Here is a 57,671-nt window from a genome sequence, read left to right as displayed (position 1 = left end):
TTTTCAATTGAGTCATAACAGCCGGTAGTCAGATTATGAATTACACCATTACTCATATGGATTCTGAACAAGCTTCCGAGAGGCAGGGAATCAACATACTCCACGAAAAACTTCTGGCCGGCGTACTCCTCTAATTGAAAAGAAGAAACCTGGTGCATTGGTGCTGCACTTCCTTTCTCAGAAAAAACTAAGCTGTTTGAAGATTTTTTTCCTCTTTATTCGCTTCCATTAAAGTTCTAAACTCATTTATGATTCGTCCTGAAATATCACAAATCATAGATCCGTAATTTAAAAGAGAATCGGGGTCATGTTTGCTCCATGAGTTAACATATCGGAAGGAATAATCTGATGTGTCTAAGCCGAAGAACGAACAAACAATAAAGGCTGTTCCTTCTGCAACAACTTCCTTCTCCGATGTAGAAGACTTAGTATCATATCGATGCACCTTTGAATGCACCAATTCATGTACTAATGTCTTGCATTTATGATTAACACTTAAAGTGTCACTAACGACGATTTCATGGTTTGCTCGGCTATAGTAACCATTGGCTCCTTGCGCATCTCCATATGTGATTGGACAATTATCTTCTTCAGCAATCTGTTCAGCATATTCAATAATCTCTCTAGCTGCCTCAGAATCGCCTTCAAGCTTTATAATCACCTTATCAATAGGAAGCGGATCGCCTTCCGTCTGTTCAAGCGCGAAAACTGGAACAGTTATGAAACCACCTAGCTGTGTTTCACCGGTTTCATTGCCATGTTCATCTTTCACCTTTATGAATTTCGGCTTGAAGATTCTAATGGCTTTAGAACCTAGTTTGATATTGCGGCCTAACTCATTCCAACGTTTGAAGCTCGCTATATAGCTGGCATTTGGAAATTGAGTTTTAGCAACCATAATGTTTTTAAAAGAGTAATTCGGCATCAGTGCTTTCATTTCTAAAAGAGCTTTGAATTCTTCTGGAGAATATTCAAAGTTTCTTACACCTTCATCCAGGACAGAAACAAGTTCTTTTACTCTTTCTTCAACGCTTGGACCTCCTTTGCTCCATCTCTTGCTCTTACCTTGACGATTTGCCATGTACAACAGCCCCTATCTTTTAGTGTGTATATATAAAAAAGAGAATAGGAAACCCATTCTCTTTGAATACGACCATCTTCAATTGCTTTGAAAACACAAAAAAGCCCTTGAAGTTTCTGAAAAAATAGCAATAAAAAAGCTATTTATCCATCAACCGCAAAGGCTGCTAATGATTAAAAATACCCGCTAATCCTCATAGGATTGCCATAAAATGAAAAAATGAAATGAATATATTGGTATTATATCCTTTGTTTTCTATTTAGACAAGAATGATAAGTGACTAATTCTCAAATTATTCCACAATACTACCCATCAAGGAATGACACCTACCCATCATAAGATGACAGGCGGACCCATCACGAAATGACCCCCACCCGTCAGGAAATGACGGGTTACGCCTATCAGGAAATGACGGGCGGACTTATCCACAAGAAATCTTTATTTTGTTAATAAAACCGCCTGTCAGGAGATGACACCCTAGCCCGTCAGGAAATGATAGGCGGATTTTCCGGGCGTCATTTCCTGACCCACCCCCCCATCATAAGATGATGCCGAATAATATAAATCTTTAAAAAGACTTTAATATATATATTTATATAGAAAAAGAGTAGAGGAAATGATCCCTCTACTCTTCAATAGAAATAATTTTGATATCTAAGAAATTAATATTTAAATCATTCAACGCCTGTGTAATTAAATCTATATGTCTATCATTAATCCAGCTAGCCGAAAATTTATTTTGTGCATAGAGTGTAATCACGGAATCACGGTTTTTAAATAAAGAATCTTTAAACCAGGTATCGAAAGATGGTTTCGAAATTTTAGCTTGTATGTATTCCAATACCTGCTTTGTAAGATTCAAGTCATCAGTTGTCATTGATTCTTTGATATCTAGTTTATGTTTTTGTGCCGCAGCATTTCTCTTTTTTACCGGCTTATGGAACGTTTCACCCTGTTCAATAAAGTCCTCATAAATCCCTTCATAATTAACGACATTTCCAAGGTTGTCTGGGCTATAAACAGACATATATTTTTCCATAAAGTCATCATGCCTTCTCTTTAGTTCCTCCGGAAGCTCTTCATACAATTCCTTCGGAAGAAATGGCACCCGTCTTCTCACTTTATAAATTGGTGTTTCATCCATATTTTTTTTCTTCTCATCTGCAGACATGCAGTTAAATCTGAATACAAATCCGTATTTTTCTAAGAGACTTAACCTACTTTTAACAGTATTCACAGAACCAAAAGAACACTGAAGCTGCAGAGTCTTTAATGCTGGCCAGCAATAGTCTTTCTCAATACAATAGCTTTTAAGTGTGATAAACAGTGCCAAACCATCTGCTTTAAGAAAGTGCTGCCAAAAATGAATAAGGTAGTTATGTATGATTGTAAAATTCCGATCTTCGAATTCAATGTTTTGACCATAACCATCTAAGCTAAATTCTTTAACCTTCTCTTCATTAAAAAGGATTTTATTAACTACAGGGTCATGATAAAAAAATTCTTTAAATTGACCTGTTTTGTCTATTAACCACCTAGATTTTTCAATTTTTAGATCTTCTTTGACAGGACGGTAATAGATAAGGGGATAATTTTCCCCCTTTAGATTAGGACGAGCATCTTTCAAAATTAAAACCTCCAAATCATTTTACCCGTAAGGCTCTGAACGGAGATTCCTTCTTGAAATAAGTAATTCAAACTGTTAAAATATGAATTAAATTATCAAGTATGAGAAATCCCGCCTTTTGAATTTCATTTAATCTTTCAGCGGCCAAACTGGAAGAGATTAAATGAAAGCCTCTGGTGGGTTTTTTTTTTGCCATTTTATAGTGAATTAACACTATTATGTCTATAGATGCTATATTTTCTATCATAACAAAACTAGACAGGTAATTCTAATATACTTTGGCCTTTTAACCAGATAAATGTCGAATAGACGACAAAAAGCCCCCTACAAAGAAACCGAAGGTATTTCGGCTTGTTTGATAGGGGGCTTCCCTTTTGGTTATCCAGTTGTTGTACCTAAATTAAAACATGCCTAGTGGAAATATTCAACACCTGGGGAAGATATTGTTAAGTTTCTATTTAAGGCGGACTCCCGAGGTAAGTAACCTAGTAGAAGATTCTATTATTTCTTTTAGCTTGTTATATTCTTTTTCGATTTTGTCTTTCTCTGCTGATAGTTTTTGGTTTTCCTCTTTCAAAAATAAAACTTGTTTTTTTAGATTATCAACTTGGTTATGTGGTTCCACTTCTTCAAAAGCTTTTTTATACAATAGTTCAATATTATTGATAAGTATTTGAAGCTCTATAATATCTCCAGATGGTGATTGCTCCTTACTAACAATCTGTCCTATTGTCTTTGTATTATTTTCTGCCTGGGTTGGAGCTAGCTCTTTCCTTTGGGTTTTCGCTTGTAAAATCTCCTCTTTATATTGCCTTCTAACACAAGCATTCCACCTAAAGCCACAGGCAGAAGCGGTTCTTGATAGTTGTTTACCTACTTCTTCAAATGCCTTTAATTGTGTTCCCCCGGTTCGAATATTAGAAAGTACTACATTTGCTAGTAGCTCATCCTCTTCCCCTGTCCAAGCATCTTGTCTGGTTTTAGTCACGGCCCTTCCCTCCCAAAATTTTTATATAAATATAAATATGAATGGATTTACAAATGTAGAAGGCGATATAGCATGATTTAAAACTAAAAACATCATTAGGTTAAAAATTCAAACGATAGGCTGGTTCCATATGTATAATTAAGAATATACGTAATAGGTTTTGGGGGATGATGTTTTGAAAACAAAAGATTATTTTTTCGATCTCTTTAAGACTACTAAAGCAAGAGAGTTAGCGAGAGAAGTTGATGAATATCTATATAATAAAAGTGCATATAGGGAGGAAGTTGAGGATTATCACGATCGCTATAAGCAAGGCGAACGAACGGATTGTATAGGTTATATTAGTAAAAAAGGCTCCTTTAAATTTTTGTCTTTAACCGCTGCAAGACATGTATGTCTGGTTTTACATCTGGGAAAAAAGCTTCATACCCAGGCTGCAATCTCTATGCAGCACGAAATTGATGAATTATTGAAGAGGAACTACAAAGATACAGATGGTACAAAGCTTACTCCTGGGGAGGCTTATATACGATTAGAATGGGTTGATAATTTGGAGGAAATAATTCCTTTCATTGATAAAGCATACGAATTAAGGCTGTTAAAGTAAGACTACACTTTAATTTATTTGACATGGTATTGTCTTGCAAGCAAAACTCGCCTCTAAATTGGCGAGTTTGTTATTGATATACGTTCTAATTAAACTAAAGCACCCTTTCGTATTATAAGATCAACTAGAAATGAAAATATTTCTGGTTGATCATTTTTTATATCGATATATGATAACCGTAGCCGGGGTAGAACGTAAGCACCCGTGGGACTTGATCCCGTCAACTAAACCGTTCGCCCCCTACTTGTAGAAACATGATTGAGGCTGGTTGGGACGTTGATCTCGTATAACAAGCGATGCTATGATACTGCAAGAAGGGATTAGGGGTGCCGGCAAATATGATTTAGGAGGAGAAGCCAATGAATCCAGTGGTTGGACTGGATGTAGCCAAAGGTGAAAGCCAGATACAAGCTTTCCTGGATAAGAAAAAACCTTATCAAAAAAGCTTTAAAGTTAAACACACTCTTGAAGGTCTGGAAAAACTGCATTCCTTTCTCTCAGATGTAGAGAGAATAACTGGGGTAAAACCTCCATTAGTCATGGAGTCAACCGGTCACTATCATACTCCGGTAGTCCATTATTTTGAAGAAAGAGGATACTTGATCATTATTGTTAACCCTTTAGTCTCATATCGGGCAAAGTTTAAGAAAGGTAAAGACAGATATAATTGATGCCAATCATCTCTGCGAGATGTATTACAAAGAGGATTTGGAACCTTATAAAAAACGCGGTATCCAGCTCTTGAACCTTCGAAACCTGACTAGACAGCACGAAAATATTACGGGGATTTATGTGCAAACAAAACTGCAATTCCAAGCCGTCTTGGATCAGGTGTTTCCAGTATATAGAGGAGTGTTTGGGGACTTATATTCTGTTGTCTCTCTACTCACCTTACTTGAATTTCCAACATCTCAAAGTATCTTAGAAGCAGGCGAAGAGACAGTTACTAACACAATAAAAAAGTTATGTCCAAGGCGCTCCATCAAGTGGGCTAAGACAAAAGCAATAGCCCTTTTAGCTGCCGCAAGCCAAAATCCCTTTAGGGAAAATCTCTACCAAAGCCACATTTTAAGCGTGGAAATGTATATAAAAATGCTTCTGGAATATCAAAAGCATCTATCCAAATTTGAAGAAGAGATAGATGCCTTGGCAAAAGATATTGAAGAATATAAAATCATCCAATCAATCCCTGGGATCGGAGAAAAGATCGCTGCAACGATCATTTCCGAAATTGGCGAGATTGAACGGTTTGATCACCCTAAAAAGCTTGTCGCATTCGCTGGTATTGACCCGAGTATCTTTGAATCAGGTAAATTCAGAGGAACCGTAAACAGGATTACCAAAAGAGGTTCAAGCCGACTTAGGCATACACTGTATATGGCCGTTAGGTGTGCTATTCGGGATTCCAGGAAAAGCAAAACGACGGAGGAACTAATCCCTCGCAATAAAAGGTTGAGAGAATTCTATGATAAAAAACGGGAAGAAGGAAAACCCTTTAAAGTAGCAATAATAGCCTGTGCCAATAAGCTTTTACAATGGATTTATGCCCTTTTGAAAAGCAGAACGACTTTCCAAGATCTAGCTTAGCTACCCAAATGGACTAATAAAAGCAAAACCTTCCAAACATCCAGGTTAGGAAGGTTATTTGGCATGCTTATTTTTAGCATACCATAATATAAAATTCTATTTCATTGAAAAATGTTGACAAACTATTAGCTGGTTTAGTTTAAGTGAAAATCTTCACAACTTACGTTAACAAAATGACGCGATTCTTACCAAAGAAAAGCGCCATTTTGTTGAAAATCGTTGCAAAGCCTAATTTAAAAAAGCTTAGGACATAACTTTTTCACTAGAGGATACCGTAACATCAATAAATTTAAAATACGGAAAGACAATTCCAATGATAGCTGCAGAAGATATTAAAGTACCTATTAGTATGAATAATGGTCTTATTCCCCACAGTTCACTAACCACTCCCCCAACAAGTACGCCAAGAGGCATCACCCCTCTTATAATCACTAATCGAACCGAAAAGACTTTTCCCATCAGATGATTAGGAACGGTTTGCTGGTTTATGGTCGTGTTATGTACATTAAAGAAAGCCATGGCAATACCTGCAATAACCTCGACAAGTATTGCAAAATATAAGTTAATAATTACTCCTAGGGAGACATAGGTTAAGCCGCCAATAACTAGAGCTCCTAGCATGATCATTCTTCTGCTCTTGTATTTTACCTTCCCTACAAACAATGATCCCAAAACATAACCGAAAGGAAACCCAGCCATAAATAATCCATAGTCATTATAGCTGCCATCTAAGATATCTATAATATAAGGTAAGTTAATAACCATTGTTACACCAACACCAAATTGAACAAAACCTAAAAAAACACCCAGCCATACGATTCTGCGTTCTTTAAAGAAATAACTGATCCCCTCCTTAAATTGCTCTAACCATGTAGAACGAATTTCTTTTGTAGTTCGATGTTCTTTCACCCATAATAGAAAAAATCCACTTAATGTTAACAGAACGGCAACAATTAACAAGGTTAGCTTTATTCCGATGTATTCAATAACAATTCCGCCTGAAACAGGAGCTAAAAACATCATGAGCCGTGAAGTGCCGTCTATATATGCATTTGCAGTGCTTAATTGCTCCTTTAAAACAATGGTGGGGGTGATGGCTTGACTCGCTGGTACATAAAAAGGAGCCAGTAATCCAATGACGATCTGTACTGCATAGATATGCCAGGACTCAATGTTTCCACTTACTAATATAAGAAGCAGAAATAAAAAAATCACTGATCTTGTCCACTGAGAAAATATCATGATTCGTTTCCTGCTCCATTTATCGATAAAAGGGCCGCTTACAAGCTGAAGAATGATTGAAGGAATAAAGTAAAGCAGCCACATACTTCCCAATGCTAGTTTTGAGCCGGTCATATCATATATTAAGATTGAATTACAAAATGTTCCAAAGGCTCCTGCTAGTTCAGATATAGCTGTTCCTAACCATAATGCTACAAACCCACGGCTTTTTAATACATTCTTCATAGCCCCACCCCTATTGGTTCAAATATAATTCTAATTCTTTATATATTGAATTTAGTGATGCGTCTCTTAATCTATATTTAGAAGATTTAACTTCAACTAACGTCGCAGCTCTTAGAATCTTTAGATGATGATGTGCCGTTGATTTTCCTAGTTCAAGTTTTTCGGTGATATCTTGTAACGTATAGTCTCGCTCAAATAAAAGCTTAATCATTCTTAATCTAACCTCATCACCAAGTGCTTTATGTTTTTGGATTAAAAAATAATTTGGCAGATATCTATCACCAGGACTAATGCTCTCATTTGACACAGGATAATAAAATACCTTGGTTCCTTCTATATATGACTCAATATTCCATGGTCTATAGGTAAGGTGTGGTATAAGTAATACATTCTGAATACTAGGTTCAGGAACGTAACTAATTCCTCCGGTCGCCCAGCCGACAAATTCTTCAGCATTCATCTTTTTCTGCATAACAGCCTTATTTTCAAAATCATTTTTTAAGATTGCATTTAATTCTTCTGAAATGGGATGGATAAACGATTCATACCATTTTGAAAAAACGCTTATTAGATGATTTTTGAGTTCCGCAACATTCACCTGATTAATGAATTCAATGTAGGTTGGAAAAAAGCTGATTTCACTTGTCAAATCTTTTAATGCATGTAAAGATTCTTTGCTTCCTTGAGCAGCACGTTTTCTAATTTCTTGAGCATTATCCCCAATGTATGGCAAGCAAATAAACTTAAGTTCTTCCTCAGGTAGGTCATTAATATATGCAACAAATTTATTTACCTCTGGTGAAGTGATTTGGTAACTGTGTAATAGTTGAAGCAAACACTTCCATGTATTGTTTTTCTCTACATATTTCAGTTCCAATGATAATTCCCTTGGCATCGTTTCCAGCTGGCGTTCAAATTCACTTTTCTTCTCTAACGTATCAAAAAGTCGAGAGTTAGTAATTGCTGCTATTCCTAAAGCACTTTCCCATAGTAAAGAATAGTCTAGAAGAATTTGGTAATACTCTCTTTGTCTTCCTGCAATATTTAGTACGTGCATGGGTAACCTCCATCATTATTCCATTTAAATCCATTCTATATTTTAGGAATAAAAAATTCAATAATTTTAGAAAGTAATATTCTAAAATTATTGAATTTACTTAACCAAATATTTGTAAAGTAGTTATTAAGTAATCTGGCCAATTGTTGAAAAAAACTAATGAGGATTATTCAACTAAACTCCCTCAATAAAAGAAGCATACACACCCGATTACTCCTGATTTCTTAGATTTTCATAGCTATTTACCTGCCGGTAAATGGGTTTCAATTGGATGATAGTCACTGAAAAGGATATATTTGGACATACAGAGAAAAATGAGCTACAACCCACTAACCAATCTATTACAGAAATTGGTGGATTAGTAAGAATATGACCGCACTGGTAGATGTCCACATATCTCATGGAGGTCAACCCTCCCATGCCTCACAGAGTCTTCGCTCTCAAATTCCTTCGTCCAACCTTTCCATGAGGTGGATGTCGGCCATGCTGCCCCACAGGGTCAATGCCCGTAATTTAGTTGCTTTGCCGACTAATCCGTGCTTCAAATGTCTCCAAAACTATAAGCCAAGAACTATTTTCAATCTAAACGAAACCAGAATTAAGCGGCCAGTTCTGCCTTCTTTGATCCTGCCAAGTGAGGGATATCTTTTAACATCTTTTCTTCACTAAATTCAAATTGCTTTTTACTTATACTAAAGAAAATACGAATCAATTTATTACACAAAGCGATAAGGGATTGCATCTTCTTTAACGGGTTGTCCGGCCGTTGTGTAAAGTAAGCATGCAGGGCCTTAAAAGCTGAATTTTTGGCAACTAGAATCATGCAAACCCTAAACAACAGAGCCCTTAGCTTCTTCCGGCCTCTCTTGGATATGGTTGTTGTTTTGCCCTTATGCTTTCCAGACGTATTTTCCTTCAGACTCAAGCCAGCCAGCTTAATGATTTGTCGGGGGTGAGAGTACTCACTTAGGTCACCCACTTCCGCAAAGAAACCAGCGACAGTATCTCTTCCAACACCCTTGATCGCTAACATTTGCGCTACACCTGGAATTTCATCAAGCAGGGAATCTACTTTTCCGTCCAATTCTTCGAATTCCTTCTGAATCAAATCATATTTAGCCAGAAGAGTTTTCAGCTCCATTTTTGCCATCTCAGAGCCTTGGCGAAGTCCGATGGACTGACTCGCTGCTTGTTTTAACTCCCGAATCTTATTAGCACCTACACTTCTTTTTACAGATTTCCTTAAATGGATAAGCAATTCATCTTCTGTAAAATTTGCTATTTCATTAGGTAAAGCATAAAGCCGTAAGAATTGTAATGCAGCCTTACCCTCCCACTTCTTAAAGACCTTAAGAAATTCCGGAAAATACCGGTCAATCCAATTATGTACCTGGCCCTGGACCGTTTGAAGGTCCTCGGTTAAAAGATCGCGTATTTTCTTTGCCACACGGAGTTCGGCATAAACACCTTGCGGTATGGTAGGTTCGGCGTATCTTCCGTCCTTGACCAGTTGGGCAATGACCTTGGCATCTTTTACATCATTTTTAGTTGGAGAATTATCATCAAGTTCCTTGCTTTTCTTTACGTGCAAGGGATTTACAGCTACAAACTTAATCTCGTTCTCTTTTAAAATATGAGCCAGGTTAAACCAATAATGACCTGTTGGCTCCATACCGACAATCACTTTCTCCATACTATGTGCTTTCTTCGTTTCCGAAATCCAATGAAGAAAATGCTCAAAACCTTCTTTTGTATTTTCAAAATAACAAGGGTATCCAAACTCCATTCCCCTGAAATCCTGGGCACGTGCCACATGCTTGAATTTCGCGATATCCACCCCTATAATCAGGGTGTAAGGAGTAATTTGAGCAATCTTCTTATTCTGGTTATAATTCATTTTAAGCCTCCTGGTATTTGAGTAATGTCCTTTTCGCTTCCCGGCTTCAGGACTCTCTCATTCTACCAAGAGGTTATTTTCTTGTTCAAACTCCATTTTCCTTTATTACAGGAATGCTGCCCCGTTTGTTGAATAAGGAATTCAGTAAAAAAGGTGCCTCAATCCTTCTGGGATCAACGCACCCTAAAGTTGAAAGATACTTTTCATAACAGCAATTATAGCAATCTTCCAAATCCTGTGGTATAAAGAGAGTATAAAAAAACTCTCCCAATAAATTAGGAGAGCAAAAGTTCAAGCTGACCACAATTACTAACACTGTAGCTCTGAACATGCTTCTTTAATGTTTCAGTAGCAGTTGCAGCTTTAGTTTTAACTTTCATAAAAGTATACGCTAGCCGATTCGCGATAGCTTTAATAACCCTTCCATCAACACTTTGACCAAGCATTTCATACTTTCTTATTTTTTGTATATTTTCCGTGAAACTAAAATGGTCCGGAATCCCCAATATTCTCTTTATTTCATCAATTGAAAGAGAGCGGAAATTCTCACCATCGTCACTTAAAACATGACTATTTGAAGCACACTGACTTGTATACCGTTTCGGAATGCATTGTATCCTTTCTGCATCCTTACCAACAAAAGTTAGATCCAAGCTTCTATCCTTCCAGGCTTCACGACTGTTAAAAGAATCCATAAATTTTCTTACACTCTTCCATTCATGCTGCACACTTGAGCGGTCAAGAAAATCTTTTAATTTTTTCCTTCTGAGTTTAGGAGCAGCTGGGAAGTCAAATGACAGGAATCTCTTTTCATCTTTAAATGCTACAGCATACGTCCTTTTCCTTGTGGCAAGGGATCCAAAATCCCATGCTTCCAGTTCTTTTTGACCCCAGAATGGATAATCATCCTTTAATAGATTTTTTAGCGATTCCCAGGCATTACTTTTATAGTATTGAGGAACATTTTCAAAGAATAAAACTTCAGCTTTTGAGGATTGAATGATTTTTGCAGTTGCAAGGACTAAATCATTCATTACATTACCCTCTTGGAAGCCTAAACTACTATGTTCGCTGCATGGAGCGGTAATGAATGCCATATCAACTTCAGCTACATCTTGACAATCCCTTAGATCCCCACAAAAAACCGTCGAATTAGGGAAATTATGAAGTAATACTTCAGCGGAATCATCCTCTAATTCTATCTCTTGAACAGCGGAAAATATCCCGTATCCTCCAAAACGCTAGTTCCCACACCAGCTCCAGCACATATAGATAATAATTTGATCCGCTCGTTTTTCGGAGTTGGTATTGTGCTGTTTTCAAATAACTTATATTCAAGGGGACGTATAATTACTTGTCCTTTATTGCCTTGTTTATAAACATTAACTTCTATTTTTTGATTAATATCAAGAAAAGAACAATATTTATCTCCGGCAGTATCAACTAGAGGCCGTTCTTTTCCGCTTATCTTGCTCTTTCTACAAGCCACATGAACAGTATGAACATCTTCTCCATCTTCAAACGGAAAATTTTGCAATACTACCTCTTCGGTTAACTCATTTATTTTAATATACACTTCACCTTTCACCTTAAAACCGGCAGCTTCACATACAAGATGTTGAAGGAAAAGTCGAGGTTTCTCTGGCTTCCCTTTTTTTGATACAGTATATACTTTCTTTAACTTTAGATTCATTTGTTATCCCTCCAGTTCAAATTTTCCCTGTAAGGGGTAGCGTCAGGAAACCGCATTTATCTTAACTTAGATGTGAGAACTATTAGAATATCAATGGTTCTCACATCATTTACATATATTCGATGTAAAGGTTTAAATAAGTTTGATTATTTATGATGTCTTATAAAAATAAATTAACGCCACCGGTAGCTTGAAAAACTACTTTTTCTATTTATTTGTATTTAATTTTTCCCACTCACTTAAATACATCCGTTTTGTTATTTTATTAGGATTTTCGAGTTTACAAATCAATTCCAAACTATTACCATCAGGGTCATTAAAATGAATTTTAGCGTGAGCATAGTTATCATGTGCCATTACAAAAGGTTCTACTGGCTCAAAGCCAAAAGCCTCCCTTGGTTCACATCCTTTACTTTTGAGCCAACTAACCGAATTTTTTAATCCTTCTAACGATACTTGAAATGCTATGTGTCTTATTGAAGGATGATATTCAAGTTCTACCTTATCGGTTTCCCATAAGCCCAACCAGCTTTTATTTTTTTCAATCCATAAAAATGCCAAACTATCCTCTACGCTGTGGTCAAACTCTAAACCAAGTTCTTTATAAAATTCGATAGACCTTTTCAAATTACTTACTGGTAAATGTGCTTCGTATAATCCTTTAATCATTAATAAAACCCCCTTGTATTAATAATACAACCATATAAATTTATTACTTCAGAGAATAGTTATAAATTCTCTACAACTTTATATGTAGAATAAAGAATGATTATATTTTACTCTACAAACATCCATTAGCACACTAAGGAAAACCGATACAATAGTAAAGTTCTTTATTCTTAAAATTTGTCATAGACCATACCACGTAATTTCAATAATTCATCCTTCAGACGTTTGTTTTCTTCTTCAAGTTTTTTTATTCGATTATTTTTAGCTACGATAAGCGAATCTTTATTGGCATCCGTCATATTACGTTTTATGGTTTGCGGTGTATTTAACCCTTCTTGCTGCTTTCGTAACCTTTCTATTCGGTTCCGTATTTCTTGATTGTTATAGAGAAAAGCCTTAGATACACCTGATTCCATGGCAACTTGATTAAAGTTAATTTTAGCCTTCGTTTTGATAAGACTTTGAATAGCCTTGTCTACCTTTTGAGCCGCCTCTTGGCTTTTCATCTGGGCATGTTTTTTTACACCTTCGGTATTTCTAATATGCTTACTTCTCATGAGTGCGTTCCTCTCCAATATATTCGCGACCTTTTTTCCCGGCAAAATGATGAGTTGTACCATTTTTCAAAGTTTCTAGAATAGGCTCTAGTTGATCTAGAGTGGTTTGATTCTTATCTATCCATACTTGTCGCCCTAAAGCCCTGCCTCGCTCAATTACATTTTTAACTTCCGTAATTTCCATTTCAAATTGGGGAATGAATTCGGGTGTAGTACAGAAATTACGACAAGACAGACATGGGTTCGCTTGAGTGGGACATGGCTGCTTAATAGGTTTCATACAATAGCCAAGCTCCATCTTCACAGCGTCTAAATTATGGCGTATATATTCCCATTCAATGATATCTTCATTCTCAATATCCGAAAGTTCAATTTTAACTGGACGTTTACTTTCAATGTCAACCCGAAAAATACCTTGTTTTGTAGCTTCTTCCCAAGAATTACGCATGGTAGTATCGAGAATTTTTGCATAATGCAAGGTCATTTCTGGGGAAGCGTGTGCCATCCATTTTTGAACATGCAATATGTTCATTCCGTTATTAAGAAGCTCTACACCCTTGGTATGCCGAAAGGCATGATTTTTGATAAAAAAGGGCTTTCCTGAATCGTCAACTATTTTTTGTTCTCCAGTAAAGCGCTTCAAACTTCTGCGAATGTCATAATAATTATAGGGTCGTCCTCTTCGGATACCTTCTAGCTGCACAAATAAATAGTTTTTAGGATTATTAATCGTATTGCTTTGATCTTTAGTCACTTTTACTACAGCTTCTACTACCTCTGCTAATTCTTTTGTAATTGGCACACGATGATTCATTACTTGTGTTTTTCTAATATCTCCGCATAAGTACCATCCTTGCGGTGTTTGTTCTAAACAATTATCATAACGTAGATTAAGAATGTCCGATATTCTCCAACCAGTTGCCCGAAGTAATACAATAATCGGTACGTATTTTGATGGTTTTAAGAACTCTAGCTTTTCCTCAATTTGCTGAAGAACCCCTTCAGGAATGTATTTGATATCATTTTCAGACTTTTTTACCGGTCTAGGGATATCTTCTTTAAATAACAATAGATTTACAGGCAACGCAGGTGCCTCATCGAATTGCAGTTTTTCAATTGTTTCCAAGAATACATTTAGGACGATTAAATAACTTCTTTTTGACTGTATTTTGTCATGAAACTTCTTATTATGAAATATTAGGTAATCTTCGATATCTTTCCGTGTTAAGGCATTTAAATCCTTCCAAGAAGGATTTTTATCATGTATAAATGTCAAAAATAACTTTAATATTCTAACGTCAAGAGTACATTGGCCAAGGGATAAATGACTGATCCTAAATTTTAAATATTTTTTTGCTAAAGGACGAAAGGGAATAGGGATATCCTCGAAATTCAGGATATGTCTTGATTCGTGATCGGGAAATCTTGCACTAGGAATATTTCTAACATCCCAGATATCTTTATCAAATTCATCTCTTGTATCATAGAAGTCTTTATAAAACAAAAATAAACGATTAAGTAGATTTTCGTAATTAGAAAGCTTCCTTCTCCCATAAATTCGTATGCTCAAACCTAATTCACTTAAATGTGATCTTAATTGCATCAATGCTTTACTTATTTCTAAATCTGCAAAACTATTAATATTGGGATAATATTTCTTAAGAAAGATAGACAGCTGTTTAAAGGACCGGGCATAATTGTGTACTGCAGAATACAATTGAAGATCATCTTTTTTAATACGAGTAAGAATAAAAAACTTAACCTCATTTTTAAGCTTAGATGGAAATACTGAAAAATTCATTTTACGATGAGTTTTTCCCCATTCCGATTTTCTAAAATCATTAAAAGCCGCATCATCGGCATCCCAAATGTCATTTTCGAAATACCCAGAGATTTTTTTGGCTATTTCACTAACTTTATTTTCTGGGAGTAGGTATCCAATAGATAAATTCATTCGTTATTCTCCTTATTTTCTTTGTTGATTTTCATTCTTTCTTGAGCTTTTTCCCAGTCTTTTCGAATATCTTCATCCGAAGGATGGATATACATCTGCATTGTTGTTTGGATATGAGCGTGGCCAGCCCGATTCATTAAATGTTCATCTCTCCAGCCAGCCTTTCTTAGTTCCGTTAATGATGTGTGGCGTAACATATGTGGAGTGAAATAAATGCCTGTTTTATCACGCAGACGCTGAACCAGCGCTACTACATCGGTATATTCTAACGGTTGTCCTTTTTTTTCCCCTGACAGCTTAATAAAAACGTGATTTGTATCCACTTCATCAGTATGAAATTGAGCAATATAATCAAAGTACATATTAATTAGATCCTCAGATACATCGATACTTCGGGGGCTACATACCGTCTTAATTTCAGCTAGATTAAACAATTGACCCCGATCACGTATATGGATTTTTCTCGCATCAACCTCGAAATCCTCAAGCCATAAAGTAAGTGCTTCACCAATACGCATAGAGCTTTCCCAAAGTAGCTGTATTAAAAATTGATCCCTTATATTTACACAAGCATTCATAATTAATGCTATTTGATCTTTCGAAAGTGTTTTCGGCTGTTGTTTAGGCACTTTTAGTTTCAGAATATGAGATGCAAAGGATTTATTTTTGTTTATATGGTGCAGAAAACTTTTAAACCCCTTGCGGGACCCAGATACTTGTTTCTTTAAACGTTCTGTCAGCTGAATACTATAGTCCTCATGTCTCATTAGGTAGTCATAAAATCCGAGAACAGTATTGATGATAATATTTACTGTCTTTGCTTTTCTAATTGGTTGTTTTGGGAAGATAGGGGACACCTTTACATCCTGGTGCGGGTTTTGTAACCACCGCATAAAATCCGCCATTTCATCTATTCCGATATCACGAAATTCTTTGTTTATTTGTTCTAGGAATTCATAGAATAGTTTTAAATGATATGAGAACGACCGTAAGGTGTTACGTGAAGCCCCACTATTGTCCTTAAACTTTAAATAATGTAAAACTGGTCGGACTGGCTCATTATTATGATCTATTAACATGTACCGAATCTTTCCTTCTTTTGTAGAAAGGGTAATTACTCTCATAAAATCCTCCTGTTGAAATTGTTCTTTTATTCATTCTAGAAAGCTCTCAATCTCTTAATTTCAGATAATCTTCCTCCTTTCTTTATTTACTATAAATACTATAAAAATTAGTGTGGTTAAATAGTCTTTAAAGAAACAAAAAACGGATAACTTTACATTGAATACTGTAAAGTCATCCGTTTTGGATGGTTAAGATAAATGCGGATTTACAACGTTAAGCAAATTTCAATCTAAAAAAGTTGATTTCCTCTACGTAAAGGACCGACTTTTTTGTGGATTTATTCAACTAAAGCTACCTGTTAGCACAAGAACAAGATATGAAATTACACACCAACCTATACACAAAGCATAAGATAAGTTGATAGTTAAACAGAGGGAGGACAATCATGTATTCAAATCAATATTTTTATCATTATAGTCCACAGTATAATGATTATTATCGTATGCCAAATGACATTCAACTTATAAATGATATTCAGAAAGCAATTAATGCGGAGTATAGTGCTGTTGCTTGTTATGAGAGGTTAGCCAAGATGGCACCTACAAAGGATGAAACGAACAAAATACTTGAGATACAAAAAGATGAAAAACGCCATCTCGAGGAATTCAGCAAAATTTATACAAATTTAACAGGAAAAAAGCCATCTTATCAAATTATCGAGGAATGCCCAAACAAGTATAGAGCAGGAATCGAATTTGCTTTTAAAGATGAACAAGAAGCCGTTGATTTTTATTTAGATATAGCAGATAAAGCGAATGATCCATTTATTAAAGATAGATTTCGACGAGCAGCCGCAGACGAACATAATCACGCTGTATGGTTTTTGTTTTTTTTTCAAAAAATCTAAAGGTAACTCACACCAATAGGCAAACTGAAAATTACGGTGCTAAGGGTGCGTTAAGTGCTTACTCATTAACTTTACCTCAAATGTTGACTTATGCCCTTCAAGACGAATACTTAGCTCAAGCAAGATATGATAATATTCTAGGAAACTTTGGATATATTCGTACATTTGCACAAATAAAAGAGGCTGAATTGAGGCATATAAATGCTTTATTACCACTTTTTGAACGTTATCAGGTACCGTTACCTGAAGATAAATCTCAGTCATTTGTTACAACTCCAGAAAGTATTAAGGCAGCATATACTGCTGGAGTTCAAGGGGAAAAAGACAATATTTCTATGTACGAAAGGTTTCTATCACTTAATATTCCTAATGATGCTCGAACCGTTTTTTCTCAACTTCGCAATGCCTCTTTGAATCATCTTGCAGCATTTGAAAGAGGGCTTGTTCGGAATTAAAATTTTCTATAACATCATTTTAGATATTTTAGGGGATATGAACTTCGTCCCCTAGTATTCTTTTTAATCTCCTTATCTGAACAGATTATTCTTTATCAATCGGAGAATGAATATGATCACTATATGTATCAATATATACATTACCATTAGCTGCCAAAACTGCATAAACAACATCATTTTGTGTCAAATTACGTTTTTTTAACTCTGATTGTAACCATGAATTAGTTAGGATCAAAATGTTCTGACATATCCTCACTCCATTTTTAAATTGCAATTATCTTTAACTTGTGGTCAATATTAAATTAATATTCAGGTTTTGTAGTATTTAACTCTAAGGAACACATGAATACTCTATACAATTTAATTTACATTTTCGATGTTATTGGTAATAAAAAAGGATCTTCGTTTAAGGGCTGTTACAAATACCCCTTTAAGCAAAAAAGAAGATGAATATCTACTAAATGTAGTGTTCATTTTCTTTTTCATTTTACAATATGTTGTGTCCGGTAATGGGATTCTTTAGTTTGTCAACAGCCCGGTTTAGAAAATCCTTTTTACATAATTTTGCTTTGCTGAAGAAGTTTAGATTTTCCTGTACGTTCCCATTCTTCTACTGTTTCATATGCTTTTTTAGGAGAATACCCTTTCCCAACAAGAACTCCCATTAGAATAAATTCTTGAAGAATGTGTGTAGCATTTATTCCTCTTTTAACATCCTCTAACCCTTCTTTTACTAGAAATTCTGTGTACTGTACCCATTCATCTGGAGTCCTGCCAAAAACAAATGTATTTCCATTGCCATGATCGGATCCTTCTTCTGCAGTCAATGCATCTGCTTTGGTAACATGAACAGTACCAAATGGATGATTAGGAGGAGCATATATCGAGTAAAGTTTTAGTGGAATATTGCCGGTATTAGTTAGATTATGCCATGTTCCAGCAGGTATCATTACTGCAGAATCATCATAGACATTTCTTTCAAAGTTTAAATTATCTTTCCTCTTGCCCATTTGAACAATTCCCTGGCCATGTTCAATACGTAAGAATTGATCAACGTCAGGATGTATTTCCAAACCGATATCTTCGCCAACATTGAGACTCATTAAAGTAACTTGTAAATGTGGTCCTGTCCATAAAGCAGTACGATACGTATTGTTTTGCTTCGTTGCTTCATTGATATTAACGACAAATGGCTTTGGCCCATAATCCTTCAATTGGCTGTTTCTAAAATAAGAATTTCCGCTGTTATTCGAATAATTATTATTCCAATTATAATAATGTGGATTCCAGTTGTAATACATTGGATTATGCCATTGATGGTGATAGGATGATTTATGGTACATACTCATTCTCCTCTTATGTTTTTATTTCCCTTTTCATCTTATGCAGTTGCCTAATTATAGGTATACAAAATGGATAATAATGGGCAAATAACAAGGCTAAAAGAAATAATGAATACTCTATACAATTCTAGTTAAGTCGGGTAAGTTAGGGGCATCACTGCCCCTTCCTCCCCTGAGAACCGTACTAGTCCCTTTCAAGACACATCGGCTCAAGCATCCCATTGCAGGTCCATTTGCTGTCGTATCTTCTTCACACACTATAGTGGTAAGTAAAACGTACGCCGACGCTCCGATTGGAGGTATACATAACAGTACGTTTCTATCGCCAAAAGATAGCCACAATTTTATGTGCCTACGAGAGACCAACGAGAAGTCACCTCCCTTTCAGGACTATCATGGGTTTGTCCGTAAGAACGATATATAATGGCCCTTTTCTGGAATATGGGATAAGGAGGGACTATTTGTTCCCTTCGGATAGCTTTCTATATAATGAAGCTCTAGACACATTTGTAATTTCACAAATTTGATTTACGGTCATATTTCCTTCTTTATATAGCTTTACAGCATAATTCATTCCTGCGTGATTTTTATGATATTTCTTTAACCGACCTTTAAACTTTCCTTCTTTCTTAGCCAGCTCTATCCCTTCACGTTGTCGCATACGAATAAGATCTCGTTCTAATTGGTTAACACCGGCCATTACCGTAATTAAGAATTGGCTGTATGGATTATTCTCTGATAAATCTAGCCATGTATCCTTGAGTGATTTTAAGCTTGCCTTTTTCCTTCGTATTAAATCAATCAATTCAAATAAATCCTGCGTACTTCGAGTGATCCGAGTTAAGTCTGTAACATAAACAAAGTCACCTTCTTGTAAATTCTCTAGCATTTTTTGAAGTTGCTCACGATCCTTTGTTGCTCCAGAAACTTTTTCTTCAAAAATAATATCCATTCCGATTTCGTTCAGTTGCTGAAACTGCCTTGAAGGATTTTGGCTAGTCGAACTGACACGTATATAACCGATTTTCCGCAAAATATCACCCCTTTTTGAGACAAGTCTTATGAGACACTCTTAACTATGATTTTATCACTCTATTACACTTGTATCAATAGAGTACACTCTATTGATATATAATTGAACTAATTAACTGAATAATTACAGAAATGAGATGATACTGTATGAAAGTTGCGAGAGGTAGAGAATTGCTTACATCGGAACAGCGACAGGTCCTTATGCAAATTCCTGAAGATGAGTGGGTGCTAGGAACCTACTACACTTTTTCCAAACGGGATTTAGGAATTATCAATAAACGAAGGAGAGAAGAAAACCGTTTAGGGTTCGCCGTTCAATTAGCTGTTCTTCGGTATCCCAGTTGGCCATACACTCATATCAAAAACATCCCGGATTCAGTCATACATTATATATCGAAACAAATCGGTGCCACTTCATCTTCGATTAGTCTTTATCCTCAAAGAGAAAATACACTTTGGGATCATTTGAAAGAAATTCGAAGTGAATACGACTTTGTAACTTTTACACTAAAAGAATATCGAATAGCATTTAAGCATCTTCATCAATTAGCTTTGGAAAATGGCGTTGCCATGCATCTACTACATGAATGTATAGATTTTCTAAGAAAAAAGAAAATCATTTTGCCTGCTATCACTACACTTGAGAGATTGGTGTGGGAGGCAAGGGCAATGGCTGAAAAGATGCTATTTAATACGGTTAGTCAAACTCTAACAAATAACCAAAAAGAAAAGCTTGAAGAGATCATTACTTCGCAGCATCCATCCGAATCCAATAAAACGATATTGGGTTGGTTAAAGGAACCACAGGGTCATCCTTCACCCGAAACATTTCTAAAAGTAATAGAACGACTCGAATATATACGAGAAATGGAATTGGAAACGGTACAAATTAGTCATTTGCATCGCAATCGCCTGTTACAACTATCTCGCTTAGGTTCAAGATATGAGCCTTATGCATTCCGTGACTTTCAAGAAAATAAACGATATTCGATATTAACCGTCTATTTATTACATCTTACTCAGGAGTTAACGGATAAAGCTTTTGAAATTCATGACAGACAAATACTCAATCTGTTATCAAAAGGCCGTAAGGCTCAAGAAGAAATTCAGAAACAAAACGGTAAAAAGCTGAATGAGAAGGTTATACACTTTACAAACATCGGACAAGCTTTAATTAAAGCAAAAAAGGAAAAATTAGATGTTTTTGAGGTTTTAGAATCCATTATTGAATGGAATTCTTTTGTTTCTTCGGTGGAAGAGGCTCAGGAGCTTGCACGTCCTACCGACTATGATTATTTAGACTTACTGCAAAAAAGATTTTATTCACTTAGAAAATATACGCCAACGCTATTAAGGGTATTGGAATTTCATTCTACAAAGGCAAATGTGCCACTTTTACAAGCTGTTGAGATTATCCGCGGCATGAACGAATCCGGAAAGCGAAAAGTGCCTGATGACTCACCTGTGGATTTTATTTCAAAACGTTGGAAAAAGCATTTATACGAAGATGATGGTACAACAATCAATCGTCATTACTATGAAATGGCTGTTTTAACAGAACTTCGGGAGCATGTTCGGGCAGGAGATGTTTCCATTGTTGGCAGCAGACAATATAGAGATTTTGAGGAATATTTGTTTTCAGAAGATACATGGAATCAAACGAAGGAGAATACGAGATTATCAGTTAGTTTATCATTCGAGGATTTTATAACGGAGAGAACCATCAGCATTAATGAAAGATTAAAGTGGTTAGCTGCCAATTCCAACAAGTTAGACGGGGTTTCTCTTGAAAAAGGAAAGCTGTCAATTGCACGCTTAGAAAAAGATGTTCCAGAAGAAGCAAAAAAATTTAGTGCAAGCCTGTATCAGATGCTACCAAGAATAAAATTAACCGATTTACTGATGGATATTGCTTATATAACAGGATTTCATGAGCAATTTACTCATGCTTCCAATAATCGAAAACCGGATAAAGAAGAAACGATTATTATTCTGGCTGCCCTTTTAGGAATGGGAATGAATATAGGTTTAAGCAAGATGGCTGAATCAACACCCGGACTTACATATAAGCATTTAGCCAATGCATCTCAATGGCGCATGTATGAAGATGCAATGAATAAAGCCCAAGCCGTATTAGTAAATTTTAAATTACAATTATCTTCCTATTGGGGAGACGGTACAACATCCTCGTCAGACGGTATGAGAATGCAGCTAGGTGTTTCATCACTACATGCAGATGCAAATCCACATTATGGAACCGGAAAAGGAGCCACCATCTACCGTTTTACTAGTGATCAATTCTCTTCTTACTACACAAAGATTATTCATACTAATTCAAGGGATGCGATTCATGTTTTGGATGGTTTGTTGCACCATGAGACGGATCTAAACATAGAAGAGCATTATACAGACACTGCTGGTTACACAGACCAAATATTCGGATTGACTCATTTATTAGGATTTAAATTTGCTCCAAGAATAAGGGATTTATCAGACTCGAAATTATTTACAATAGATAAAGCAAGTGAATATCCAAAATTAGAAGCCATTTTACGTGGACAAATAAATACAAAGGTCATTAAAGAAAATTATGAGGATGTTTTGCGATTAGCTCATTCTATAAATGAAGGAACAGTTTCAGCATCCCTTATTATGGGGAAACTAGGTTCTTATTCAAGACAAAACAGCTTGGCTACCGCTTTACGTGAGATGGGCCGAATAGAAAAAACGATCTTTATTTTGAATTATATTTCGGATGAATCATGAAGAAGAAAAATACAAAAAGGATTGAATAAAGGAGAAGCGATGAATGGACTGGCAAGAGCTATTTTCTTCGGAAAACAAGGAGAGCTTAGGGAACGAACCAGCATCAATTGCAAAGAGCCAGTGCTTTAAATATAATTATTAACGCCATTAGTGTCTGGAATACTCTATATCTGACAAAAGCAGTTGAATACCAAAAAGGTTTAGGTAATTTTAATGAAGATTTGTTGCATCATATGTCTCCTTTAGGCTGGGAGCATATCAATTTACTAGGAGAGTACCGTTTTAATTCTGAAAAAATGGTTGCGTTAGATTCTCTAAGACCACTAAAACTGTCTTAACGTTGTTAAAATTGGGGTAATCGTCTTGAAAATGGGCTTAGCGTTGTAAATCCGCATTTTCCTGACGCTACCCCTATATAACATTAACATAGTCGTACAAGCTGGAATAAACGAAAAGTTAAAGGAAATTAGTGAAAATAAGTTAATTGCTAACACTGAAAAAAATAATAAGGGATGAGATTTTAAAGACTTTTGAGAAAGGAGTAGAGATAAATTCGGATGTTTATAAGTTAGGAGAAATATTATATCGTGAGAACCCCCAGAAATGGAATAAAGAGATAAAAGAAAAGCGATTTTTCTTAAATAAGGATAGTATCGAGCAAATCAACATTCAAGTTAATTTAGTGAACTCAGGAAAATTGAAATACCAAGACGGACATTATTAAGAACGATAAAAGAGTAATTCTGGAACTATATTAAGTAGCGAAATTACATAGAAGGAGCTTCATTAATTACACATAAGTCAATTCTTAATGTATGGAATTGACTTTTTATTCTAATACATCTGCTTAGCGTATAATATTCGCGTTTTGTCGGCAGGACCCCTATATATACTTCATAATCGATTGAGTTGGCTTTCCTTCAGGTTTTTATCAAGTTCCTCAGCTTACCTGCTCTTTATCTGTTTGTTAAGAACGTTTTAAAAATGCCTTTATACTTTTAACACCGGCCTTGTTTGCAAAGGAAAATTATACTTGCAGAATGCAACATATTTATCCGTTTGGAAAGAAAACAAAATTTATTTTGTTAAATGAGACAAATGCCTAGTCTAGGGACATAAGTGAAACATACCATAGAATTGTAAATTGGTTTTAAAAGGTATTTAACCTCATTTTACACGCGATATTGCTTCTTTTTTTAGAAGTGAAAAAATTTAAAAAGGGTGATAAAAAAATGGAAGCCCAAACGGAAAACTATAAATATTTATTGGGATGGTGTACCGACATTTATGTTCATTGGGAAAGTGTGAAACCGAAGTTCTCAAAACTCTTTGACTTAAGAACTTTAGAGGAATGGGAAGAGACATGGCGTAATTTAATGAGTAAATTACAAAAAAATTTAACAGTAGACTCTGAGGACTTTGAGACAGCTACAAGTCTTTATGAACAGTGGGAGGTGCTATACAAAGAAGCACATCCAAATCTAGAGGGTAATGAATCCGATGAGAGAGAAAATTCGGATCAGGATTTGAAAAGTGAAACATTAATGGCAATAAAGCCTTTTGTTGATTATGGTCTAAAAGAAGTTGCTCTTACTTCCTATGAACATGCGCTAACTGAAATTGCCGCAATGGCCTACCTTCTGGGAAAAGGCTTTGATCAACAAACAGCTTATAAAACCGTTGAATCTTGGGAAGTAAATGAAATGTTCGAAACCGAATATGGAAGATTCAAAATGAATAAATATTAAAATAATTTATTAGACTTTCTTTCTTTTTTTAACACTCTGATGTATAGATAGAAATTAAACTTTAAACTCTTGTATTTATGATTATTACGAAACGAGGAATCAACTTTTGCAAACTGCACAGAAACTCATGGTTAGTATACCTTTTCCATCAAAATGGGGTATTTCGGCTTCTATAGCCGGTCGACCCATTATTTGGGGAGTACTCATCATTAATTCTATTACAGGTAATAATAAAGTATCTGGTACAATTAATTTTCGTGGTACACCTATTCAAATTAATGGGTATTGGGAAGAAAACACCAAACAAATAAGTTTTGATTCACCATATGCCTCATTTTTTGGTAACTTATCTATATTTGATGATCCCTCGATTAGAATTCGTCATTTCGTTTTAAGTGGACAGTTTATTATGAAACCTCCCTCTTTGCTTGCAGGTGAGTACGGAACTTGGATTGCTACAACTGATACAGCACTCACTGAACCTCCTATATATCAGAACGGCGTTCCTCCTGCCGGAGTCTTTTTAACATCAGATATCCTGTACTAAATCACTACCCTCCCGTTACACTATGGTAAGATATCTTTATATATATCACATATATTAGGCGCACTAGTCCGTTAATCCACTTGAATAAATTATTTTTGTGTCACCCCGAATAATACTCTTTTTTTAGATTATGGTAATGGTTTCACATCAACCGGTTTTTAAATAGTATTTAGGAATGGATTCATTTTGACAATCGATTGTTCCCTTATCCATAAAGCCGATTATTTCTCGTAAGTTGAGGAAAAATCGGCTTTATTCATGACGAATTATGCTTAGCGTATGTTTTAAGCGCTTTTTGTTGGTGGGATCCCTTATATATAAAATAGCCTTATAATCAAAACGGTTGCTATATTTCATTGCTAAAAACTTTTATTGATTCCAAATTCTCTTTAAATCCAATGGAACGAATACCTTATTCCCATGTATCTCCCTATGTATGATAGGATTTGAAAAGCATTGATCTAAACTTAACCCTTCTTTTTTATGCCTAGCTCTTATAAAGTCTTCGGGTAATCGCATAACACTTGCTCCTTTTATATTTTTTATAAAACAACTCTTGGTAAGAAAGCTTAGTTTTTATTCGCTCTCTGTAATATACCAAGAATGTTGCGACATAAAGCTTAGAATTGTAATTTTTACGAACGTGTGCTTCAGTTATTTTTTTTATGAGACTGGGCTTGTTTGTTTTGTTGTCTTACTTGTTGTTCATTATTTTTGCTTGTAAACTCATTTCCTTATTGATTTTGTGCTCCTTGCGTACTGCCTTGGGAAGCTTGGCTTCCATCTTGGGCTTATTGCGGTTCTTCTTGTTCGATTTGTTGAACGCGTGGTTCAACGCTGTGTAGAACGGATTGAGTTTGTAGCCTCTTGGTAAAGCTGCTTAGCTTGTTGATTGCAAATGTTTCGAAGCTAGCCTGCAAATCCTAGTAGAGCTGTCTTTACGTCATTTTTTACTGTTATAAATAACGCCGCCTTTAATTTTTACTTTATTAGAATGATGTATAAGAATATTTTTTATAACTTCCAATTTTATCCTGCTTTTAAATGACCAAAAACCCACAGTTATGTAATTACATTTGATAAATGGCACCATTTTTTTGATAGAAGCCTCTTTTCCTCTGTACTACATTTTTATCTTCAATTCCTGACACCTAGGCCGCTACTGTTTGGTGATTAAGGACCTTAATTTTATTGATGTTAAGTTAAAATGTTCGTATAAAAAAGTGGAAGGAGAAGATAATATTGAAAGTAAACAACCAATAGAGAGGACGATAAAAATGAATCTAAAGTGGTTAAGGCTATTAACAGCAGTTTTTCTATCTGCCATCATGTTATTGGGGTGTAATAATGTAGAAGAGGATAAGGATCCACCACCACCTGAAGTGGATGTAGATCCTGACACAGAAGAACCCATTGAAGATCCTGAAGATGCAAATGACCCAGATAATATAGATGAAAATGATGTGGACCCAGATACAGAAGAGCCAATTGAAGATCCTAAAGATGTAAATGACCCAGATAATATAGATGAAAATAAAGATGATGAAGCTGATTTAGTCCCTGATGCAGAAGAACCCATTGAAGATCCTAAAGATGTAAACGATCCAGATAATATAGATGAATAAATATTAACAGCAATAAGGCACACCGTTTGTTTTCAAACGGTGTGCCTTATTGCTCCAAATTTAACTGTTATGATAAAGCTCAATTGTTGTTTTTTTAACCAATAGTACAAAAATACATTTAAACATTTCAACTCTACTAGTTTTCCTTTATAAGCATGGAACATATCAACTATTTTTAAAACATTTTATTAATTCCCTAAGATTCAACCGTTAAATAAACGGTCTATGCCAATTAAATAGGTTATTGCAGCACTTCCTTCAGCTCAGGGTATTGCGAAAACTGGCTGGAATATTGAGGATGATAATAAGACATGTAATTATGATATTGTATAATTTTTATAACTCCCCTTTCTTAAATTGAATATATTTAGTTTTATCTTATTTTCCTAATTATCCTAGGACTAGACATTTGCCTACATACCCTAATTTGAAAAAACAAATAAAGAAATAAGTAATAGCAAAAGTTAATCATCTTTCCTTTCTTTAATAGCAACGTAAACGAAACTCCTTTTTTATTTTCCATTTATTTCATCGTTAAAATCCCTGTGACTAAACAAGCTAATAACAAAACTATTTATAGGTGTCTCATTAGAAAAATACCAAGGGCCTTATTGGTTACCGTTTCCATACTTATTCTTTTATCCATAGGGTTACTATTTTTAGTACAAAATACAAGAAACACAGAGAATCACGAAAATGAAACTGTAGCTGTCAAAAACAGATTTAATACCCCTATAACCAGAGTCCAAAATGTTGAAAGCGAAAAAAATGTTCTTCAAATAAACAGCATTGCCATGGATGAAACCATAAAGGGGTACTGCCGACTAAACGCAGATATAATACGCTAAGGAATTTTTTAGAAGGTAAAAGCCTGATTTTTCTACGTTAAGCAGAAAAACCAGGCTTTTTTATATCCTAAGTGGACGCAGGGCATGTATCGAGTTCAAAATCTCAGGTATAAATGAATATTCTCCGAGAAAGTTTATGTGTTCCCATCCCAATGGTGATATGTGAGGAAGCAATTCCTCTTGATATTTTCCTATATTTTTAAAATGTTCAATTGCTTGTGATAAATACACGGTATTCCAAATGCTGATGGCATTAATAATTAGATTTAATGAGCTGGCACGCTGTAAATGATCTTGTAATGCTCTTTCTCTAAGTTCTCCCTGTTTTCCGAAGAAAATAGCTCGTGCCAAGGCATTCATGGATTCTCCCTTATTGGGAGGTATACTGGACTTTCTAGAAGACTGAGATCTTGCATGTCTGGTTTTTGATACTTCGATTGTAATAATATACTGATTTGCCCATTAGCTTCCAATATACCGTATTTGACTTCGCGAACAGAAAAAACCTGATTTTGTCGAAGTATACTTAATACTTGATTTACATCCAATTTGTTCTTTTTAAGTAACTTTCTATCCATTATACCATCCCGAATAATGATGTTAGGATCGCCCAATAAGAGAGAACGTGTCGATTTATTTTTTAGAGTCAAGAACTCTATCCCCAACATGAGAAGCGTCCACAATCCGATGGCATATAAAAAGTGAAAAATCCCTACCTTATTTTCATAAATGGTATTTCCTAAAAAATCTCCAAGCACTAATACAAAAACTAAGTGAAACGGGGTTAACTGATAGATGGATGTTCTGCCTGTTATGATAATGATAAAAAATAAGGTGACAAAACCTACTATGACTTTGATTGTCAGTAAACCCAAAAAAATTTCACCCAAAGTTTATTCCTCCATTTTATATTTCACTCGATTTCAAAAATCCCTCATGTTTTAAAATATTTATATTACAACATGTAAGCTAAATTAAAATCAGAAAGATAAAAAATACGGGTTTTTTCAACTTATAATAATGGAGAAAGCACGCGAGCACCCTGTTCAACTATGCGCTCAGTCAGGGATCGTTGCAGCAAGTCTTCAATTTTTAATGGTACAGAATCAGTAAGATCTCGTTGGAACTGCTCAGTGAGTTCCCTCGCCACATCAGCACTGTATAAAACTTGACACACCTCATAATGCAGGCGAAAACTTCTCATATCATAGTTTGCTGAGCCTACTTCTGCAATTTCCTCATCGATGATCAACACTTTTGCATGTATCATTCCTTTATCGTACTGGTAGATTTCGACTCCAGTTTCTATAAGTTCTCCGTAATAAGTACGGCTTGCAAGGCCCACGATTTTTTGATTATTGTGGCGAGGAACCAGCAATCTTACACGGACACCACGAGCTACTGCTGTCTTTAATGCCATGATAATATCCGTTTCTGGTACAAAATAGGGTGTTGTTAAATCAATAGTCTTGGTCGCCTGTGTTATACATATAAAGTAAGCTTGCCGAATGACTGGGGTAGGAATTCCAGGGTTTCCTTCCAACGTATGGATATACGCTTTATGCAATGTCCTAGTTTTTGCGGATATGTCCATTTCTTTTTCATCAAGGGTGCTCAACTCTGATCCCAATTCGGCTGACCATTTGGAATGATCTGCTCTGCCGATTGAATTGATTTTCGTTACCTCTGATTTTGTTTTCAAATTTGTTTTTGATTTTATCCTTTCCGGCACAGCGATTTCCCAATGAACATCAAAAACAGTCTGCAAATCGGATGATGCTTCTCCTATGACTTGCAAATGAGTATCCCGCCAGAAGCCAACGTCAGGCTTCAATCCTGTATATTCATATCCTAGTTAATGCCACCATTAAAAGCTACCTTTCCGTCGATTATGGCCATCTTACAATGATCCCGATAATTCCAATTGGACAAAATCCAGGGAAATCGCAGAGGAAATATTGTCCTGCATTCTATCCCTGCTTCAACCATCTGCCGGATTTTTTCACGCGGGAATTTATAACTCCCCAAGCTATCTCTCATAAAACGAACCTGCACTCCATTTAATGCTTTTTCGATTAGCAGTTCTGTGATTCGATTACCAATTTGGTCATTCCGATATATGAAATATTCCAGATCAATTGTTTCTTGGGCTTTTTGCAGGGATACAAGGAGTTGATCATATTTTGCTATCCCATTGTTAAACACTTGGACTTGGCCCATTCGAAGCCCATTCACAGTGAAATGCCGTAAAGCATTGGCAATTACCGATGCTGAAGCACCGAATGTCTCAGGTAATTTGTTAGATTCATTTTTAGAACAGGTCAATCTTTTTCGATGAATAAACTTAGGGTTTGATATGCTAAGATATAGCCAGAAACCAATGACAGGTAAAAAAAGGACGATTATTATCCAATTCAAAGCCTTGGCAGGCCGACGAACTTCCCAAATTGCTATGAATAAGATAAAGAACATATTTAACAGGTATAGATAAAAAATCCACTCCAACTGGAATCCCTCCTTCTGTTTCTCTTAACATGTACAAACTATGTAACCAGTATACGTATGGAATATGAAGGGATTGTCTGTTATATATTATGGACTACCTTTATAAGAACTTGTATAAGATATTAAGAACGAAAAAAAGAGAATTAAGGTTGGGAAAGTTCTGACATCACGAAAGGCGTAATGATCTGGGCACTGTCCTAACTAGAGACTTAGTGATTTTGAAAATTACCATCTGGTAAATTCCTAAATATAGGTATAATTTTTTATAAATTTGGAAAATGAAAGTGGTAAATGCAATAAGGAGTAAATAAGAGAAAACATTAATTTATATTGGGAGGAAATCGTCTTAAAATTAGTCGTTAACATCTTTTTTGTTAATGGTTAATGAATGATCGGTATCTCTAACAGCAGCATAAAAAATATCTTTGATTTGAAGATATCCCTTTGCCTTTAGTTCTTCCTTTAACCACTTTTCATTTTTGTTGATAAATTTTAATTTACGCTTTTGCACTTTCCCTTCAATGACAACGGCTATGGGTAATCCGCGGTATTCCACTTTCATATGTAACTCTTTTGGAGTAATAGGAACTAATTCTTTTCTTGGAAAAATGCTAATTTCACCTGTTGCTTCCAAAATCGCATATTCAATATCGTGAATATCCGGATATCCTGATGTTCTTAAATTAGACAACAGCTCAGGTAAAGGATATCTACTTTCCTTTAAATTTCGATTAAGATAAAAAAAGAATCGCTCCAAAATCATGAGGGGTAAGTTGGGCTAGAGCTGATTTCCCTAAAATATTTACTGCTACAATAAACACAATATAGATAAAAATAACTTTAACTAAAAAAATAGACACTTCTAACACCTCGTAAAAAAATTCACCTTAGTCCGAAATTGGACTAAGGTTTTTAAACTTATTTCAATTAAAAATGGTATCTTTTTTTCGTCATGTATGAATCTAAGCTAAATCCTTATCCTTTTAAAATAGGGGTCACTTTATCAATGGCTTCTTGTAATTTTTCACTGTTTAACCTATACATTTGTTTGGCCTCTTTTGATTCCGTTCCAAGAGCAAATAGTTCTAAGTCTGCTTGACATTTTTTCAAGGTTGAAAGAATTAAGGGTCTTTCTTGTGGGGGTGCGACTTGTAATTTATCGTCAAACAGATCAATCGTTAACTCTCCGTAAGAATTAACCTGTCCCAGAAATACATTTTCAATCGTTACCCCTAGTTTTTCTAATTCAGTTTGTAGCCAAGCCCGACTTCGTCCAATCGTGGCTAGTGGTTCATCCATTATTGTACCATCCATAATAATGGTCTGAGGCTCCTTGATTGAAGCAACCTTCAAGTTTATATCCTTTGCTGTTAAAGGTTGATTTTCTTTCTTTAGCATCACAGATAAATCACCTGTTGCCTCTAAAACAGCAAATTCTACATCAGAGACTTGAAAGACATCCTTCCTGCGAAGGAGATCTAACAGTTCATCTGTCGTATATCTTTCCTTTTTTAAATTATCTTCCATAATCTTCCCATCTTTGATAAATACAGTTGCTTTTCCTTCTATAAAATTGCGAAAACGTTTACTTTTTAATGAAATTAAACCAGCGAAAAAGGGAATAGCCGCAAAAATGACAATTCCAATAATTCCGTGAAAAATGTTCCGCTCAAGTCCCATAGCCACTTCTGCACCAATACTCCCAATAGAAATACCGGTGACATATTCAAAGAAAGATAGTTCGGAAATTTGCTTTTTCCCTAACCATTTTGTAATGAAAAATAAAACAGCAACAAATAATGCTGAGCGTACAGCTATATCTAACCATTCAGGCACTGCTTACACCCCCTGTAAATATAGTTTTTCTAGAAACCTTTGTACTGAAGTTCCTCTCCTTCTAGTTCTCCTACTCTTTTTTTTAAATCTTTTGTTACTTCGTGTACTACCATCATAGCCTCATGCAAAGTTCGCTTCGATTCATCATCAAGAGTCCGTAATGCTAAACTTGAGAGACTTGCTTCTACCCCTTTTAGACTGGCAAAACACTGTTTAACATCTGATCCTACTGTCATCCTAATTCTCCTTATCCTTTTGGCTTAAAAATTAAAGCTCCTATCATGCCGAAAACAATGGAAGCTGAAATACCAGAACTAGTTACTTCAAACATTCCTGTCAGTACACCAACTAACCCATGTTTTTCTGCTTCCTGCATCGCACCATGAACAAGCGAATTCCCAAAACTTGTAATCGGAACGGTAGCCCCTGCCCCAGCAAAATCAATCAAAGGCTCGTATAGTCCAAATCCATCTAAAAGCGCCCCAATCACTACAAGAGCACTTAAGGTATGACCTGGTGTCAATTTAAATACATCAAACATAATTTGCCCAATGATACAAATTAAACCGCCTACGACAAAAGCCCAAAAATAGATCATGTTAATTGTTCACCTCCGTATTCAATTGACACTGCATGGGCGATACAAGGAATTGTTTCATTTTGCTGAAAGGACAACGGTGAAAGCAAAGCACCTGTAGCCACAACTAACATTCGTTTAAATTCACCATTTTTCATGCGGTTTAATAAATGCCCATAAACTACCGTTGCTGAACAGCCTGCACCGCTTGCCCCTGCAAGAACGGGTTGTCCTTCCCGATAAATCATAAGGCCACAATCTTGGTATTGTTCTTCACTAATAGGAGTTCCATGCTTTTTAAATAGATCCATGGACACTTCCTGTCCGATTTGGCCAAGGTCACCGGTTACAATTAAATCGTAATAAGATGGCTCAACATTTCGTTCCTTTAAATGGGCTTCAATGGTATCAACCGCAGCTGGCGCCATAGCTCCTCCCATGTTAAATGGATCTGTCAATCCCATATCGATTACACGACCAATTGTGGCAGATGTGACATGAGGTCCTTCCCCAGAATCACTTAATAGGGCTGCACCTGCACCAGTAACCGTCCATTGTGCCGTAGGTGGCTTTTGTCCACCATACTCAGTTGGATACCGAAATTGTTTTTCAACAGCTGTATCATGACTGGAAGCTCCTGTTAACAAATATTTCGCTCCTTTTGTATTTACAATATAAGCACCTAGAGCCAGTCCTTCCATCGAGGTAGAGCAAGCACCGAATAAGCCAAAATAAGGCGCTCCAATCGTTCTGCTAGCGAAACTTGTTGGGGTGATTTGATTGATTAAGTCCCCAGCTAGGATAAATTGAACTTGATCCTTTTGTATGCCCCCTTTTTCCATGGCTTTTTGGCAAGCCTCTTCAAAAAGGATTTTATGTGCTTTCTCATAGGAATCCTGCCCAAGCCATAAATCAGCATGAAGAGTATCGAAATCATCTGGGATAGCACCATTGGCTTCAAATGGTCCACCAACGGTTCCAGTGGAGATAATGACAGGCTTTTGTTCGAAGATCCATGTACGATGACCTGCTAGCATTATAAACCACCCCACTGGATTAAAGTGGTTTTAATTAAGGCAATGACAAAAGCAGAAAAAACACCAAATAAAATAACCGCCCCCGCTAATTTAAACATGTTGCCACCTACGCCCAGTACAAATCCTTCGGTTCGATGCTCAATGGCAGGCGATATAACCGCATTGCCAAAACCTGTTACAGGTACAGCTGTTCCAGCCCCACCAAATTGGGCCATTCGATCATATACGCCAAAACCAGTAAGAAGCATTGTAATAAAAATTAACGTACCCACCGTCGGATTTCCGGCCGTTTGCTCAGTAAAATCGAAATAATAAATGTAAAAGTCTGAAATAAGCTGACCAATCAAACAAATAAGTCCACCGGTTAAAAAGGCCTTAATACAATTTTTAACAACCGGTCTTTTGATCTCTCGTTGTTTTTGCAATTTTTGATATTCCTGTTGCACAGGAGTAAGTTGTTTCTTTTGATTGTTAGACATAACTCGATCCTTCCTCTTTAGGTTTGTTCCTTCATAAGACTTTTCAGTTTGTTCAAATCATTTTTTAAGTTCTTCTTATTCATATCGTTTTTTTTCAGTCTTTGCTCGACCTTTTCAAGCTCCCAGAATATTTTTTTATCAGTCGAAACAAAAACTTTATAGTCGGGATATTTTTTTTCTAAGTCGGATTTTACTGACTTCTCGATACTCTTTAATCGAAATCGATCAAAATTCTCAACTTTAATCGCTGCCATAAGCTCTTTATCAGTATTCACAGCTTTTACGTCTGTAATATCTTCCTTGGCAATTATCTTTTCTTTCGCATGATTGGCAACGGATTGATCAATTGGCTTACTTGTATGTACTTGTGAAATACCAAAAGTACTATTACCTTGAATAAATTCATTTTGATTACCATTACATCCTGATGCGAAACCAATGACCATTATAATAAAAAGTAGGTTTTTCAATGTGGTTATTTTATCTTTCAAAAAAATCACCTCCATGTTTTTCCATTATTTGAACAGCTGAAAAAAGGTTGGTTAAGAGGCCAACCTTTTTTCGCCTTACTAATTACTGTTGTTTGTATTGAGGTTCTTCTTGTTCGATTTGTTGAACACGTGGTTCAATGCTGTCTACAACGGATTGGGTTTGCTTAGCTGCATCTTGGTAAAGTTGCTTAGCTTGTTGATTATCTGTACCAAGAGCAAATGTTTCAAAACTTGCTTGAGCACTTTTCAATCCTGCTAGAGCTGTTTTAACGTCATTTATTACTGTCATGATAATTTCCTCCTTGAATTTTTTTTTTACTCTTTTATTTTGCTTTATGGAGAATTTTTTATTCAATGATTTTTGGGAAATTTAAATCTAAATTATTTTTGACGTATAGCTCCATTTTTTCGATAATAACCCCTTTTCCATATCCCCATCATTTCTTCTATTTCTCGTTGACAGCAATAGCTCTTATAACTTTTCATTTTTTCTTTTCTCAACTTCAATTTCTTTTACACCCCTACCTTTATAAAATAAGATGATTGTATTTCCTGAAAGGACTAATATTTTTCCCATTTTTCGGATATTATCCCAAAGTTTTAAGAGTTTCTCCCTCTTAATCATCCTATTTATGGGTATTTAACATTGAAAATGTAATAACAAAGATAAACGCATGCATTTGTCGCCGTATTAAGGTTTGTCTAATACATAAAAAGGAACTGTTTTGTTATTAAACATCAAATTTTTCATACATTTTAGAAGGTGAAAAAATGACAACAAAACAAAAAAGGAAATCCTTTCAACGTTTAACGTTAAAACCAAAAAAGGACATTGAAGAAATAAAACTTGGGATTAAACTGGGAGACAAAAGGAAACCAAAAATCCGAGATTGGGCGAAAGAGATGTATAGCTATATTTGATGGGGATTAATACAGAATTACAGGTAGGTGACATTGTCAAATTAAAAGTTGGAGATGTGAAAGGGAAAAATTCTTTTATATTCTGGAAGGCAAGACAACAAAAAACAGAAAGTAAATATTAGTATGCTATCTAATAGAATTGATAAAAAAAAATTGGATACATAATTGTTTCAAACTAAAAAGAATCAATATCTCTACATAAGAATACAGGGAAAAAAGTGTTTATAATACTCATTAGAAGGTATGATAAAGAAGGAATTGGCAAACTTTGCACCAAAGATTCACTGTAAGCCAGTTTCTTTTTTGGATAGGTTTTTAAAATCGTGTTTTAATCAAATATTAAATTATGGCTCTTATCACAAAAGGCAAAGGGATATCATCAAATTAAAGATATATTTTACGCTTCTGTTAGAGATACCGACCATTCACTAAACATTAACACATTTGATATTAGCGACTAATCTTAAAACGATTTCCCCTCCCTATATTAATCCTTTTCTAGACTTGATCGGCAAATAGAGAGATATAACCTGAAAGTCGAGGCGGCTGCACTTGATTCGGGGTACCTTACAAATCCTATTTGTAAAGGCTTATCTGAGAATTCATATGGTTATCATCAAACAAAACCTAGTTGATTAACTCCCCTCTATCTATTTCAACTGAATTAGTGTCCATTTTTATGATCAAAAATAAAGTCCTCTATAAAGAGCGATAGTGCTTCTACAATTCTCAAACCTTTTTAAATAGCCGTTTAATAAGCAGTCAATCTCGTATGTTAGTTGTTACCTTATAAATCTACACAGCTAACTCGTTTCCTTTGCGTATCCAATGAACTCTTTAATATTGTCAAACCGGGGGTCATCCCGTTTTACGACAATAAGTTCGGAATCTTCATGGTGACTGATATTAAATTAAAAACTGTCCAAATTTTCTTTTCTATTGGCAGTAGGATTTATTAACCAGTAAAGATATTTGGAGAGACCATATAACCAAGTGTATATCCATCGGGTTCGCTGTTTGCTAATTCACCCCTACCAATCCAACCTTCACCTTTTTGACACAATACACCCAAGAGAATTAAAAATGAAGGCAAAAAAACCACCCACGATGTTGTGAGGGGTCTCATTGTGTTTATATGTGTTTATAAAGTTTGTTGATGTCAATGAAAAAACGTGTTAAGAATCGAAAAAGAAAGCTTGTATGTACCTGTGAAATACTCAAATCGTTATTATTTTCACCCAACTGATTCTGGCTTTCGTTACATCCTGATCCTATTCCGATAACCGTTAATACTAAAAGACCGATCTTTAATTGTTTTATTTTATATATCATGAATAATCACCTCTGTGTTTCATCCATTATTGAGAGAGTAAAAAGGTTGGTTTACTCGACCAACCTTTTTTTGTCTTTTAATTATTGTTGTTTGTATTGAGGTTCTTCTTGTTCGATTTGTTTAACGCGAGGTTCAAGGCTTTTTAGAACGGATTGGGTTTGTTTAGCAGCATCTTGGTAAAGCTGCTTAGCTTGTTCATTTTCCGTACCAAGAGCAAATGTTTCAAAGCTAGCCTGCGCACTTTTCAATCCCGCTACAGCTGTCTTAACATCATTTATTACTGTCATTGAATAACGACTCCTTTAATGTTTTTAATAACCTTTGTTAGAATGATGAAAAATGGTTTTCTTTATAGTTCAAATGTAATCCATATTTTTTATCTAAAAATAATATTATGAAGTAAGGTTTGAAAACTAAATTAATATCCTTTTTCTCTTAATAAATAAAATATCCGTTTAATCCAAACGGTTGCTATATTTGATTCCAAATTCTCTTTAAATCTAATGGTACGAATACTTTATCCCCACGTATCTCCCTATGTATAATGGGATGTGAAAAGCATTGATCTAAACTTAACCCTTCTTCTTTTTTATGCCTAGCTCTTTTGAAGTCTTCGGGTAATCGCATAACAATTGCTCCTTTTTATTTTTAAAAAAAATTTTAGTAAGGGAGCGAGTCTTAACTCCCCTCTAATCTATCTAAGGATGTTTTTATTGGTAACAAATGAATCAACACATAAAAATTTTTGGCGACATAAAGCTTCAGAATTGTACAAACGTGTGATTCAGTTATTTATTTTTTAAGACTGGGCATGTTGGTTTTTTTGTCTTACTTGTTGTGCATTATTTTGGCTTGCGAACTCAGTACCGTATTGACCTTGTGACACTTGCGTACTGCCTTGGGAAGCTTGGTTTCCGTCATGAGCATATTGTGGTTCTTCTTGTTCGATTTGTTGAACGCGTGGTTCAACGCTTTGTAAAACAGATTGGGTTTGTTTAGCAGCATCTTGGTAAAGCTGCTTCGCTTGTTCATTATCTGTACTAAGAGCAAATGTTTCAAAGCTAGCTTGAGCGCTTTTTAATCCGGCTAAAGCTGTTTTAACGTCATTTATGACTGTCATGAATAACACCTCCTATTATTTTTTTTGAAACCTTTCTTAGAATGTTTGAAGATAGAAATATTTATTCATACAAAGTTTTTAAAATTCGAATTATATTTTTATTATTTTCGGAAAAAATACTCTTGGCAAAAAAAATCAAGGAAGAGAGAATAGGGTAAATTTGACGGTTGTACTTTTGTAAAAGCTGATTAAAGTACAATTGTTTTACAATTCGAGGGGGATTTTCCTTTTCGAGAAGCAAGACTGGTATGCTTATTTAGAAATGGAGTATTGATGCAGTTTGTATTCATAAAATTAAAAAAGAGGTAGACGGAGTATGTATAAGGACTATCCTGAAACGATTTATATGGACCAAAACCACGAGCAAGGTGTAAGCAATTTAATAAAAATATAAATCAGTATTTTTCCAATCCTATTATACATAAGGAAATTAATGGTGATAAAATATATGTTGCCTTGGACCTAGACAGAATCTGGAATAGGATAAATTAATATTTAGTTTAGCCACAAATACTCCCCACCTGCGTAAAGGTGGGGAGTATTTAATGCTATCTAAAGGTGGGGGGGTCTTTAAAACTAATCTAAAATACCTGCATATTTTTGACCGCTGTGTGGCAATCTACCCAAGTGATTACAACATTGTTAACAAGGAGGAAACATCATGCAACAAATGCAGACGGGTATGAATAATCAACAAGCACAAGCTTTAATGACACAACCGCCTGAAATAATGTCAACAAAGGATCATCTCTATGTAAACGATATGTTAAGCTGGAATTTACTTGCGATGAAGAAAATGCATTTTTTCGCTCAACAATGTCAAAATCCCGAAGTAAGAGCAGCACTTGAACAAGCTGGACAAATGCATGATCGACACTATCAACAGCTGCTTCAACAGATGCAACAGTATGTAACTCAACCTTCACAAAATATGAATCAATAAGGAGGAAACTATAGTGGAAAATAATACTCCAAACAGGATTAAAAATCCTGAAACACCAGTCCCTAAGACGCCGCAAATGAACGTTAGAGATTTTCTAAACGATGCCTTAACTACGGAAAAATATATATCTTCCTCATACTCGACTGCATTAAAAGAAGCTAGCCATGAATCGTTGTATCGTACAATAGCGTCTGTTTCCCAAGAAACAGACGACTGTCACCGCAATCTATATAACTTAATGTTTAAAAACGGATGGTACGGTTTGGAAAAAGAAACTCCACAAACTATTCAACAATCGGTTCAGCAATTTTCTAACTACATGCAAAGTCAAGATCCATATAGAGGTAATGTAATACAATAAAAGAACACGTGTTCAAGAAGAATAAACTCAAGGTAAAACAACAATAGTTATGCGAGACAAAAGGTTGGTTAGTTGTTAACCAACCTAGAAAATAATTTAGAATTTACAACAATCGAAAGGGCGGCGGTAAGATGAATCTTAAGTGGATGAAACTTTTATCAACGGTTTTTCTTTCAATTTTCTTGTTATTAGGGTGTAATAATGGAGATGACGATAATAATCCACCACCGGAGGATGTAACTCCAGGGACAGAGGAACCAATTGAAGATCCTATCGACGCAACAGATTCAGATACTATTGATCAACATAATGTCACCCCTGATACAGAAGAACCAATTGAAGATCCAATCGACGCAACAGATCCAGATACTATTGATGAACATAATGTCACCCCTGATACAGAAGAATCAATTGAAGATCCTGAAGACGCAACAGATCCAGATACTATTGATGAATAAGCTTATACACCGTTTGTTCTCAAACGGTGTTCTTTATGTATCAAGATTCAAGGATGTTAATAAGAAATTTAATACTTATATTGCAACATTTTCTAATAATAAATTTATAGAGGTGTCTCATGACAAAATTACGAAAGTCCTTATTGGTTACTGTTTCCGTACTTATTCTTCTATCCATAGGGTTATTATTCATAGTACCAAATACAAGAAACAAAGAGAATCCCGAAAATAAAACAGTTGCTGTCGAAAACAAATTTAATCCCACTATAACCAATGTCCAAAATGTTGAAAACGAAAAAAATGTTCTTCAAATAAACAGCCTTTCCATGGGTCAAACCATCAAGAATCAATTAAAAAATGATCCTTCCGTTTTTCTAATTAAACACAATGAAAAAACTGAGAGTCATTATATTAAGAAAGAAGTAAACGTTACATTCAAGACTCTTCCCTCAACAAAGGAAATAAAAAGGATAACACTGGAGATAAATGGCACTATCATTAAAAAGCTAAATTCTACGATTGTTTTTCGTTCTAATACGCTTTCGACCAAGGAACTTATTGAATATTTTAACAGACAGGCTATGGTTGAATTTGCTGAACCCAATTATCTTTATCTGCAAAATCAAATTGGACTTCCTAATGATTTGCTATATAGAGAACAATACCAATGGAACTTATCGGCAATTCAAGCAGAAGCAGGCTGGGATATCACCAAAGGGGATGAACATATCATTATTGCTGTTATAGACACTGGCGTTGATCTGGACCATCCTGATTTGAGAAGACGAATTACAAATGGTTATAATGTACTGTTGAATAATAATTTCCCTGATGATGACAACGGGCATGGCACCCATGTAGCAGGAATCATTGCATCGGAAACAAACAACCATGAAGGTGTTGCAGGCATCACTTGGTATAACAAAATAATGCCTATAAAAGCAATGGGTGCCGAAGGGCATGGGACGACCTTTGATATAGCAAAAGGGATTTTTTGGGCAGTGGATCATGGAGCCGATGTCATTAATATGAGTTTAGGCAATTATCAGCATTCTTCCCTTTTAAAAGGGGCAATCGATTATGCATACAGTAAAAATGTTGTCTTGATTGCTGCAGCAGGAAATGAAAATACTATGCAGCCGAGCTATCCAGCTGCTTTTTCTAAGGTTCTAAGTGTCGCCGCCGTAAGTTACACCGGACAACGTGCCCCTTTCTCAAATTATGGAGATTATATCGATGTTGCAGCTCCCGGAGTTCAAATTCCGAGCACCTATTTTAACCAGCAGTATGCAGCTTTATCAGGTACTTCTATGGCTTCGCCTCATGTGGCAGGACTTGCTGGCCTCTTGCTTTCAGTAAACCCTAATTTAACGAACCAAGAAGTAATAGACATTATTAAGAATTCTACTTATGATTTAGGAATCCCTGGAACTGATCACGAATTTGGTAGTGGCTTAATTAATGTAAAGAATGGATTGGAAGATGCCCAAAGCAAAAGGCAATAATCCCTTTTTGAAACCGTTGCTTTTCGTTGTTATAAAACTTCTACATGATGTACATTGTTTGTACATGATAATGGAAAAACTAAGGAGGGAATTTTAGTTGGAGTGGATTTTTTATCTATACCTGTTAAATACGTTCTTTATGTTATTCATAGCAATTTGGGAAGTTCGTCGGCCAGCCAAAGCTTTGAATTGGATAGTAATCGTCCTTGTTTTGCCTGTCATTGGTTTCTTACTATATCTTAGCATATCAAATCCCAAGCTTATTCATCGTAAAAGATTGACCTCTTCTCATAATGAGTCTGATAAGTTACCTGATACATATAGTGATTCAGCATCGATCATCGCCGATGCTTTAAGGTATTTTACTGTAGGCGGGCTTCGAGTCGGCAAAGTCCAAGTACTAAACAATGGAATAGCAAAATATGAACAACTTATCGAATCCCTACAAAAAGCCCAAAAAACCATTGATCTGGAATATTTCATCTATCGGAACGACCAAATTGGTAATCGCATCACAGAACTGCTGGTCGAAAAAGCAGTAAATGGAGTGCGGGTTCGTTTTATTAGAGATGGTTGGGGGAGTAAAAAATTTCCGCGTCAAAAAATTCTTCAGATGGTGGAAGCAGGGATAGAATGTCGGACAATATTTCCTTTAAGTTTTCCCTGGATTTTGTCCAATTGGAATTATCGGGATCATTGTAAGATTGTGACGATTGACAGAAAGGAATCCTTTACTGGCGGTATGAACGTTGGGTATGAATATACAGGATTAAAGCCAGACGTAGGATTTTGGAGGGACACTCATTTGCAAATTATAGGGGAAGCAACAGGCGACTTGCAGACTATCTTCGACGTTCATTGGAATATCGCTGTACCAGAACGGATAAAGTCAAAAACAAAATCTGAGGCAACGAAAAAGGCCACTAAAATCCCAAAATATAAATCAAAGGAAATCAATCCAACCGGCAGCATAGATCTTTCAAGATGGTCTGCCGAATTAGGATCTGAGTTATGGCCTATAGGGGTACGGCAAGAATTCCTTCTTTTTTGAGCCACTCACAAATAGGCCGGGGAAAATTCTTTTATTTAGTTGAATTTTCCCCGGGTATTTATTTTAACTCACCGTTTCTAATTGAGAAGGAGATACAGGGATATCAAATTTAAGATCCGGTGGACAACGATCAGAGTCTAACCGATACTTTCCAAAACGATTTACATGAAATGTAAGGTATGGACTAAGTTCAGACAGCGCATCTTCATCCAATTGATTACCTTCTTGCATATATTCATGAAGGATATGAGTGAGTTGAAAAACATTATAGAAAATTAAACAGTTAGCGACTAAGTGATTATATTTTATTGTTTTCTTCTGTTTCTCACGATTGTTTTCCGCAATGACTCCGTCTCCACCAAAGGATAACCATTTGGTAAATCCATTAAAGGATTCACTCTTATTAGTAGCTGCTTGAATTGTACTCCGTAAATCTTCATCCGATAGGTAATTCAATAAAAATAGGGTACGAATAGCACAACCTAATTCCCGAAACGCTTGATACAATTTATTTCTTTTGCTGTATGTACTTAATTTATTCAGGATGGTGGAAGGGTGAATACGTCCTGCTTTAATCGACATCACCACTCGTAGCATATCCTCATAATGATCTTCGATCAGTTTCCAATCAATTGAAGAAGAAAAAAGCTCGTCGATATGCTGATAAGTTGAATGTTCACTTGGTCGAAGAAACTTTAAATCCTTCCAGTTCCGGATACGCGGCATTAGTTTGATTCCTAAAAGGTAAGCTAACCCAAATATAGGCGCATTCTGCCCTTGTGTATCGGAATGGAGCGTATCAGGTTGAATATCAGATTGATTCTTCATCAAGATATCTAGGATATAAACACCTTCCCACACTCCACAAGGGATAAAGTGGCTGAATAAAGCAATATACGTATCCGACACATGGTAATAACCAATCCCTCCATAGCCCCCATAACGAATATGATTTTCAGAAAGTAGATTTTGCTCATACAAGTCCCATTTCGTCCCATCGGCGGATGCGCTGGTTCCCGTTCCCCAATACTTTGGCAAATTGAATTTGTTATAAGCGTTAATTATCCATTCAATCGCTTTTTGAATATTTTCTTCCGTAACGTGCCTCTCATTAATCCAGGAAATATGCTTTCGATCCATATTTCCTAATGATCGAGCAGTTTGAGTCGGACCTAAGTTACATCCATAACAGAATGTTGCTGTTATATAACGCTCGGAAGGGTTATCTATTTTTGCGTCATGGCCAGAGATCGGTCCAAAGAAACGTGTCCAATTTAACCAATATTCTGTGTCGGCCAATAAGTCTAAAACATTGATTGGTGCCATCTTTTCTTCGATACGTTTCCGAATAGCTTTCAAAAGAGGGGATGTTTTTTTCTTTTTCATTTTTGTAATAAAGGGTTCACCATTACGAATTGTGACTGCCTTATTATTTGGAAAAGAAGAATTCACTCTTTGTGCAGTCTTCTCTAACTGTTTATAGACTTGATCCTTAAACGCTATAGAATTCGTTGGAAGCCCAGCTTGTTCGCAAAACGTATGTAAATTTTCTTGATACTCTTCCCATGATACTAGCTGTTTTCGGTAGTCTGCGTATTTTTCGCTTCCTTCTATACAAATATCTCCTGACTTTAATTCATTCCGAATCTGATAAAATACACATGCCTCAAAGTGTCGCCGATTTATATTTTTAGGGTATATGCTTCTTCGTCGATGAGGACTGATCCATCTCCACCATCCCTCTGGAACCCAAGAAAGATCGACTAAGGGAATTGACTCCCAATCGTCTTTGTTATCGCCTTTCTTATTTAATTGAGTAATGGGAATCCATTCAGACTTCTTATTTTTGTTTTCTAATAGAAAGGAAATCGCCTGTTCTAAGCCTTTATTTTGGGTCGTTGATTTTAATTCTAACGATTCGAGCATTTTTATTAGCTCGGATCGATTACTTTTTAGGTGTTTCCAGATGAAAGAGAAATAGTTATTTCCAGTATAAGCTAAGTGGTTCTCGCAATTCTCTAGGACAAGTTGGCCACGGTTCCCACCAATCATTTTCTCTAATGCTTTTAATCGATGTTCCGTTGATCCTTCGGATTGAAAAGCGACTACCGTATCACGTAGAGTAGAAATTAAGGCATCCGTTTGCTTTTCCCTCCTCTCTTTTAAGTCATTAAGGGATTTTTCTGCTTTATTTTCGGCGATTGCCACTCGTTTTGTATACATTTCTCCAATATCATCAATCGTTTTTGCAAATTGAGCGAATAGCAAGGTGACTGCTAATGTGTATCGCTTATAAGGTTCTACTTTTTTCATTCCGGCTGCATCCAATGTCATTGCTTCATCTGCCAATCTAGTAATTTTTGCAGGTGGAATACGGAGGCATTGAAAAAATGGGTATTCGGATTATCGTGTGGAAAACTACAATAATTAATTTGATGTTAAAAATATCTAAGTCGGATAATCATGTGGAAATCGATCAAACAAGAAATTTTTATTTGAACTTGAACCTTACGTAAGGTTATGTTTTATAGTGTACTTAACAATGAATAAGAGAAAGGAAAAGTAAAATGGAAAATACAATTGTTAAGACACTAATTTATGACAAACAGGTTCGTTTATTTTTTGTTGATAATACAAAATTAATTAATGAAATTCTTAGGCAGAACAAAGAAACAAACAAAATTCTTAAACTTACATTAGGAAAAACCATTTCAGTTGTGAGCTTAATTTCAGGAACCTTAAAAGGGGATCAAAGAATAAGTCTCCAAATGACAATGAGCGAACCCAAATATAAAGTTTTTGCTGATGCTGATGCAAGAGGAAATGTCCGTGGTTATCTCAACGGAGAATTACTGAAAGCCCCTTATGATTATATTAATAAAATATCGCTAGATTGCCTTATTGGCAATAAAGGAACTATTCGTGTGATAAAAGGCTCGGCAATGAATCAATTTACTGGCATAACTGATATGCCATACCGAAACATCGTTGATGACATTTCACATTATTTTATTCAGAGTGAGCAAACTCAAACATATATAGGAACCAATATTGGATTTGAAAATGACAATCGTGTTCTATTCAGTAATGCTATATTTGCTCAATTACTTCCAGGTGCTACGCCTGACCTTATTGATGAAGTAGAACACACGGTTAATACGAACCGAGAGTTCTTTACCAACTTGAATAAATATAGCAAGAACAATATTGATGAAAAGCTAAGTGAGCTGTTTAAGGATGTAAAGGTTATAGGATATAGTCCTATCCAATTTTTCTGTGGATGCTCAAAAGAAATGTTCTACGGGATGCTTTATTCTTTAAGAGAGAATGAATTAAAACAGGCAATAAGTAATAAAGAGGCTATTGATACAGCTTGTCAAATCTGTGGAAGGACATATAGCTTTAATTATAATGAAATTCAAGGACTTTTAAAGTAAATGATAATCATGGCGTTTAATACATTTTATAAGGATGAAATATGTATGAAAGAATACTGGAAAGTAGGAGAGCTTGCAACATTAACAGGCTTAACGATAAGAACTTTAAGATATTATGATCAAATTAATTTGTTTTCTCCTTCTCAATATACAGAGTCTGGACATCGGATTTACACAAAATCGGATTTGTCCACACTACAACAGATCTTGGCTTTAAAACAAATTGGGTTATCTTTAGAAGACATAAAGTCTGTCATTACGAACAAAGAAAAAGGTTTTGCCACCAATATTATAGAAACTCAAATAACCCGTATAAAGAGAGATATACAAGTTCAACAGAATCTACTATATGAATTAGAGAGTGCTTTAAAAACTATTCGTAGTAAAAAAATAATGTCCGTAGAAGAATTAACAAAACTGTTAGGAGCAATGAAAATGTATCAAGGAAAATACTTTACAAAAAAGCAATTAGACATGATAAAGAATTATTATGATCAATATGATGAAGATTCTTTAAAAGAAGCAGAACAAGAATTTAGAATGATTTTGAAAAAAATACAATTAGAAAAGGAAAATGGAACATCTCCCAATAGTAGAAAGGTAAAAGCATTAGCAAAAAAATGGGGTGACATTGTTTACTCATTCACAGGGTATGATCAAGATTTAAAGAAACAAACTGAAAAATTCCATGCTGAAAACCCTGATAACGGTTTGCAGTTTGGGATGGATGCCGAATTATATATGTATATACAGGAAGCATTAGAATGAATTATTACATTCTTCATCGACCAAGGCAATATTGAGTAAACGATAAACTGTTAGACTGCTTTATTATTTTGTTACGCAAAGAAAGGAAATATAAGTGTTAGACAATATGCTTAACATCCAAGAACTTAATATTTTAGATATGATAGAGAGTGAGGATGATTACCGATTTTTGGTTGAGACTACTTCTTCCTCTCCCTCACACTGTCCAAAATGCGGTACTGTTGCAAATTTATATAAACATGGTAAGAAAAAACAGCTGTTCTATGACTTACCAATGCACGCTAAACGTGTTGGTATTTATGTAAAACGCCAACGTTATAAATGTCGAGAGTGCAATGAAACATTTTTTGAAGGTTTACCAGATATGGATGACTATCGATCTGTTACTAATAGGCTTAAAAATTGGATTCAAGAAGCCAGTCTTGAAAGGACTTTTACCAGCGTTGCAGATGAAATAGGCGTTGATGAAAAGACTGTACGAAACATCTTTAATGACTATGTTGCAGAACTTGAAGCACAAACAGATTTTAGGACTCCCAAATGGCTTGGTATTGATGAAGTTCATTTGCTTAAAAATTATCGTTGTGTCATTACAGATGTTGAAAACAAATCAGTAGTTGACATTTTACGAAAACGTAATAAAGATACGGTGATTAGTTACCTTTCAAAACTTCAGGACATTGATAAAATTGAACTTGTTACAATGGATATGTGGAATCCTTATAAGAGTGCTGTTAATACAGTGATACCACATGCAAAAATCGTAATTGACAAGTTCCATGTTGTTAAATTAGCCAATGAAGCGTTAGAAAAAATACGAAAGGCTAACCGTCAAAATGTGTCAGCCAAAGAACGTAGGCAACTCATGAGAGATCGTTATGTGCTTCTTAAAAGACGAAAAGACCTTAACGACTTCGATGATCAAATAAAGTTGCAAGTATGGACTGATAAGTTCCCATTACTTGGTCAAGCATACGAACTTAAAGAGCATTTCTTTGACATCTATGAGGCTGAGTAAATTGATGAAGCATATAAACTGTACCAAAACTGGCTTTCAAATGTTCCTAATGAATTAATGACATATTTTAAAGACCTGATAAATTCAATGAATAACTGGGAAGAAGAGATATTCAACTATTTCAATTCTCCTATTATTAACGCCTATACAGAGTCCTTGAACCGTTTAATTAAGACTATGAATCATGTTGGTCGTGGTTACTCTTTCGAAGCCCTTAGAGCAAAAATTTTATTTACACAAGGCTATCGTAAAGTTAAGAAGAAAAAGAAATTCAAAGAAGTTGAAGTTACTTTTGGAAAAATGTTACCTGATCAATTCCCGATTTGGGCACAAACTGGTTATGAATGGGTGTATGAAGAAATTTATGGTGCTGATTTTTCCACACTGACTAAGGCTAGAGGAGGGTTCTTTTTAACCCTCTTTCCACACTATTTTCCGATTACCCGAAAAAATTTAGTTCCTACATTACGTTCACTGATCCAATTTTTGCGAATGATCCACTCTTTTAATTGGCCGAGTGTAGGGCGGCCGGGATCTTGCTTGATCATGTTCCAATCTGAATAGGTGGATCCTTCTTTACTTTGAAATAATGCATCTAATCTTTCTTTCTCTTTGTTGCTTAGAGAGTCTGACACAAATTGATATAAGGTACGATAGGCCACTGCATGAATATGATCCACTGCTTTTACCAGAGTGCTAAATGCGGGTAGCTCATAACTATGTTTCACTAATTCGTCAATGGCAACATTGATGATATCGCTCTTTGCATCTTTCTCCGACACTGAGTTCTCCATTGCTGTTATCATTACTTGACGAGCTTGTACATCGAACGCTTTTACCTTTCGATACTCACGGATCATAGCAATTTGACGAATACCAGTACCAGAACGGTGATAAGATTCCAATGTTTCTAAATCAGGAAGGTCAAGATTAGATACTTTCGCTATATGTTTGATAATGACTTGTGGAACATCTGAAATGGGGACAAAATAGTTGAGACATTGGAATGCTTTCAACATAATCATAAGCCCCAATTGAGAGAATGAATTTCGTGCTTTTGTTTTGGCCCAGGTAATCTCTTCTGGCGCAGGGGAAAATAGCTTATCTAAATCTTTCGGTGTCGGGCTGCTTTTTAGCCTAGGATAAGCCGTTTCTTGAATACTAGGCATAGTATAATCTCCTTTATGTTAATCGATGCTTGTATAGCACATTTTCTTAACCAAATACTTTTTCTACTGCTTGTTCTAAGTCTTTCATTGAAGGAGCTGCATATCTTCGAGTTACATTTACATCGCTATGCCCCATGAGTTCAGCAACTGTAGCAATATCTACACCAGAGGAAACAAGTTCTCTTCCATAAGTGTGCCGTAACATATGTGCATGAACACCCAGCTTTTCGAAGACCCTTTGAACTGCCCGAATGGACATCCGTTTTTTAAAGTTAGAGAGAAATAGTGCTTGATCATCGTCCTCGCGGATTTCTAAGTACCGACGAAGATGGTAACGTGCTTCAGATGGAAATGGAACGGTACGAGCAATTCCACCTTTACCATCACGTACAACCACATTGCCCGATCGCTCACCCATATGAACATCCTCCCGGTTTAAAGCCGTTAATTCAGAAACACGTAAACCAGTATAAAGTAGCAGGTAAGCAATTGCTATCGAACGAAGGTTACCAGATCGCTCTAGTTCACGGAACATCCGGTTACGATCATTCCGAGGTAACGATTTAGGAGAAATATGTCTGGTATGGCGAATTTCAGGACGTTGGATGTTTTCGACCAAGTGAGATTGCCCAAGGTACCGAGCATAGGCTACAATAGCACTAAATTTTGGGGTTAGAGTAGTTGCTTTGTTTCCTCTATCTTGCAAATGTTTGATGTATTGCTGGATATCATAACGGGTTAATTGATCCAAATCACTGGCTTCAGATTGTAACCACTTGTGAAAGTTGTTTATATGTCTGAGGTAATCATCGATTGTTTTCTCTCTTTTTCCTTGTTCAAGAAGATAGTATTTAAACTCATTGAGTTCTACGTCACTTTTTTTCACCATTAACGACCCTCTTTTTTAAATTTATTAGTCTATTATAATGAAAAAGTGACGCAGAAGACTAATTATATGATACTTTTAAATCAGGAAAGTTCCCCAGTGTTTTTAAGTCAATGTGCATGTTCGATGTGTTTTATTTTTTTACAGCATGAATGTAATGAATGGTCTCAAAGGCTGATAGGTAATCTTCTCGATTGTTAAAATACAGTTCATTAATTTTATCAGGTGATAAATGTTCATAAATGAGTAAACCTGATTTCTCTAACATCTTTTCGATTTCAAAGTAAGAAAAACATGATTTCATTGGTTCCCCGCCTATTGAAGCCATTTTCACCATATTTTCAACTCTATTAGAGGTTCCTTTTTCTTCGAATAGTTTTTCGTCTGCATAATCAAGAACGATCGAACTTCCTGGTGGAACCTTGGTGAATAAATAATCTATTAAGCTTGAAACTTCCTCTTTAGTTAAATAGTATGAAACACCTAAAAGACTAAAGAACGTCTTTTTGTTATCAAATCCTTTACCTATTAGGTTTTGATAGGACAACTTTTTGGTGAAGTCCATAGAAACAAAATGAATATTACTTGGGATTTTTAAATTAGCCTCGTCCAATCTTTGCTTTTTAAATTCCTGTGTAGTGGGATGATCAATTTCGAATATTTCTAAGCTGTTTTCCAATTCTGGATGTCGGAAACTAAAAGTATCTAATCCAGCGCCAAGTATGACATATTGTCTTAATCCTAACGCTACCTCATTAAGTAATACTTTTTCGCAATACGCAGCACGTGATAAGGTTATTGGAGAAAGTTGGACTTGTGTAATCCATTTTAATATTTCTTCTGTATTTCCCTCGAATTTTTGTGCGATATCTTTGTTGAAGAAATGTATGCCTTGAACCATATTCTCTTTGATGTCATTGAATTCTTTTTCAGAAATTAAGTCTTTAGCTATATAATCATTAAAGATTTTAGGGGTATCAAATTGACTATGATAGGATCTGCCAAAAGCTGATATTAACGAAGTTACACTTGACTCATCTTTCTTCATACAAACACACTCCTTCATTGTAGAACAAAAAAATAGGATTCCCCTGGCCAGGAGAATCCTATTATATACCTTAAAAATATAAAAGTAAATTATAGCATAATTAAATTTTTTTGTCAAGTAAAATTCATTGATCACAGCTTTTTTCGTACAAATATTGACACCTAGCAAGCGTTAAATGGATAAAAAGGCTTTTCTTTAAGTGGCTCAAAAAAGAAGGAATTCTTGCCGTACCCCCTATAGAAGGTAAAACAGACAATACCCAAACAAAGACAGGAGAATTGCAAAAAGCGTACATCCATACGTTGGAAGGAAACCCTGGAATTCCTACCCCAGTTATTCGTCAAGCTTACTTTATATGTATAACACAGGCGACCAAAACTATTGATATAACAACACCCTACTTTGTACCAGAAACAGATATTATCATGGCATTAAAGACAGCTGTGGCTCGTGGTGTGCACGTAAGATTGCTGGTTCCTCGCCACATTGATCAAAAAAGCGTGGGCTATGCAAGTCGTACCTATTACGGGGAACTTATAGAAGCTGGGGTCCAAATCTACCAGTACAATAAAGGAATGTTACATGCGAAACTGATGATCATTGATGAGGAAATTGCAGAAGTAGGCGCAGCAAACTATGATATGAGAAGTTTTCGCCTGAATTATGAGGTGTGTCAAGTCGTGTACAGTGCTGATGTGGCAAGGGAACTCACAGAGCAGTTCGAGAGGGATCTTACTGATTCTGTACCATTAAGAATTGAAGACTTGTTGCAACGATCCCTGACCGAGCGCATTGTTGAACAAGGTGCTCGTCTGCTTTCTCCATTATTATAAGTTGATGTATCCTGTTTTTATTGTTCTATCTTAAATCTAGATTTAACTTTGTTTTTAATATATTTCTGACTTATTTGAAAAAAAGTCGAAAACCCGTGTATTATAAGAACTTCCAACATGGGTTTTTTCTTATTTACGATGGAAATTCATTACTAAAAAACGGTAATACTAAAAAGGCAGCTCAAAGAGTTTGAATTCAAAAATATCTGTTACCTTTTCATTTAAATATAGAGGTGATATCAATAGATAATATATTTGAAAATCTTAAGGAAATACGTTTATTAGAAGATAAGCTCTATCATTTAGAATTAAATGGTTGGCTAAAAAATGAGTTTTTAACTTGGGAATGGTGGATACTAGTCGTTTTTTTAGTTGTGCCTTGGGTTATATGGGCTAAACTTGTTAAACGAGACATTATTTTAGAAATTTTGTTATTTGGTACCATAATTATCTTGACAACAACCTTATTAGATGTAGTTGGTGCACAATACAGTTTTTGGGATTACCCCATTGCATTCCTACCTTTTATTCCTAGGGCCTTTCCTTTTGATTTTTCAATGGTACCTGTAGCTTACATGTTGTTATATCAATATTTTAGAACATGGAAATCTTTTATTTTAGCCCAGATCATTATGGCACTAACATATGCCTATATAGGTGAACCCTTTTGCGAGTGGGTCAAACTTGTTAATTATTTAGAGTGGAGATACAGATATTCATTCATATATTACATCATTGTTGGAATTGTAACTCGAGCTTTAATACTAAAACTAGCCTCTTTATCTAAACCTCAAGATCTTACAACTAAGTAAAATTTAAATTGGAGGAAAAAACTTTGGAAGAAGTTAATATTGGTTTACTGACGATCAAAGTCATCGTTGGTTTTGCAACTTTATTTTTTATCATTATCATAACAGGCAGAACATCCATCTATCAGTTAACCTCGTTTCACTTAGTTTTTGTGTTAGTACTTGGAGATTTTTTAGGAAATACCATTTATGAAGATAAGGTAGGGATTTTTCATTTTTTATATGCCATCGGATTGTGGACGTTTCTTATGTTGGGAATAGAGTTTATGACTCTAAAAAATAAATCGACACGTTCTCTCTTATTAGGCAATCCTAACATCATCATTCGAGATGGTGTTATGGACAGAAAGTTACTTACAAAGAACAAATTGGATGTAAATCAAGTATTGAGTATACTCCGTCAAAATAATGTCTTTTCAGTTCGCGAAGTCAAATACGGTATATTGGAAGCTAATGGGCAAATAAGTTTATTATTAAAATCCAAGTATCAAAAACCAGACAAGCAAGATCTCAATCTTCCAGAAAGTCCAGTAGACCTCCCAACATCGTTAATTATAGATGGGGAAATTTTATGGGATAATTTACATAAACTCGGATTTGATCAACAGTGGTTAGATAACCAATTAACTACCAATGGATATGATAATTTAAAGCGTATACTTTACGCAGATTGGCGAGAGAGTGAAGGCATACATGTAAGTCCTAAATAAAATTTGTTAGGATAAGAGCACATCAATTTTCTTGGTGAATATAAACTTTAGTCTTCAACAATCAGGCGCTTTAATGAAGTAACTAAAGCCTAATTTTTCACTTATAACACCGAGAAATTAGACTTTTTATATTTTGGTTTCCTTAACGTTGTAAATCCGCATTTTCCTGACGCTACCCCTGTAATAAAAAAGCAAGGTTCCAACAAAAGAACCTTGCCTTTTTTCCTGTATTTAAATGATAAAGTCCATATCCTCTTGATAAAAAACTCTACGTTTTGGTCTTGTCCCTGTCAAGTAGACAACATAAAAAGCTAAGCAGTGAGCGCGTGTCGATATTCTATCGGCGCGCGTTTCTTTAGTTTCTTTTGTCTGCGTTTGTAATTGTAATGGTAAATGTAATCCTCAAGAGCTTCTTCTAGTTCTTCTTTTGACCTACACTTATTTATATACAGCTTCTCAGTTTTGAGGTGTGAGAAGAACGATTCTACACAGGCATTGTCCAGGCAGTTTCCTTTGCGAGAGTGGCTGCCCTTGATGCTGTAATCCTCTAATCGACTGCTGTATAGCTTTGACGTATACTGAAAGCCTTGATCTGAATGGAGAACGGCTTCAGCTACGTCTTTTTTCTTTGTCCACTTTGATACTGTATTTAACACAAGTTCCAGATCATTTCTCTTAGATAGCTCCCAACTTACTATTTCGTTATTAAAGAGGTCCTGGATAACCGATAAATAATAAAATTCATTTCCAACAGACACATATGTTATATCCGTTACCATCTTTTGATTAGGTCCTGCAGCCCTGAAATTTCTTTTAAGGCGATTAGGAAAGAGGATAGAAGGATTACGACCGTGCCATTTTCTCTTCTTTCGGATGACAGATTGTATGTCCATTTCCGTCATTAGTCTATAGACCCTTTTGTGGTTGATTAAATACCCGTTTTCATTTAATTCATCTGTCATACGAGGCCGGCCAAATTCAGGATTCATGAAATGAATCCCCAAGATGTGCTCTCGAATGTCTTGTTCATCCTTAGCCTTCTCTTCCCGTTTAACAGTCGTTTTTCTCCATTTGTAATAGCTAGCCGGTTTGATATAGGCAATCTCCAGCAGCCAGGAGACCGGATAGGTACCTCTTAACTCATCAACTAGTTCATATTTTATTCTTCTGGGGATGTTTCCTCCTCCTTTAGCAGATTTGGATACTGCTTTTTTAGAAATTCAACCTGTGCTTTTAAATAATCTCTTTCCTCTTCAACCGATTTGAAATTAGTCCTAGGCCTACCTTTTAAAGGGTTAGAGACTCCTGAACGCTCATCAAACGGTACTCCATCTTTCCATTTCTTAACCCATACTTTAAGCTGGCTGCAGTTACGGATTCCCAATTCTTCTGCCAATACTTTATAACTCTTAGAGCCATTCACGTATTTTATGACGGCATTATGTTTAAACTCTTCCGAATAGCTATTAAAAGTTTGTCCTTTCTTTGCCATAGAAAAAATCCCCTCCAAGTAGTATTCTTTCCTCCATGGTAACATGAAGGTTTTTTTGAATGTCTACTTAAAGGGGACATTAACATTTTTCAGAATAATAACCAGGGTTTAATTTTTCCAATGCCTCTCCATACGGTTCAATAACGTACATAGGAGATACCTTAATTTCTGACTTAACTATACAATCCATAGAGTTTATAAATTTCTGTATGGTTTGCGGTATAGGTAAGTTGGCAGCGGCCTCAATAGTTTTCTCAATCACTTGAGAGTTATAGATATCTGACCAGTAAATATCTATTAATTCTTTTACAACTTTTTCTGTGTTAGAAGGTAATTGGTTAGCACTATTTTTTAACATACTTTTTCCCCCTAATTTAAAGATTACTACTTGGAGAATTTACGATATTCTTCCTCCATGATCGGATCATCAAGTACATAGCCATTAAATATGATTTTTAATGCATCATCACTTGAATGCTTCCTATTGCATATCATATCTTTATACACTAATTTTAGCAGTGCATCCTTTGCTACGAGCATCTTCATTTGTTCTTCTTTGAATACTATTTCATTATGGGAATACACATTCTTTCCTCCTATAAAAAAGGTTGTTCTTTAGGTCAAGACTGTTAGTTTATTGTCTCTAAACGAGCTTCAAAATTTTCCCCTGAGGCGTGATTACCTTAACGCTGACTTCACGTCGTGTGCGAATTTTTGTAATCGTGGTCACACTGCCATTATCGTGCACTTTCTTTTCCTCACTCGGAATTTTTTTCACAAGCTCTAGTCCCTGTACAAGGTGATAATTATCTCCCTCTCCAATTTCTCCATTAACGGCTCCAGAAGCTAGTAAGAGAGCCAGTTGGCCAACATTTAAGGGTAGAATAGGGTTGCCAATATCTAGCTGGCGTGGTTTAGAACGGTTTTTAAAGGCCTGAAACCCTTTACTTTTTCGAATCCCTTCAACAAAATCTGATTTATTTGCTAACTTGGTATAGAATGTCCTTAATTTTTCTACTCCTGCAGGAACACTCCACTTTTTATTGGCAGCAACGAAGCGGTCTACCGGTGTAACATTTTCCATCACAAATTCATCAGATTCCATTTGAATAAGGAAGTCAAACAGCTTTTGATTAAATTCCTTATGCTTACCTGTCTTTTTATTACCGATAAATATACACTGACGGAAATCATCATAATCATCATCCGAAAATCTCATCATGCCTACATTATAAAAATGTGTGGCCAAAAACCTAGCGATCCGCTTATCGGAATAACGATAAGAAGGAATCACATACATTATGAGACCTTGTTCCTTAAGATATTTGGTGTTTCTGTAAAGCTCAGTCCACTCTTTTCTGTCAGCTGATTCATCATCTATCCCTTTCATTGTGAAATCGTATGGGGGATTTAAGTATAAAAATGATACAGCTTCATTTTGAATGACCATAGATTCAATAGGTGCATTAATTGTATGGTCTAATACAGATTTTGCTTTATCCGCTCTTCCCTTATCCAACTCCACACCATATGTAGTAATCCTACAATCTTCTTTCTGAAAGGCAGCTGTTAGTTGTTTAAGGATTTCACCCTCACCGCATGTGGGATCTAGCCACACTCCGCTCCCTTCAACTTCTAATAAGTGAGCGAAATACTCACCTTGTCGTTCAGGAGTGGCAAAGAAGCCAGCCCTAATTTTATTTCCTACATGACTCATTTAATAATCCTCCTAAAATATTATTCTTAGTATCTGTCCAAGTCCGAAATCCAGCCTTTTCGTAAAAGTCCTGATAAGGATCGCGAAAAGTATCTAAGTATTCTATAAGCTCATTGAGTTGGTCCCTTGATACCTCACCTTTTTTGTAATGATTCCTTAGGTGGGTCAAAGCAACCACTTTGAACATCTTATCTTTCTATGCAAACGCACTTTGAATCCCGAAGTAAGCTAAAAAGGGAATGTACTCCTTGGCCTTTTAAAAAAACGGTTCGGTCACTGCTGAATCGAGATAACAATCTGGCAGATTCAAAAAAATTCCTCCTTCATAATTAAAAAAGAAAGGGAAACACAAGACCCTTTCTTCATTTTGGAGATCTATTAATTTTCAATCCGAAGCCCTAAGATTGAACAAATGGCTTTTAAGGAGTCAGACTCCGTGATATCCATTTCTTCGAGTTTAGTAAGCTCCTGATCCTCCAAAATTTCATAAGTATCAGTATGGAGGTAAATTTCTAAATAACCTTCATCTTCCGATTCCTGAAACATAGGAAGAAATCCAAACTTTTCTCCAAAACTTACTTCTAGGTATTCTCGTATCTCCTCAGCACTAGCAGAAAATATATTAGACTCATCTAGTACACGATATTTTTTCATTCTATGCCTCCAAATTCTTTTTTAAAAAGGAAAAGCGCTCATTCACAAAGGAACGAACGCTTTATTCTCTCCAATCTTAAAATGGCCATTCCTCATGGGTTTCAACGCTACCAGGGAACGGGTCGTCATCATGGGATTGGTTATATTGATGATGATCTCCATTACTATTTTCATTGATACTTTTCTTTGTATCGAGAAAACGTACATCTTCTGCTACAACTTCCATAGTATAAATCTTCTTATTGTCTTTCATATAAGATCCAGTACGAATAGAAGCAGTAACACTAACTAAACTACCCTTGTCCAGGTATTTATAACAATTGTTAGCAGTCTTTTTAAACGTTTTTATCTGAATAAAGTCAGCTTCACGTTCACCGTTTTGGTTTGTGTAATTACGATTAACAGCCAATGTGAATAGGCAAACTTTCTGTTCATCACCTTTAATAATAGGCTTTTTTGTAAGTCGCCCCACTAGGTTAAGGCTATTCATTAACAATACCCCTTTTCTTTTAATGAAGTAAAATTCCCGTGATGACCAATAATAATGTGATCTAATAAATCGATCCCCACTAGCTTCCCTGCCTCAGATAATCTTTTGGTAACTTCGATGTCTTCCCTTGAAGGATACGGGTCTCCGCTAGGATGGTTGTGACCAGCTATTATTGATGCTGCGCTTAGTTTTACTGCCTCACGAAAGATTTCTCTAGGGTGTACGATACTTGCATTTAAAGATCCTTTAAATATTGTCTTACGCCCAATAACCACATTTTTTGAGTTAAGAAATAGCACCTCAAAATGTTCTTGATCTAGTGTAGACATATCAGACATATATTTAGCAGCATCTTCAGGACTTCTGACAATATAGCTATCCTCAAACTTATATTTGTTGAGCAGTCCAGCAAGTCCAATACAGGCGATAATTCGATCTGCAGTTGTTTCACCAATACCTTCATATTGAAGTAACTCTTCTTTAGATAATGAAGAGAGCCTTTT

The 57,671-nt window shown here is 35.6% G+C and carries 49 protein-coding genes and 15 pseudogenes (2 of these 64 only partly in view); 20 read left to right on the top strand and 44 right to left on the bottom strand.

Going from position 1 to position 57,671, the window contains the following annotated elements; all coding sequences use genetic code 11:
- From AC0VZ9_RS28060 to AC0VZ9_RS28045, 4 genes are all read right to left on the bottom strand, one after another.
- On the bottom strand, positions 1–158 hold the 5' portion of the coding sequence (locus AC0VZ9_RS28060) for a hypothetical protein (protein ID WP_159866689.1). The gene continues 82 nt to the left of window position 1, outside the view; only the first 158 of its 240 coding nucleotides appear in the window; the start codon lies at positions 156–158; its stop codon lies beyond the left edge, outside the window.
- Positions 159–187: 29 nt separating this feature from the next.
- Positions 188–1,081, bottom strand: a complete 894-nt coding sequence (locus AC0VZ9_RS28055) for an ArdC-like ssDNA-binding domain-containing protein (protein ID WP_159866686.1) — start codon at positions 1,079–1,081, stop codon at positions 188–190.
- 625 nt (positions 1,082–1,706) lie between these two features.
- Complete coding sequence (locus tag AC0VZ9_RS28050; RefSeq protein ID WP_236566241.1) at positions 1,707–2,708, bottom strand: DnaA N-terminal domain-containing protein; 1,002 nt, start codon at positions 2,706–2,708, stop codon at positions 1,707–1,709.
- A gap of 454 nt (positions 2,709–3,162) precedes the next feature.
- Positions 3,163–3,696 (bottom strand): RsfA family transcriptional regulator, encoded by a 534-nt coding sequence (locus AC0VZ9_RS28045; protein WP_159866680.1) that lies wholly within the window; start codon positions 3,694–3,696, stop codon positions 3,163–3,165.
- Between the two features lie 175 nt (positions 3,697–3,871).
- Between AC0VZ9_RS28045 and AC0VZ9_RS28040 the strand changes: the two genes are divergently transcribed.
- Both AC0VZ9_RS28040 and AC0VZ9_RS28035 read left to right on the top strand, forming a co-directional pair.
- Positions 3,872–4,303 carry a hypothetical protein gene (locus AC0VZ9_RS28040; RefSeq protein ID WP_159866677.1) on the top strand — a complete coding sequence of 144 codons (432 nt, stop codon included), beginning with the start codon at positions 3,872–3,874 and terminating at the stop codon, positions 4,301–4,303.
- Positions 4,304–4,662: 359 nt separating this feature from the next.
- Positions 4,663–5,890: pseudogene (locus AC0VZ9_RS28035) on the top strand (IS110 family RNA-guided transposase).
- 243 nt (positions 5,891–6,133) lie between these two features.
- Here the strand turns inward: AC0VZ9_RS28035 and AC0VZ9_RS28030 are convergent.
- From AC0VZ9_RS28030 to AC0VZ9_RS27990, 9 genes are all read right to left on the bottom strand, one after another.
- Complete coding sequence (locus tag AC0VZ9_RS28030) at positions 6,134–7,357, bottom strand: MFS transporter (RefSeq protein ID WP_159866674.1); 1,224 nt, start codon at positions 7,355–7,357, stop codon at positions 6,134–6,136.
- A 10-nt stretch (positions 7,358–7,367) separates the two neighbouring features.
- Entirely contained in the window at positions 7,368–8,414 is a 1,047-nt protein-coding gene (locus AC0VZ9_RS28025; protein ID WP_159866671.1) for an ArsR/SmtB family transcription factor, read from the bottom strand.
- Positions 8,415–9,012: 598 nt separating this feature from the next.
- Positions 9,013–10,311 (bottom strand): IS110 family RNA-guided transposase, encoded by a 1,299-nt coding sequence (locus tag AC0VZ9_RS28020; RefSeq protein ID WP_341040616.1) that lies wholly within the window; start codon positions 10,309–10,311, stop codon positions 9,013–9,015.
- Between the two features lie 275 nt (positions 10,312–10,586).
- Positions 10,587–11,513 carry a DNA cytosine methyltransferase gene (locus AC0VZ9_RS28015; protein ID WP_236566357.1) on the bottom strand — a complete coding sequence of 309 codons (927 nt, stop codon included), beginning with the start codon at positions 11,511–11,513 and terminating at the stop codon, positions 10,587–10,589.
- Positions 11,510–12,004 (bottom strand): hypothetical protein, encoded by a 495-nt coding sequence (locus tag AC0VZ9_RS28010; RefSeq protein WP_159871952.1) that lies wholly within the window; start codon positions 12,002–12,004, stop codon positions 11,510–11,512. The genes AC0VZ9_RS28015 and AC0VZ9_RS28010 overlap by 4 nt, the downstream gene beginning before the upstream one ends.
- A gap of 207 nt (positions 12,005–12,211) precedes the next feature.
- Positions 12,212–12,673 carry a VOC family protein gene (locus AC0VZ9_RS28005; protein ID WP_061792571.1) on the bottom strand — a complete coding sequence of 154 codons (462 nt, stop codon included), beginning with the start codon at positions 12,671–12,673 and terminating at the stop codon, positions 12,212–12,214.
- Between the two features lie 170 nt (positions 12,674–12,843).
- On the bottom strand, positions 12,844–13,230 hold the full coding sequence (locus tag AC0VZ9_RS28000) for a DUF6262 family protein (RefSeq protein ID WP_136381325.1): 387 nt from the start codon (positions 13,228–13,230) through the stop codon (positions 12,844–12,846).
- On the bottom strand, positions 13,220–15,184 hold the full coding sequence (locus tag AC0VZ9_RS27995; protein ID WP_159868063.1) for a tyrosine-type recombinase/integrase: 1,965 nt from the start codon (positions 15,182–15,184) through the stop codon (positions 13,220–13,222). Before AC0VZ9_RS27995 ends, AC0VZ9_RS28000 begins: the two co-directional genes overlap by 11 nt.
- Positions 15,181–16,308 carry a tyrosine-type recombinase/integrase gene (locus AC0VZ9_RS27990; protein ID WP_159868066.1) on the bottom strand — a complete coding sequence of 376 codons (1,128 nt, stop codon included), beginning with the start codon at positions 16,306–16,308 and terminating at the stop codon, positions 15,181–15,183. The genes AC0VZ9_RS27995 and AC0VZ9_RS27990 overlap by 4 nt, the downstream gene beginning before the upstream one ends.
- Before the next feature lie 386 nt (positions 16,309–16,694).
- On the opposite strand from AC0VZ9_RS27990, the pseudogene AC0VZ9_RS27985 reads away from it, so the two are divergent.
- A pseudogene (locus AC0VZ9_RS27985) lies at positions 16,695–17,611 on the top strand (ferritin family protein).
- 85 nt (positions 17,612–17,696) lie between these two features.
- Here AC0VZ9_RS27985 and AC0VZ9_RS27980 read toward each other — a convergent pair.
- The 3 genes and pseudogenes from AC0VZ9_RS27980 to AC0VZ9_RS27970 form a co-directional block, all read right to left on the bottom strand.
- Positions 17,697–17,825 (bottom strand): annotated as a pseudogene (locus AC0VZ9_RS27980) (DUF421 domain-containing protein); the annotation flags it as partial.
- A 340-nt stretch (positions 17,826–18,165) separates the two neighbouring features.
- Positions 18,166–18,954, bottom strand: a complete 789-nt coding sequence (locus AC0VZ9_RS27975) for a cupin domain-containing protein (RefSeq protein ID WP_159868069.1) — start codon at positions 18,952–18,954, stop codon at positions 18,166–18,168.
- Positions 18,955–19,411: 457 nt separating this feature from the next.
- Positions 19,412–19,987 (bottom strand): recombinase family protein, encoded by a 576-nt coding sequence (locus AC0VZ9_RS27970; RefSeq protein ID WP_159868072.1) that lies wholly within the window; start codon positions 19,985–19,987, stop codon positions 19,412–19,414.
- A gap of 146 nt (positions 19,988–20,133) precedes the next feature.
- On the opposite strand from AC0VZ9_RS27970, the pseudogene AC0VZ9_RS27965 reads away from it, so the two are divergent.
- From AC0VZ9_RS27965 to AC0VZ9_RS27950, 4 genes and pseudogenes are all read left to right on the top strand, one after another.
- Positions 20,134–23,090 (top strand): annotated as a pseudogene (locus AC0VZ9_RS27965) (Tn3 family transposase).
- A 146-nt stretch (positions 23,091–23,236) separates the two neighbouring features.
- Entirely contained in the window at positions 23,237–23,476 is a 240-nt protein-coding gene (locus AC0VZ9_RS27960) for a Ger(x)C family spore germination C-terminal domain-containing protein (RefSeq protein ID WP_071158518.1), read from the top strand.
- 508 nt (positions 23,477–23,984) lie between these two features.
- Positions 23,985–24,500 carry a hypothetical protein gene (locus AC0VZ9_RS27955; RefSeq protein WP_235252822.1) on the top strand — a complete coding sequence of 172 codons (516 nt, stop codon included), beginning with the start codon at positions 23,985–23,987 and terminating at the stop codon, positions 24,498–24,500.
- 106 nt (positions 24,501–24,606) lie between these two features.
- On the top strand, positions 24,607–25,047 hold the full coding sequence (locus AC0VZ9_RS27950; RefSeq protein ID WP_396105986.1) for a hypothetical protein: 441 nt from the start codon (positions 24,607–24,609) through the stop codon (positions 25,045–25,047).
- A 791-nt stretch (positions 25,048–25,838) separates the two neighbouring features.
- On the opposite strand, the pseudogene AC0VZ9_RS27945 reads toward AC0VZ9_RS27950, so the two are convergent.
- A pseudogene (locus tag AC0VZ9_RS27945) lies at positions 25,839–26,007 on the bottom strand (DUF1657 domain-containing protein).
- Positions 26,008–26,213: 206 nt separating this feature from the next.
- On the opposite strand from AC0VZ9_RS27945, the gene AC0VZ9_RS27940 reads away from it, so the two are divergent.
- Entirely contained in the window at positions 26,214–26,672 is a 459-nt protein-coding gene (locus AC0VZ9_RS27940; protein WP_236566279.1) for a hypothetical protein, read from the top strand.
- A 908-nt stretch (positions 26,673–27,580) separates the two neighbouring features.
- Here the strand turns inward: AC0VZ9_RS27940 and AC0VZ9_RS27935 are convergent.
- The 11 genes and pseudogenes from AC0VZ9_RS27935 to AC0VZ9_RS27885 form a co-directional block, all read right to left on the bottom strand.
- Positions 27,581–27,895, bottom strand: a pseudogene (locus AC0VZ9_RS27935) (Tn3 family transposase); the annotation flags it as partial.
- Positions 27,877–28,395, bottom strand: a complete 519-nt coding sequence (locus AC0VZ9_RS27930) for a DUF421 domain-containing protein (RefSeq protein WP_475397539.1) — start codon at positions 28,393–28,395, stop codon at positions 27,877–27,879. The pseudogene AC0VZ9_RS27935 and the gene AC0VZ9_RS27930, both read right to left, overlap by 19 nt.
- A 137-nt stretch (positions 28,396–28,532) precedes the next feature.
- Positions 28,533–30,025 (bottom strand): annotated as a pseudogene (locus AC0VZ9_RS27925) (phospholipase D-like domain-containing protein).
- A 352-nt stretch (positions 30,026–30,377) separates the two neighbouring features.
- Positions 30,378–30,885, bottom strand: a pseudogene (locus tag AC0VZ9_RS27920) (DUF421 domain-containing protein).
- A gap of 115 nt (positions 30,886–31,000) precedes the next feature.
- A complete protein-coding gene (locus AC0VZ9_RS27915) occupies positions 31,001–31,861 on the bottom strand; it encodes a DUF421 domain-containing protein (RefSeq protein ID WP_159868078.1) in 861 nt (286 codons plus the stop codon).
- A 29-nt stretch (positions 31,862–31,890) separates the two neighbouring features.
- The gene (locus tag AC0VZ9_RS27910; protein ID WP_009336483.1) at positions 31,891–32,097 is read right to left on the bottom strand and encodes a DUF1657 domain-containing protein; all 207 of its coding nucleotides are present in this window, start codon (positions 32,095–32,097) and stop codon (positions 31,891–31,893) included.
- An 11-nt stretch (positions 32,098–32,108) separates the two neighbouring features.
- Positions 32,109–32,459: a stage V sporulation protein AE gene (gene spoVAE / locus AC0VZ9_RS27905; RefSeq protein ID WP_009336484.1), complete on the bottom strand. Its 351-nt coding sequence runs from the start codon at positions 32,457–32,459 to the stop codon at positions 32,109–32,111.
- Complete coding sequence (spoVAD, locus tag AC0VZ9_RS27900; protein WP_013352386.1) at positions 32,456–33,475, bottom strand: stage V sporulation protein AD; 1,020 nt, start codon at positions 33,473–33,475, stop codon at positions 32,456–32,458. Before spoVAD ends, spoVAE begins: the two co-directional genes overlap by 4 nt.
- Complete coding sequence (gene spoVAC / locus AC0VZ9_RS27895; RefSeq protein WP_009336486.1) at positions 33,475–33,954, bottom strand: stage V sporulation protein AC; 480 nt, start codon at positions 33,952–33,954, stop codon at positions 33,475–33,477. Before spoVAC ends, spoVAD begins: the two co-directional genes overlap by 1 nt.
- 17 nt (positions 33,955–33,971) lie before the next feature.
- Positions 33,972–34,445 carry a YhcN/YlaJ family sporulation lipoprotein gene (locus AC0VZ9_RS27890; RefSeq protein WP_009336487.1) on the bottom strand — a complete coding sequence of 158 codons (474 nt, stop codon included), beginning with the start codon at positions 34,443–34,445 and terminating at the stop codon, positions 33,972–33,974.
- Positions 34,446–34,527: 82 nt separating this feature from the next.
- Entirely contained in the window at positions 34,528–34,734 is a 207-nt protein-coding gene (locus AC0VZ9_RS27885) for a DUF1657 domain-containing protein (protein WP_009336488.1), read from the bottom strand.
- 482 nt (positions 34,735–35,216) lie between these two features.
- Between AC0VZ9_RS27885 and AC0VZ9_RS27880 the strand changes: the two genes are divergently transcribed.
- Positions 35,217–35,366 (top strand): hypothetical protein, encoded by a 150-nt coding sequence (locus tag AC0VZ9_RS27880; protein ID WP_201306578.1) that lies wholly within the window; start codon positions 35,217–35,219, stop codon positions 35,364–35,366.
- A 667-nt stretch (positions 35,367–36,033) separates the two neighbouring features.
- On the opposite strand, the pseudogene AC0VZ9_RS27875 reads toward AC0VZ9_RS27880, so the two are convergent.
- The 4 genes and pseudogenes from AC0VZ9_RS27875 to AC0VZ9_RS27860 form a co-directional block, all read right to left on the bottom strand.
- Positions 36,034–36,161: pseudogene (locus AC0VZ9_RS27875) on the bottom strand (tyrosine-type recombinase/integrase); the annotation flags it as partial.
- Positions 36,162–36,779: 618 nt separating this feature from the next.
- Positions 36,780–36,986 (bottom strand): DUF1657 domain-containing protein, encoded by a 207-nt coding sequence (locus AC0VZ9_RS27870; RefSeq protein WP_061794396.1) that lies wholly within the window; start codon positions 36,984–36,986, stop codon positions 36,780–36,782.
- A 512-nt stretch (positions 36,987–37,498) separates the two neighbouring features.
- A pseudogene (locus AC0VZ9_RS27865) lies at positions 37,499–37,606 on the bottom strand (gamma-type small acid-soluble spore protein); the annotation flags it as partial.
- An 18-nt stretch (positions 37,607–37,624) separates the two neighbouring features.
- Positions 37,625–37,819 (bottom strand): annotated as a pseudogene (locus AC0VZ9_RS27860) (DUF1657 domain-containing protein); the annotation flags it as partial.
- Positions 37,820–38,489: 670 nt separating this feature from the next.
- On the opposite strand from AC0VZ9_RS27860, the gene AC0VZ9_RS27855 reads away from it, so the two are divergent.
- The 5 genes and pseudogenes from AC0VZ9_RS27855 to AC0VZ9_RS27835 all read left to right on the top strand — a co-directional run.
- Positions 38,490–38,762, top strand: a complete 273-nt coding sequence (locus AC0VZ9_RS27855) for a hypothetical protein (RefSeq protein ID WP_034298115.1) — start codon at positions 38,490–38,492, stop codon at positions 38,760–38,762.
- 13 nt (positions 38,763–38,775) lie between these two features.
- The gene (locus AC0VZ9_RS27850; RefSeq protein ID WP_201306577.1) at positions 38,776–39,123 is read left to right on the top strand and encodes a spore coat protein; all 348 of its coding nucleotides are present in this window, start codon (positions 38,776–38,778) and stop codon (positions 39,121–39,123) included.
- 131 nt (positions 39,124–39,254) lie between these two features.
- Positions 39,255–39,581, top strand: a complete 327-nt coding sequence (locus AC0VZ9_RS27845; RefSeq protein ID WP_009336493.1) for a hypothetical protein — start codon at positions 39,255–39,257, stop codon at positions 39,579–39,581.
- Between the two features lie 119 nt (positions 39,582–39,700).
- Positions 39,701–41,086, top strand: coding sequence for a S8 family peptidase (locus tag AC0VZ9_RS27840; RefSeq protein WP_159868081.1), 1,386 nt, complete (start codon positions 39,701–39,703; stop codon positions 41,084–41,086).
- Between the two features lie 97 nt (positions 41,087–41,183).
- A pseudogene (locus AC0VZ9_RS27835) lies at positions 41,184–42,098 on the top strand (phospholipase D-like domain-containing protein); the annotation flags it as partial.
- 102 nt (positions 42,099–42,200) lie between these two features.
- Here the strand turns inward: AC0VZ9_RS27835 and AC0VZ9_RS27830 are convergent.
- A pseudogene (locus tag AC0VZ9_RS27830) lies at positions 42,201–44,528 on the bottom strand (Tn3 family transposase); the annotation flags it as partial.
- Between the two features lie 176 nt (positions 44,529–44,704).
- Here AC0VZ9_RS27830 and AC0VZ9_RS27825 point away from each other — a divergent pair.
- The 3 genes and pseudogenes from AC0VZ9_RS27825 (at position 44,705) to AC0VZ9_RS27815 (ending at position 47,775) form a co-directional block, all read left to right on the top strand.
- Complete coding sequence (locus AC0VZ9_RS27825) at positions 44,705–45,574, top strand: Hsp33 family molecular chaperone HslO (RefSeq protein WP_159868084.1); 870 nt, start codon at positions 44,705–44,707, stop codon at positions 45,572–45,574.
- Between the two features lie 45 nt (positions 45,575–45,619).
- Positions 45,620–46,342, top strand: coding sequence for a MerR family transcriptional regulator (locus tag AC0VZ9_RS27820; RefSeq protein ID WP_159868087.1), 723 nt, complete (start codon positions 45,620–45,622; stop codon positions 46,340–46,342).
- 94 nt (positions 46,343–46,436) lie between these two features.
- Positions 46,437–47,775 (top strand): annotated as a pseudogene (locus AC0VZ9_RS27815) (ISL3 family transposase).
- Positions 47,776–47,788: 13 nt separating this feature from the next.
- Here AC0VZ9_RS27815 and AC0VZ9_RS27810 read toward each other — a convergent pair.
- The 3 genes from AC0VZ9_RS27810 to AC0VZ9_RS27800 all read right to left on the bottom strand — a co-directional run bounded on the left by AC0VZ9_RS27810 (position 47,789) and on the right by AC0VZ9_RS27800 (position 50,463).
- The gene (locus AC0VZ9_RS27810; protein ID WP_159868090.1) at positions 47,789–48,529 is read right to left on the bottom strand and encodes a DUF4158 domain-containing protein; all 741 of its coding nucleotides are present in this window, start codon (positions 48,527–48,529) and stop codon (positions 47,789–47,791) included.
- Positions 48,530–48,575: 46 nt separating this feature from the next.
- Complete coding sequence (locus AC0VZ9_RS27805; protein ID WP_236566283.1) at positions 48,576–49,418, bottom strand: tyrosine-type recombinase/integrase; 843 nt, start codon at positions 49,416–49,418, stop codon at positions 48,576–48,578.
- Positions 49,419–49,548: 130 nt separating this feature from the next.
- Entirely contained in the window at positions 49,549–50,463 is a 915-nt protein-coding gene (locus AC0VZ9_RS27800) for a class I SAM-dependent methyltransferase (RefSeq protein ID WP_159868093.1), read from the bottom strand.
- 266 nt (positions 50,464–50,729) lie between these two features.
- On the opposite strand from AC0VZ9_RS27800, the pseudogene AC0VZ9_RS27795 reads away from it, so the two are divergent.
- From AC0VZ9_RS27795 to AC0VZ9_RS27785, 3 genes and pseudogenes are all read left to right on the top strand, one after another.
- A pseudogene (locus AC0VZ9_RS27795) lies at positions 50,730–51,296 on the top strand (phospholipase D-like domain-containing protein); the annotation flags it as partial.
- A gap of 233 nt (positions 51,297–51,529) precedes the next feature.
- Positions 51,530–52,108 (top strand): CBO0543 family protein, encoded by a 579-nt coding sequence (locus AC0VZ9_RS27790; protein ID WP_009336498.1) that lies wholly within the window; start codon positions 51,530–51,532, stop codon positions 52,106–52,108.
- 23 nt (positions 52,109–52,131) lie between these two features.
- The gene (locus tag AC0VZ9_RS27785; protein ID WP_159868096.1) at positions 52,132–52,815 is read left to right on the top strand and encodes a DUF421 domain-containing protein; all 684 of its coding nucleotides are present in this window, start codon (positions 52,132–52,134) and stop codon (positions 52,813–52,815) included.
- A 311-nt stretch (positions 52,816–53,126) separates the two neighbouring features.
- Here the strand turns inward: AC0VZ9_RS27785 and AC0VZ9_RS27780 are convergent, their stop codons facing one another.
- From AC0VZ9_RS27780 to radC, 8 genes are all read right to left on the bottom strand, one after another.
- On the bottom strand, positions 53,127–53,978 hold the full coding sequence (locus AC0VZ9_RS27780) for an IS3 family transposase (protein WP_396398882.1): 852 nt from the start codon (positions 53,976–53,978) through the stop codon (positions 53,127–53,129).
- A complete protein-coding gene (locus AC0VZ9_RS27775) occupies positions 53,975–54,307 on the bottom strand; it encodes a transposase (RefSeq protein ID WP_396106433.1) in 333 nt (110 codons plus the stop codon). Before AC0VZ9_RS27775 ends, AC0VZ9_RS27780 begins: the two co-directional genes overlap by 4 nt.
- Before the next feature lie 79 nt (positions 54,308–54,386).
- Positions 54,387–54,665, bottom strand: a complete 279-nt coding sequence (locus AC0VZ9_RS27770) for a hypothetical protein (RefSeq protein ID WP_159868102.1) — start codon at positions 54,663–54,665, stop codon at positions 54,387–54,389.
- A gap of 26 nt (positions 54,666–54,691) precedes the next feature.
- On the bottom strand, positions 54,692–54,892 hold the full coding sequence (locus AC0VZ9_RS27765; protein ID WP_159868105.1) for a hypothetical protein: 201 nt from the start codon (positions 54,890–54,892) through the stop codon (positions 54,692–54,694).
- Positions 54,893–54,950: 58 nt separating this feature from the next.
- On the bottom strand, positions 54,951–56,024 hold the full coding sequence (locus AC0VZ9_RS27760) for a DUF6094 domain-containing protein (RefSeq protein ID WP_236566284.1): 1,074 nt from the start codon (positions 56,022–56,024) through the stop codon (positions 54,951–54,953).
- A 378-nt stretch (positions 56,025–56,402) separates the two neighbouring features.
- Entirely contained in the window at positions 56,403–56,678 is a 276-nt protein-coding gene (locus tag AC0VZ9_RS27755) for a hypothetical protein (RefSeq protein ID WP_009336504.1), read from the bottom strand.
- A 76-nt stretch (positions 56,679–56,754) separates the two neighbouring features.
- Positions 56,755–57,168, bottom strand: coding sequence for a single-stranded DNA-binding protein (locus AC0VZ9_RS27750; RefSeq protein WP_019379597.1), 414 nt, complete (start codon positions 57,166–57,168; stop codon positions 56,755–56,757).
- Positions 57,168–57,671 carry the 3' portion of a RadC family protein gene (gene radC / locus AC0VZ9_RS27745; RefSeq protein ID WP_159868108.1) on the bottom strand. The gene runs 153 nt beyond the window's last position, so only the last 504 of its 657 coding nucleotides appear in the window; its start codon lies beyond the right edge, outside the window — the gene reads right to left on this strand; its stop codon occupies positions 57,168–57,170. The genes AC0VZ9_RS27750 and radC overlap by 1 nt, the downstream gene beginning before the upstream one ends.

The sequence above is a fragment of the Cytobacillus sp. QJM3NY_8 genome (genome assembly GCF_056173585.1).
This window is presented reverse-complemented; position numbering and strand designations above follow the sequence as displayed.

What these genes read in the sequence shown, in the direction of transcription:
- AC0VZ9_RS28055 (WP_159866686.1), bottom strand. Translation starts at nt 1,081, where the DNA reads ATGGCAAATCGTCAAGGTAAGAGCAAGAGATGGAGCAAAGGAGGTCCA.
- AC0VZ9_RS28030 (WP_159866674.1), bottom strand. Translation starts at nt 7,357, where the DNA reads ATGAAGAATGTATTAAAAAGCCGTGGGTTTGTAGCATTATGGTTAGGA.
- AC0VZ9_RS28025 (WP_159866671.1), bottom strand. Translation starts at nt 8,414, where the DNA reads ATGCACGTACTAAATATTGCAGGAAGACAAAGAGAGTATTACCAAATT.
- AC0VZ9_RS28020 (WP_341040616.1), bottom strand. Translation starts at nt 10,311, where the DNA reads ATGAATTATAACCAGAATAAGAAGATTGCTCAAATTACTCCTTACACC.
- AC0VZ9_RS28010 (WP_159871952.1), bottom strand. Translation starts at nt 12,004, where the DNA reads ATGAATCTAAAGTTAAAGAAAGTATATACTGTATCAAAAAAAGGGAAG.
- AC0VZ9_RS28005 (WP_061792571.1), bottom strand. Translation starts at nt 12,673, where the DNA reads ATGATTAAAGGATTATACGAAGCACATTTACCAGTAAGTAATTTGAAA.
- AC0VZ9_RS28000 (WP_136381325.1), bottom strand. Translation starts at nt 13,230, where the DNA reads ATGAGAAGTAAGCATATTAGAAATACCGAAGGTGTAAAAAAACATGCC.
- AC0VZ9_RS27995 (WP_159868063.1), bottom strand. Translation starts at nt 15,184, where the DNA reads ATGAATTTATCTATTGGATACCTACTCCCAGAAAATAAAGTTAGTGAA.
- AC0VZ9_RS27990 (WP_159868066.1), bottom strand. Translation starts at nt 16,308, where the DNA reads ATGAGAGTAATTACCCTTTCTACAAAAGAAGGAAAGATTCGGTACATG.
- AC0VZ9_RS27975 (WP_159868069.1), bottom strand. Translation starts at nt 18,954, where the DNA reads ATGTACCATAAATCATCCTATCACCATCAATGGCATAATCCAATGTAT.
- AC0VZ9_RS27955 (WP_235252822.1), top strand. Translation starts at nt 23,985, where the DNA reads ATGGAAGCCCAAACGGAAAACTATAAATATTTATTGGGATGGTGTACC.
- AC0VZ9_RS27910 (WP_009336483.1), bottom strand. Translation starts at nt 32,097, where the DNA reads ATGACAGTAGGATCAGATGTTAAACAGTGTTTTGCCAGTCTAAAAGGG.
- spoVAE (WP_009336484.1), bottom strand. Translation starts at nt 32,459, where the DNA reads ATGATCTATTTTTGGGCTTTTGTCGTAGGCGGTTTAATTTGTATCATT.
- spoVAD (WP_013352386.1), bottom strand. Translation starts at nt 33,475, where the DNA reads ATGCTAGCAGGTCATCGTACATGGATCTTCGAACAAAAGCCTGTCATT.
- spoVAC (WP_009336486.1), bottom strand. Translation starts at nt 33,954, where the DNA reads ATGTCTAACAATCAAAAGAAACAACTTACTCCTGTGCAACAGGAATAT.
- AC0VZ9_RS27885 (WP_009336488.1), bottom strand. Translation starts at nt 34,734, where the DNA reads ATGACAGTAATAAATGACGTTAAAACAGCTCTAGCAGGATTGAAAAGT.
- AC0VZ9_RS27880 (WP_201306578.1), top strand. Translation starts at nt 35,217, where the DNA reads ATGACAACAAAACAAAAAAGGAAATCCTTTCAACGTTTAACGTTAAAA.
- AC0VZ9_RS27870 (WP_061794396.1), bottom strand. Translation starts at nt 36,986, where the DNA reads ATGACAGTAATAAATGATGTTAAGACAGCTGTAGCGGGATTGAAAAGT.
- AC0VZ9_RS27855 (WP_034298115.1), top strand. Translation starts at nt 38,490, where the DNA reads ATGCAGACGGGTATGAATAATCAACAAGCACAAGCTTTAATGACACAA.
- AC0VZ9_RS27845 (WP_009336493.1), top strand. Translation starts at nt 39,255, where the DNA reads ATGAATCTTAAGTGGATGAAACTTTTATCAACGGTTTTTCTTTCAATT.
- AC0VZ9_RS27840 (WP_159868081.1), top strand. Translation starts at nt 39,701, where the DNA reads ATGACAAAATTACGAAAGTCCTTATTGGTTACTGTTTCCGTACTTATT.
- AC0VZ9_RS27825 (WP_159868084.1), top strand. Translation starts at nt 44,705, where the DNA reads ATGGAAAATACAATTGTTAAGACACTAATTTATGACAAACAGGTTCGT.
- AC0VZ9_RS27820 (WP_159868087.1), top strand. Translation starts at nt 45,620, where the DNA reads ATGAAAGAATACTGGAAAGTAGGAGAGCTTGCAACATTAACAGGCTTA.
- AC0VZ9_RS27810 (WP_159868090.1), bottom strand. Translation starts at nt 48,529, where the DNA reads ATGCCTAGTATTCAAGAAACGGCTTATCCTAGGCTAAAAAGCAGCCCG.
- AC0VZ9_RS27805 (WP_236566283.1), bottom strand. Translation starts at nt 49,418, where the DNA reads ATGGTGAAAAAAAGTGACGTAGAACTCAATGAGTTTAAATACTATCTT.
- AC0VZ9_RS27800 (WP_159868093.1), bottom strand. Translation starts at nt 50,463, where the DNA reads ATGAAGAAAGATGAGTCAAGTGTAACTTCGTTAATATCAGCTTTTGGC.
- AC0VZ9_RS27775 (WP_396106433.1), bottom strand. Translation starts at nt 54,307, where the DNA reads ATGGCAAAGAAAGGACAAACTTTTAATAGCTATTCGGAAGAGTTTAAA.
- AC0VZ9_RS27770 (WP_159868102.1), bottom strand. Translation starts at nt 54,665, where the DNA reads ATGTTAAAAAATAGTGCTAACCAATTACCTTCTAACACAGAAAAAGTT.
- AC0VZ9_RS27760 (WP_236566284.1), bottom strand. Translation starts at nt 56,024, where the DNA reads ATGAGTCATGTAGGAAATAAAATTAGGGCTGGCTTCTTTGCCACTCCT.
- AC0VZ9_RS27755 (WP_009336504.1), bottom strand. Translation starts at nt 56,678, where the DNA reads ATGAAAAAATATCGTGTACTAGATGAGTCTAATATATTTTCTGCTAGT.
- AC0VZ9_RS27750 (WP_019379597.1), bottom strand. Translation starts at nt 57,168, where the DNA reads ATGAATAGCCTTAACCTAGTGGGGCGACTTACAAAAAAGCCTATTATT.